General features: G+C 64.2%; 52 protein-coding genes (2 of these 52 running past the window's edge). 30 read left to right on the top strand and 22 right to left on the bottom strand.

Features of this window, described 5'->3' with window-relative positions:
* Positions 1-443: the 3' portion of a hypothetical protein gene (locus B9A23_RS12535; protein ID WP_139797448.1), read on the top strand. 256 nt of this gene lie to the left of the window's left edge; the window shows 443 of its 699 coding nt (coding positions 257-699); its start codon lies off the left edge, out of view; it ends in the stop codon at positions 441-443.
* A 3-nt stretch (positions 444-446) separates the two neighbouring features.
* On the opposite strand, the gene polA is transcribed toward B9A23_RS12535, so the two are convergent.
* Positions 447-3284 carry a DNA polymerase I gene (gene polA / locus B9A23_RS12530; protein WP_084279401.1) on the bottom strand — a complete coding sequence of 946 codons (2838 nt, stop codon included), beginning with the start codon at positions 3282-3284 and terminating at the stop codon, positions 447-449.
* 270 nt (positions 3285-3554) lie between these two features.
* On the opposite strand from polA, the gene B9A23_RS12525 reads away from it, so the two are divergent.
* Positions 3555-3752 carry a hypothetical protein gene (locus B9A23_RS12525; RefSeq protein WP_084279400.1) on the top strand — a complete coding sequence of 66 codons (198 nt, stop codon included), beginning with the start codon at positions 3555-3557 and terminating at the stop codon, positions 3750-3752.
* 178 nt (positions 3753-3930) lie between these two features.
* Here B9A23_RS12525 and B9A23_RS12520 read toward each other — a convergent pair whose 3' ends face one another.
* Entirely contained in the window at positions 3931-4938 is a 1008-nt protein-coding gene (locus B9A23_RS12520; protein WP_084279399.1) for a serine hydrolase, read from the bottom strand.
* 180 nt (positions 4939-5118) lie between these two features.
* Here B9A23_RS12520 and B9A23_RS12515 point away from each other — a divergent pair, with 180 nt between their 5' ends.
* Positions 5119-6438: a phosphotransferase gene (locus B9A23_RS12515; RefSeq protein WP_084279398.1), complete on the top strand. Its 1320-nt coding sequence runs from the start codon at positions 5119-5121 to the stop codon at positions 6436-6438.
* A complete protein-coding gene (locus tag B9A23_RS12510; RefSeq protein WP_084279568.1) occupies positions 6438-7739 on the top strand; it encodes an acyl-CoA dehydrogenase family protein in 1302 nt (433 codons plus the stop codon). The genes B9A23_RS12515 and B9A23_RS12510 overlap by 1 nt, the downstream gene beginning before the upstream one ends.
* Before the next feature lie 7 nt (positions 7740-7746).
* Here the strand turns inward: B9A23_RS12510 and B9A23_RS12505 are convergent, their stop codons facing one another.
* The 7 genes from B9A23_RS12505 to hisS form a co-directional block, all read right to left on the bottom strand.
* A complete protein-coding gene (locus B9A23_RS12505) occupies positions 7747-8361 on the bottom strand; it encodes a lysozyme (RefSeq protein WP_084279397.1) in 615 nt (204 codons plus the stop codon).
* Between the two features lie 136 nt (positions 8362-8497).
* Positions 8498-9709, bottom strand: coding sequence for a methionine adenosyltransferase (gene metK / locus B9A23_RS12500; RefSeq protein ID WP_084279396.1), 1212 nt, complete (start codon positions 9707-9709; stop codon positions 8498-8500).
* A gap of 71 nt (positions 9710-9780) precedes the next feature.
* Positions 9781-11373 carry an apolipoprotein N-acyltransferase gene (gene lnt, locus B9A23_RS12495; protein WP_084279395.1) on the bottom strand — a complete coding sequence of 531 codons (1593 nt, stop codon included), beginning with the start codon at positions 11371-11373 and terminating at the stop codon, positions 9781-9783.
* Between the two features lie 190 nt (positions 11374-11563).
* The gene (locus tag B9A23_RS12490; RefSeq protein WP_254895096.1) at positions 11564-12577 is read right to left on the bottom strand and encodes a DUF4167 domain-containing protein; all 1014 of its coding nucleotides are present in this window, start codon (positions 12575-12577) and stop codon (positions 11564-11566) included.
* Between the two features lie 197 nt (positions 12578-12774).
* Positions 12775-13641, bottom strand: a complete 867-nt coding sequence (gene prmC, locus B9A23_RS12485; protein WP_084279393.1) for a peptide chain release factor N(5)-glutamine methyltransferase — start codon at positions 13639-13641, stop codon at positions 12775-12777.
* Positions 13642-13650: 9 nt separating this feature from the next.
* A complete protein-coding gene (prfA, locus tag B9A23_RS12480; protein WP_084279392.1) occupies positions 13651-14715 on the bottom strand; it encodes a peptide chain release factor 1 in 1065 nt (354 codons plus the stop codon).
* A 109-nt stretch (positions 14716-14824) separates the two neighbouring features.
* Entirely contained in the window at positions 14825-16078 is a 1254-nt protein-coding gene (hisS, locus tag B9A23_RS12475; RefSeq protein WP_084279391.1) for a histidine--tRNA ligase, read from the bottom strand.
* A 101-nt stretch (positions 16079-16179) separates the two neighbouring features.
* Between hisS and B9A23_RS12470 the strand changes: the two genes are divergently transcribed.
* From B9A23_RS12470 to ppa, 3 genes are all read left to right on the top strand, one after another.
* Entirely contained in the window at positions 16180-18150 is a 1971-nt protein-coding gene (locus tag B9A23_RS12470) for a M61 family metallopeptidase (protein WP_084279390.1), read from the top strand.
* A gap of 4 nt (positions 18151-18154) precedes the next feature.
* The gene (locus tag B9A23_RS12465) at positions 18155-18805 is read left to right on the top strand and encodes a DUF1345 domain-containing protein (protein WP_254895095.1); all 651 of its coding nucleotides are present in this window, start codon (positions 18155-18157) and stop codon (positions 18803-18805) included.
* An 86-nt stretch (positions 18806-18891) separates the two neighbouring features.
* Positions 18892-19431 (top strand): inorganic diphosphatase, encoded by a 540-nt coding sequence (ppa, locus tag B9A23_RS12460; RefSeq protein WP_084279389.1) that lies wholly within the window; start codon positions 18892-18894, stop codon positions 19429-19431.
* Between the two features lie 22 nt (positions 19432-19453).
* On the opposite strand, the gene B9A23_RS12455 is transcribed toward ppa, so the two are convergent.
* The 3 genes from B9A23_RS12455 to B9A23_RS12445 form a co-directional block, all read right to left on the bottom strand.
* Entirely contained in the window at positions 19454-20791 is a 1338-nt protein-coding gene (locus B9A23_RS12455) for a mechanosensitive ion channel family protein (protein WP_084279388.1), read from the bottom strand.
* Between the two features lie 37 nt (positions 20792-20828).
* Positions 20829-22175, bottom strand: a complete 1347-nt coding sequence (locus B9A23_RS12450) for a TldD/PmbA family protein (protein WP_084279387.1) — start codon at positions 22173-22175, stop codon at positions 20829-20831.
* Between the two features lie 95 nt (positions 22176-22270).
* The gene (locus tag B9A23_RS12445) at positions 22271-22636 is read right to left on the bottom strand and encodes a hypothetical protein (protein ID WP_084279386.1); all 366 of its coding nucleotides are present in this window, start codon (positions 22634-22636) and stop codon (positions 22271-22273) included.
* A gap of 215 nt (positions 22637-22851) precedes the next feature.
* Here B9A23_RS12445 and lptB point away from each other — a divergent pair, with 215 nt between their 5' ends.
* The 3 genes from lptB to B9A23_RS12430 are packed head-to-tail and all read left to right on the top strand — an operon-like array spanning position 22852 to position 27246.
* Positions 22852-23643, top strand: coding sequence for an LPS export ABC transporter ATP-binding protein (gene lptB, locus B9A23_RS12440; RefSeq protein WP_084279385.1), 792 nt, complete (start codon positions 22852-22854; stop codon positions 23641-23643).
* Positions 23644-23686: 43 nt separating this feature from the next.
* Positions 23687-25171 carry an RNA polymerase factor sigma-54 gene (rpoN, locus tag B9A23_RS12435; protein WP_084279384.1) on the top strand — a complete coding sequence of 495 codons (1485 nt, stop codon included), beginning with the start codon at positions 23687-23689 and terminating at the stop codon, positions 25169-25171.
* A gap of 50 nt (positions 25172-25221) precedes the next feature.
* Positions 25222-27246 carry an amidohydrolase family protein gene (locus B9A23_RS12430; RefSeq protein WP_084279383.1) on the top strand — a complete coding sequence of 675 codons (2025 nt, stop codon included), beginning with the start codon at positions 25222-25224 and terminating at the stop codon, positions 27244-27246.
* Between the two features lie 12 nt (positions 27247-27258).
* Here the strand turns inward: B9A23_RS12430 and B9A23_RS12425 are convergent, their stop codons facing one another.
* The 4 genes from B9A23_RS12425 to B9A23_RS12410 are packed head-to-tail and all read right to left on the bottom strand — an operon-like array spanning position 27259 to position 33499.
* Entirely contained in the window at positions 27259-28110 is an 852-nt protein-coding gene (locus B9A23_RS12425; protein WP_084279382.1) for a phosphodiesterase, read from the bottom strand.
* Positions 28111-28130: 20 nt separating this feature from the next.
* Positions 28131-30014: a cytochrome c3 family protein gene (locus B9A23_RS12420; protein ID WP_084279381.1), complete on the bottom strand. Its 1884-nt coding sequence runs from the start codon at positions 30012-30014 to the stop codon at positions 28131-28133.
* Between the two features lie 7 nt (positions 30015-30021).
* Complete coding sequence (locus B9A23_RS12415) at positions 30022-30918, bottom strand: hypothetical protein (RefSeq protein WP_084279380.1); 897 nt, start codon at positions 30916-30918, stop codon at positions 30022-30024.
* Positions 30919-30922: 4 nt separating this feature from the next.
* Complete coding sequence (locus tag B9A23_RS12410) at positions 30923-33499, bottom strand: cyclic nucleotide-binding domain-containing protein (RefSeq protein ID WP_084279379.1); 2577 nt, start codon at positions 33497-33499, stop codon at positions 30923-30925.
* Positions 33500-33697: 198 nt separating this feature from the next.
* Here B9A23_RS12410 and B9A23_RS12405 point away from each other — a divergent pair, with 198 nt between their 5' ends.
* From B9A23_RS12405 to B9A23_RS12390, 4 genes are all read left to right on the top strand, one after another.
* Positions 33698-34735 (top strand): tetratricopeptide repeat protein, encoded by a 1038-nt coding sequence (locus B9A23_RS12405; RefSeq protein WP_254895094.1) that lies wholly within the window; start codon positions 33698-33700, stop codon positions 34733-34735.
* Positions 34736-35064: 329 nt separating this feature from the next.
* A complete protein-coding gene (ctrA, locus tag B9A23_RS12400) occupies positions 35065-35766 on the top strand; it encodes a response regulator transcription factor CtrA (RefSeq protein WP_084279378.1) in 702 nt (233 codons plus the stop codon).
* 152 nt (positions 35767-35918) lie between these two features.
* Positions 35919-36125: a hypervirulence associated TUDOR domain-containing protein gene (locus tag B9A23_RS12395; RefSeq protein WP_084279377.1), complete on the top strand. Its 207-nt coding sequence runs from the start codon at positions 35919-35921 to the stop codon at positions 36123-36125.
* On the top strand, positions 36118-36447 hold the full coding sequence (locus B9A23_RS12390) for a hypothetical protein (protein ID WP_217806606.1): 330 nt from the start codon (positions 36118-36120) through the stop codon (positions 36445-36447). The genes B9A23_RS12395 and B9A23_RS12390 overlap by 8 nt, the downstream gene beginning before the upstream one ends.
* A 17-nt stretch (positions 36448-36464) precedes the next feature.
* Here B9A23_RS12390 and B9A23_RS12385 read toward each other — a convergent pair whose 3' ends face one another.
* Positions 36465-37394, bottom strand: coding sequence for a helix-turn-helix domain-containing protein (locus B9A23_RS12385; RefSeq protein WP_254895093.1), 930 nt, complete (start codon positions 37392-37394; stop codon positions 36465-36467).
* Here B9A23_RS12385 and B9A23_RS12380 point away from each other — a divergent pair.
* The 5 genes from B9A23_RS12380 to B9A23_RS12360 all read left to right on the top strand — a co-directional run bounded on the left by B9A23_RS12380 (position 37393) and on the right by B9A23_RS12360 (position 43146).
* Positions 37393-38109, top strand: a complete 717-nt coding sequence (locus B9A23_RS12380) for a tRNA (guanine(46)-N(7))-methyltransferase TrmB (RefSeq protein ID WP_084279376.1) — start codon at positions 37393-37395, stop codon at positions 38107-38109. The two genes, B9A23_RS12385 and B9A23_RS12380, sit on opposite strands and share 2 nt — an antisense overlap.
* Positions 38110-38201: 92 nt before the next feature.
* Positions 38202-40628 carry a membrane-bound PQQ-dependent dehydrogenase, glucose/quinate/shikimate family gene (locus tag B9A23_RS12375; RefSeq protein WP_084279375.1) on the top strand — a complete coding sequence of 809 codons (2427 nt, stop codon included), beginning with the start codon at positions 38202-38204 and terminating at the stop codon, positions 40626-40628.
* A gap of 3 nt (positions 40629-40631) precedes the next feature.
* Positions 40632-41594 (top strand): cation diffusion facilitator family transporter, encoded by a 963-nt coding sequence (locus B9A23_RS12370; protein ID WP_084279374.1) that lies wholly within the window; start codon positions 40632-40634, stop codon positions 41592-41594.
* A gap of 125 nt (positions 41595-41719) precedes the next feature.
* Positions 41720-42487 carry a sulfite exporter TauE/SafE family protein gene (locus B9A23_RS12365; protein ID WP_084279373.1) on the top strand — a complete coding sequence of 256 codons (768 nt, stop codon included), beginning with the start codon at positions 41720-41722 and terminating at the stop codon, positions 42485-42487.
* Between the two features lie 131 nt (positions 42488-42618).
* Positions 42619-43146, top strand: coding sequence for a hypothetical protein (locus B9A23_RS12360; RefSeq protein WP_084279372.1), 528 nt, complete (start codon positions 42619-42621; stop codon positions 43144-43146).
* Positions 43147-43149: 3 nt separating this feature from the next.
* On the opposite strand, the gene nadB is transcribed toward B9A23_RS12360, so the two are convergent.
* On the bottom strand, positions 43150-44769 hold the full coding sequence (nadB, locus tag B9A23_RS12355) for an L-aspartate oxidase (RefSeq protein WP_084279371.1): 1620 nt from the start codon (positions 44767-44769) through the stop codon (positions 43150-43152).
* A 436-nt stretch (positions 44770-45205) separates the two neighbouring features.
* A complete protein-coding gene (locus B9A23_RS12350) occupies positions 45206-46168 on the bottom strand; it encodes an ABC transporter ATP-binding protein (RefSeq protein WP_084279370.1) in 963 nt (320 codons plus the stop codon).
* A gap of 72 nt (positions 46169-46240) precedes the next feature.
* Here B9A23_RS12350 and B9A23_RS12345 point away from each other — a divergent pair, with 72 nt between their 5' ends.
* The 7 genes from B9A23_RS12345 (at position 46241) to B9A23_RS12315 (ending at position 51742) form a co-directional block, all read left to right on the top strand.
* A complete protein-coding gene (locus B9A23_RS12345) occupies positions 46241-46441 on the top strand; it encodes a zinc-finger domain-containing protein (RefSeq protein WP_084279369.1) in 201 nt (66 codons plus the stop codon).
* A gap of 51 nt (positions 46442-46492) precedes the next feature.
* On the top strand, positions 46493-47932 hold the full coding sequence (gene tldD, locus B9A23_RS12340) for a metalloprotease TldD (protein ID WP_084279368.1): 1440 nt from the start codon (positions 46493-46495) through the stop codon (positions 47930-47932).
* A gap of 96 nt (positions 47933-48028) precedes the next feature.
* Positions 48029-48451 carry a hypothetical protein gene (locus B9A23_RS12335; protein ID WP_084279367.1) on the top strand — a complete coding sequence of 141 codons (423 nt, stop codon included), beginning with the start codon at positions 48029-48031 and terminating at the stop codon, positions 48449-48451.
* 3 nt (positions 48452-48454) lie between these two features.
* The gene (locus tag B9A23_RS12330) at positions 48455-49006 is read left to right on the top strand and encodes a DUF924 family protein (protein WP_084279366.1); all 552 of its coding nucleotides are present in this window, start codon (positions 48455-48457) and stop codon (positions 49004-49006) included.
* 36 nt (positions 49007-49042) lie between these two features.
* On the top strand, positions 49043-49558 hold the full coding sequence (locus tag B9A23_RS12325; RefSeq protein ID WP_084279365.1) for a GNAT family N-acetyltransferase: 516 nt from the start codon (positions 49043-49045) through the stop codon (positions 49556-49558).
* Between the two features lie 40 nt (positions 49559-49598).
* Positions 49599-50735 (top strand): flavodoxin-dependent (E)-4-hydroxy-3-methylbut-2-enyl-diphosphate synthase, encoded by a 1137-nt coding sequence (gene ispG, locus B9A23_RS12320; protein ID WP_084279364.1) that lies wholly within the window; start codon positions 49599-49601, stop codon positions 50733-50735.
* Positions 50735-51742, top strand: coding sequence for an amidohydrolase family protein (locus B9A23_RS12315; protein WP_084279363.1), 1008 nt, complete (start codon positions 50735-50737; stop codon positions 51740-51742). The genes ispG and B9A23_RS12315 overlap by 1 nt, the downstream gene beginning before the upstream one ends.
* Here the strand turns inward: B9A23_RS12315 and B9A23_RS12310 are convergent, their stop codons facing one another.
* Positions 51743-52270 carry a hypothetical protein gene (locus tag B9A23_RS12310; RefSeq protein ID WP_084279362.1) on the bottom strand — a complete coding sequence of 176 codons (528 nt, stop codon included), beginning with the start codon at positions 52268-52270 and terminating at the stop codon, positions 51743-51745.
* 57 nt (positions 52271-52327) lie between these two features.
* Between B9A23_RS12310 and B9A23_RS12305 the strand changes: the two genes are divergently transcribed.
* Together B9A23_RS12305 and B9A23_RS12300 are read left to right on the top strand one after the other, a co-directional pair.
* Positions 52328-52843, top strand: a complete 516-nt coding sequence (locus B9A23_RS12305; RefSeq protein WP_084279361.1) for a GNAT family N-acetyltransferase — start codon at positions 52328-52330, stop codon at positions 52841-52843.
* A gap of 51 nt (positions 52844-52894) precedes the next feature.
* Positions 52895-53518, top strand: a complete 624-nt coding sequence (locus B9A23_RS12300; protein WP_084279360.1) for a murein L,D-transpeptidase catalytic domain-containing protein — start codon at positions 52895-52897, stop codon at positions 53516-53518.
* Here B9A23_RS12300 and B9A23_RS12295 read toward each other — a convergent pair.
* Positions 53491-53685: a hypothetical protein gene (locus B9A23_RS12295; protein WP_084279359.1), complete on the bottom strand. Its 195-nt coding sequence runs from the start codon at positions 53683-53685 to the stop codon at positions 53491-53493. The two genes, B9A23_RS12300 and B9A23_RS12295, sit on opposite strands and share 28 nt — an antisense overlap.
* Before the next feature lie 16 nt (positions 53686-53701).
* A complete protein-coding gene (locus tag B9A23_RS12290; RefSeq protein WP_084279563.1) occupies positions 53702-55042 on the bottom strand; it encodes a L,D-transpeptidase family protein in 1341 nt (446 codons plus the stop codon).
* Between the two features lie 235 nt (positions 55043-55277).
* Here B9A23_RS12290 and B9A23_RS12285 point away from each other — a divergent pair, with 235 nt between their 5' ends.
* Positions 55278-56174 carry a DMT family transporter gene (locus B9A23_RS12285; RefSeq protein ID WP_084279358.1) on the top strand — a complete coding sequence of 299 codons (897 nt, stop codon included), beginning with the start codon at positions 55278-55280 and terminating at the stop codon, positions 56172-56174.
* Positions 56175-56405: 231 nt separating this feature from the next.
* Positions 56406-56476 carry the 5' end (the start) of an aconitate hydratase AcnA gene (acnA, locus tag B9A23_RS12280; protein ID WP_084279357.1) on the top strand. 2602 nt of this gene lie beyond the right edge of the window, so 71 of the gene's 2673 nt are visible here — the first part of the coding sequence; the start codon lies at positions 56406-56408; the stop codon falls past the right edge of the window.

Here is a 56476-nt window from a genome sequence, read left to right as displayed (position 1 = left end):
ATTCACCGGCTGACTTCCAGAAGATGCTGCGGGCCTACCCAGGCATCCGCGTGCTCGAAATGCCCGATTGCCCGGGCACGATCGACGATCACGCAAACCTCCGCCTTGGCCGCATGATCCGCGCAAGGGGCTTGGCCACGCTGGTGCCCGAACACGGCTCGGTACGCTCGGGCGCGGTCGAACTGTTTCTTGCCGGGGCCAGCCGCAGCGCTGCGCCCGATGCCCAGTTCGTCGTCCATTCGTGGATCGATGATGAAGGCCACGAACCCGACGACTTCGCCGCTTCCGCTCCGGTCAACCGCGCCTACGTCGACTACTATCGAGAGATGGGCCTGGGGCCTGACAAGGCTTCGGCGTTTTACGCACTCACCAATTCGGTGCCGAACGATCAGGTCGTGACGCTCGGCACCGCCGATCTTGCCCGGTACGCAGCGCTCGACTGATCGTCAGTGCGCCGCGCCCCATGACAGGCCGGTGCCGATCTCGACGCCGAGCGGCACGCTGAGCTTCACTGCCGGTTCCGCCGACGTTGCCATCACCCGCTCGATCACTGGCCGTGCCTTTTCCACATCGCCTTCCGGCAGCTCGAACACGAGTTCGTCGTGGACCTGCAGCAGCATCTTCGCGTTGGGCAAGCCTGCTTCGGCCAGCGCGGGCATCATGCGGGCCATGGCGCGCTTGATGATATCGGCGCTGGTGCCCTGGATCGGGGCGTTGATCGCTGCGCGTTCGCTGCCCTGCCGTTCGGCCTGATTCTTCGAGCCAATGCGCGGGAACCAGGTCTTGCGGCCGAACAGCGTCTGCGAATACCCGCACTCGCGCACGCTCTCCAAAGTCTCGTGGATGTAGCGCTGGATGCCGGGGAATCGTTCGAAGTAGCGGTCGATCATCGCCTGCGCCTCGTCCGCGCTGACGCCCAGCCGCCCGCCAAGGCCCCAGCGGCTGATGCCGTAGAGGATCGCGAAGTTGATTGTCTTGGCGCGGCCGCGCGTATCGCGGTCAACCGTGCCGAACATTTCCATCGCGGTGCGTGCGTGGATGTCCTCGCCAGCTGCGAAGGCCTCCTTCAGCGCAGGCACATCGGCCATGTGTGCGGCAAGCCGCAGTTCGATCTGGCTGTAGTCCGCCGCCAGTAGCACATTGCCCGGCTCGGCCACGAAGGCATCGCGGATCTGACGGCCGATCTCGGTGCGGATCGGAATGTTCTGCAAGTTGGGCTCGTTCGACGAAAGCCGCCCGGTCTGCGCCCCAACCAGTGAGTAGCTGGTGTGCACGCGGCCAGTGTCCGGGTTGATCGCGGCCTGCAGCGCATCGGTATAGGTCGACTTGAGCTTTGACAGCTGCCGCCATTCCAGCACCAGGGTCGCCACTTCGGCTCCTTGCCCGGCCAGTCCTTCCAGCACCGACTGGTCGGTCGAATACTGCCCGGTCTTGCCCTTCTTTCCGCCCTTGTAGCCAAGCTTGTCGAACAGGATTTCGCCCAACTGCTTGGGGCTGCCGATGGTGAAGCTCTGTCCGCACTTCTCGAAGATCACGCTTTCAAGGCGGGCGATCTGCGCCGCAAACTCGGTGGAGAGACCCGAGAGCCGCTCGCGGTCCACCTTGATGCCGTTGCGCTCCATCATGGCCACGACCGGCACCAGCGGACGATCGACCTTCTGGTAGATGCGCATCCCCGCCTCGTCGACCAGCCGCGGCTGGAACAGCCGGTGCAGACGCCAGGTCACGTCGGCATCCTCCGCGGCATAGCGCGTCGCGTCGGCCAGTGGCACTTCGGCGAACGAGATCGCCTTCTTGCCGGTGCCGCACAGGTCCTTGAACTTCATCGTGCTGTGCAGCAGGTGCCGCTCGGCCAGTTCGTCCATGCCGTGGCCGGCAAGGCCGGTTTCGCTGCGCCCGGCATCGAGGCAGAAGCTCATGACCATCGTATCGTCGATCGGCGCCACATGGATACCGTGGCGGGCGAGGATGTTGAGGTCGTACTTGATGTTCTGGCCGACCTTCAGCACCGCATCGCTTTCCAGCAGCGGCTTGAGGGCAGCCAGTGCCTCGGCGCGGTCAACCTGCACCGGCTTTTCGGCGAACATGTCCGCCCCGCCATGGCCCAGGGGAATATAGCATGCGTCATTCGGCCCGAGCGCCAGGCTCACGCCGACCAGATCGGCGCGCATTGCATCAAGCGCGCTCGTCTCGGTATCGATCGCCACCACCCGCGCGTCGAACGCCCGCGCAACCCATTGCTGCAACTCCCCGATCGACTGGACGCAGGCATAAGCGCCAAGATCCAGTGCGGGCCAATTCGGCAATGGCTGGCGATTGCCGGCCGGCGCTGCCGGCGCCGCCTTGTTGTCCGGCTTGGCCGGGTTCAGCTGGGTCTTGGGGCCGGGGCTGCCCTTGCCGTCGTCAAGGCGGCGCAGCAAGCTGGTAAAGCCGTGTTCTTCCAGAAACGCCGCCAGTGGTTCGCGCGGGATCTGGCCCAGCGCGAAGTCCTCGATCGGGATCGGCAGCTCGCAATCTTCCTTGAGCTGCACCAGCACGCGCGAAAGCCGGGCCATGTCGGCCTGTTCGATCAGGCTCTCGCGCAGCTTGCTCGCCTTCATCGTTGGCGCTGCGGCCAGCGCCGATTCGAGATCGCCATGTTCCTGGATCAGCTTCGTGGCCGTCTTGGGGCCAATGCCGCGAATGCCTGGCACGTTGTCGACCGAATCGCCCATCAGCGCCAGCACATCGCCGACCTTCTCGGGCGGCACGCCGAACTTCTCGACCACTTCGGGAATGTCGATACGCTGGTTCTTCATCGTGTCGAGCATGTCGATGCAGCCACCGCCCGTGGCGCAGCGGCCCACCAGCTGCATCAGGTCCTTGTCGGACGATACGATGGTCACGTCCCAGCCCTGAAGCGTCGCGGCGCGCGCATAGGACGCAATCAGGTCGTCGGCCTCCAGCGCGTCTTCCTCGATGCAGGCGAGGCTGAACGCCCGCGTCGCATCGCGGATAAGCGGGAACTGCGGCACGAGGTCTTCGGGCGGCGGCGGACGGTTCGCCTTGTACTGGTCGTAAAGATCGTTGCGGAACGACGTGCCCGCCTTGTCGAGAATCACTGCAAGGTGCGTCGGACCATCGGCCTTGTGCAGGTCCTCGGCCAGCTTCCACAGCATGGTGGTATAGCCATAGACCGCGCCTACGGGCACTCCGGCGGGATTCGTCAGAGGTGGCAGGCGGTGATAGGCACGGAATATGTAGGCCGATCCGTCGACCAGATAGAGATGCTGCTTTTCGCTCATGACGGGGTGTTAGCAGGGCATTGGGTCTGCGTCATCGGGTTGCTTCCGCAACTTTATGACGCATGTGCACAACGTCAAAAGCCCCGGAAATCCGGCAGAAAAAAGGCAAGCCCACCCGCGCACTAGGCAGTATGAGACAGAATGCATACGTCTTGTGCTTGCAACGCGATGAATTGCCGATTAATTGGGTCGCGAAGTCTACCGCTTGAGTAGGCTTTGCGGCGGGCTGCTTGCCCGGCGCTGTTCACTTCAATCCAGGGATTGTAACGCATGCGCAAGCTCATCCTCGCCGCTGTCGCCGGCACCGCTTTTGCCCTCGCTGGCTGCTCGGAAAAGCCGGCTGAAGAAGCCACCGAAGCTGCAATGGAAGCAACTGAAGCTGCTATGGACGCTTCGGGCGCCGCTGCTGACGCTTCGGGCGCCGCTTCGGAAGCCGCTGCTGACGCGAGCGAAGCTGCAGCGATGTAATTCCCGCCCGCAAGGGCAGGTTACACCGATAGAAGGGCGTGGTCTTCGGACCGCGCCCTTTTTCGTTGCTCCGGATAAACGCAGGGCCTGTCAAAACCGCAGACGCAGAAGAGCGCACGACCAGAAGCCGCGCGCCCTGCACTCAGATTACCGGAACGAGGTCAGGCCAGCGGCCGCTTCAGCGGCGCACGAGGTCCTGCGTGTTGCGCGCCAGCGGCACGCTGTAACCATCGTAGATCGCCCGCGTCATCCGTGCGATCAGCCCGGCGTGGGCAGCGTGTCCCTCGGGCCCGGTCACGAAGAACACCAGCGCCAGGTGGCGCCCGTCGGGCAGGCGCACGATACCGACATCGTCGGTCACGCCCGAAAGCGTCCCCGTCTTGTGGGCCACCAGCGTGCCCTCGGGCAGGCCTGCGCGAATGCGGGTCTTGCCGGTGCTGGTGCGGGTCATCGTGTCGAGCAGCACGGCGCGGCTTTCAGGGCTCATCACGTTGCCGCGATCGATCGCGGCGAGCAGCGCGACCATCGCCCGCGGCGTGCTCGACGTGCGGGTATCGATCACGCGCGCGGGATCGACCTTGCCGTCGTCGCGCACCAGTGTCGCCATGGTATGGTCAAGCCGTTGCCCGGTGATGCCGTTACGCGTCAGCCAGCGGTTGACGTTCTGCACGCCGCCCACGGCCGTGATCAGCCCATCGGTCGCCTCGTTGTGGCTGCGGGTGATCATCAGTTCCATCAGGCTCTGCGCGGTCATCACCGTGCCGGCGCGCAGCGGCGCCTCGGGGCTGGGCGCACCACGCTCGGCCACGCGCACCATCATCGGGAATTGCTGGTCGAGCCGGTAGGCGCCCTTTTCGACCTGTTCGAGGAACGTGGCGGCAACGGCGATCTTGGCGGTGCTGGCCATCGGGAAGGGCATGTCGCCATTCACGAAGATCTGCCCGCCCCCGTCGAGGTCCATCGCGGCAACACCGATCCTGCCGCGCCCTTCAGCAGCGATAGCCGCAACCTGCTGCTGGATCGCCTGATCGCGCTGGTCCTGCAGCGAAACCGTCGCCCGGCTTTGCACCTGCGGAACGGTCGCGACCAGCGCGGGTGCCGCAGTGAGCAGTGCAGCGATGATTCTTGCCGAACGGAACTTCATGCCGACCCCTATATCCCATCCCGGTTTATGTCGCTTTAACATGAGTAACGCATTGCGATTGGTAGGCAAAGTGCCCGCCGGAACATCTCGGCGCAGGTTTTGCGCAGATTGACCCGTCTGCGGGAACCTATTTCCATCCGCCATTTCCCGCTGGACTTTAATCGATCGGTTAAGGATAGTCGCATACGAGGCGGCAGGCATGGCCGCCCGCATGGAGAGGCGATGGAACAGCAGCTCGCAGCCGTCATGGCCCGCGCCGGCCATCCGGGTCAGGTCGGTGGCCTGCAGCGCCTGTCGGGCGGCGCGAACATGGAATCGTGGGTCTTCGTCTGCGGCGAACACCGCTTCGTCCTGCGCCGCGCGCCCTCTGCCGAATGGATCGCCGCGCGCCCGCTCGACATGGCCGGCGAGGCTGAGCTGATCCGCCGCGCCCATGCCGCCGCAATCGCCGCCCCCGAAGTCATTGCCGACCTCTCGCCCGAAGACGGCCTTGGCATCGGCTTCATCATGCGCTGCCTGCCCGGCACGGCCGAGCCCGAGAACGCCTTGGCCTCATCCCCTGCCCTCGCCGACGATCTGGCCCGCGCCCTTGCCGGCATTCACCGTCTCGATCCCGCATCGCTCGCCTTCCTGCCGAGGCTCGAACCCGCAGCAGGGGTCGAGAATCTCGCCCTGCAGTTCGCGCAAGCCGGTGCAGACCGCCCGATCATCGCGCTCGGGCTGGCGTGGCTCCGCGCCAACCTGCCCCCACCTGCCGAACCCGTCGTCGTCCACGGCGATTTCCGCATCGGCAATGTCATGGTGGACCAGGGCCGCCTGTCCGGCGTGCTGGATTGGGAACTGGCCCACCTGGGCGACGGGCACGAGGATCTCGCCTATAGCTGCATGACCGTGTGGCGCTTTGGCAGGCTCGACCAGCCCGCCTTCGGCCTCACCGACATCGCCAGTCTTGCCGCCGCCTACGAAGCTGCCGGCGGCGAACGCTTCGATCCGGCACGCTTCCGTTTCTGGCTGGTGTACCGCACGGTGTGGTGGGCGCTTGGTTGCCTGTCGATGGGCCAGTCATGGCGCAGCGGCACTGATCGTTCGCTGGAGCGGGTCGTCGTCGCCCGTCGCTGCGCCGAACAGGAACTGGACCTTCTTCTCCTGCTCGAAAGCGAGGCCCCACAGGCAGAGCGGGACCGCGCGCTTCCTGCCGGAACGCTGCCACCTGCACCGCAATTGGGCGAACCCACGGCGGCCGAAATCCTCACCGCCGTGTCCGAATGGCTGGCCGCCACGGTCAAGGACAAGCTTTCCGGGCGCGAACGCTGGGAACTGGCCGTCGCCCAGAACGCGCTCGGCATCGTCCGTCGCGAACTCGCCCACCGCCCTTCCCCGGCAGACCACTTGCTCGCGCAGGACATCCTCGCAGGTCGCCAGACCCTCTCCACGCCGGGCCTTCTCGCTTCCTTGCGCGCTCGTGCCCTCGCCACCCTTGCCACCGACATGCCCAAATACCCGGCGCTCGCCGCCGCCACCAAGCTATGGGAGCACCGTTGATGGACTTCGACCTTCCGCAAGACCTCGTCGCCTACCTCGCCGAACTCGATGCCTTCATCGAGGCCGAGATCAAGCCGCTCGAACAGGCCGACGACAATATCCGCTTCTTCGACCACCGTCGCGAATGGGCGCGCACCGATTTCGACAACGGCGGCCTGCCACGCCACGAATGGGAAGCGCTGCTGGTCGAAGCCACCCGCCGTGCCGACGCCGCCGGCCACTGGCGGTTCTCCGCGCCCAAGAAGTATGGCGGCAAGGATGGCAAGAACCTGTGGATGGCGGTGATCCGCGATCACTTCGCGGCCAAGGGCCTCGGCCTCCATAACGACCTGCAGAACGAACACTCGATCGTCGGCAACTTCCCGTTCGTGAACATGTTCGAACACTTCGGCACGCCTGAACAGCAACGAGAATTCATCGAGGGCGGCTTTGCCCGCACCCGTCGCACCGCCTTCGGCCTGACCGAGCCCAACCACGGCTCCGATGCCACCCACATGGAAACGCGCGCCGTGCCCGAAGTGCGCGATGGCGTGGCGGGCTGGCGCATCGATGGCGAGAAGATGTGGACCACCGGCATGCACGTCGCCACGCACTGCGCCACTTTCGCCCGCACCGGCGGCGAACCAGGCGACGCGCGGGGCATTACCTGCTTCCTTGTCCCGAACCCCACGGAAGGCCTCGTCATCGAGGAGTACCTGTGGACCTTCAACATGCCGACCGATCACCCGCGAGTTTCGTTCACCAATGTCTGGGTGCCCGAAGCTGCGATTCTCGGACCCATCGGCGGCGGCCTCGCCATCGCGCAGAGCTTCGTCCACCAGAACCGCATTCGCCAGGCCGCGTCCTCGCTTGGCGCGGCCACCTTCTGCATCGAGGAATCGGTGCGCTATGCGCGCGAGCGCAAGCCCTTTGGCGAGGAACTGGCGCGCAATCAGGCGATCCAGTTCCCGCTCGTGGACCTTGCCACGCAGTGCGAGATGCTGCGCCTGCTGATCCGCAAGACGGCCTGGGACATGGACCGCCTTGAAGCCGAGGATGGCGGGCACAAGCGCATCGAGCGCGAACTGTCCGACAAGGTCTCTATGTGCAACTACTGGGCCAACCGCCTCGTCTGCGAAGCTGCCGACCGGGCGATGCAGGTCCATGGCGGCATCGGCTATTCGCGGCACAAGCCGTTCGAACACATCTTTCGCCACCACCGCCGCTACCGCATCACCGAGGGCGCGGAAGAGATCCAGATGCGGAAAGTGGGCGCCTTCCTGTTCGGCTACCTCGGACCAAGGAAGGGCATGTTCGGCTGAGCACCGGTCAGTCGAACAGGCGGTCGAACCAGGTCTGCCTTGCAGATACTGGCGCGGGCGAGGCTTGTGCATTGTCCGCAAACAACCCTTCGACCAGCGCGCGAACCTGCGCGCGCTGGCCGCGTGCCGGCTGGTAGGAAGGCTTGGCCACGCCATGGACCAGCGTAGTGCCATCCCCGCTCCACTTGCTGTCGAAGAACAGCGCCTGCTCCTTGCGCCGCCGCTCCAGCACTTCCCTGGGCCGCGCCCATTCCATCATGGAGGCGCGGGCACCGGCAATGTCGCCCTTCACGAAGCGGCCGATCCAGCTTGCCCGGGCAATCGCGCCGGTGTTCCAGTGAAACGATAGCGCCGCACCCAATTGCGCCTCGCTCGGATCGTGGGGACCGAATGCGGCCAGAACGGGCGGCAGGTACTTTTCGCGCAGCAGCCACAGATACACGCCGATGCAGTGTTCAAGCGGCTGCGGCTTGTCCTTGTAGCGCGGGAAGACCTTGTGCCCGCTCGCGTCGGTAATCCCCACGCTCCAGGTCCATACCCCCACGCTATCCTTGTAGGCCTCGGTCACGATCCCTTCGTGGGCGATCAGTTCAAGCGCGATACGGGGGGTAAGCTCTCGCATGGGTCCGGCTCCGTTCGAAAAGCCAGAGTCGTGCAAAAGTCGCACGATGTAGGAAAGCGCAGATGAAACCCATCAAGCAAAACGGCCCGCCTCCCTTCCGGGAAGCGGGCCGCAGTTGTCTCGGCAGTCGCTGGACTCAGGCAAAAGCCGCCTTGAGGTCGTCGACCAGATCGGTGCGCTCCCAAGGGAAGAAGTCGCCTTCCGGCTTGCGCCCGAAGTGGCCATAAGCCGCAGTCGGCTGGTAGATCGGCTTGTTCAGGCCCAGATGCGTGCGGATCGAACGCGGGGTGAGGCCGCCCAGCTTGGCAATGCCCAGGATCGCCTGCTCGATCTTGTCGTCGCCTACGGTGCTGGTGTCATGCGTGTCGACATAGAGCGACAGCGGCTTTGAAACACCGATGGCATAGGCGATCTGGATCGTGCAGCGCGTGGCAAGGCCGGCAGCGACCACGTTCTTGGCAAGGTAGCGGGTGATGTAGGCGGCCGAACGGTCAACCTTCGTCGGGTCCTTGCCCGAGAATGCGCCGCCGCCGTGCGGAGCCGCGCCGCCGTAAGTGTCGACGATGATCTTGCGCCCGGTCAGGCCGGCATCACCGTCAGGGCCGCCGATCTCGAAGCTGCCGGTCGGGTTGATGAAGTATTCCGTCTCGCGCAACAGCACCGGCGGGATCACGTCGGCGATCACGCCCTTCACGTAGGCTTCAAGCTCGGCCTGCTTGGCAGGATCGTTCTCGTCGTAGCCCGCCTTGTGCTGGGTGGAGACGACGATCGCGGTTGCGGCAACCGGCAGCGAGCCTTCGTAGCGCAGCGTGACCTGGCTCTTGGCGTCGGGCTCGAGGAAAGGCGCCGCACCCGAATGGCGGTCGGCAGCCATGCGCTCGAGGATCTTGTGGCTGTAATAAAGCGTTGCCGGCATCAGGCCGGGGGTCTCATCGGTCGCATAACCGAACATGATACCCTGGTCGCCTGCGCCTTCATCCTTGTTCTCGCCGGCATCGACGCCCTGCGCGATGTGCGCAGACTGGCCGTGAAGGCGGTTGATGAACTCGAACTTTTCCCAGTGGAAGCCGTCCTGGGCATAGCCGATCCGCTTGACCGTATCGCGCACCGCCTGCTCGATCTCTTCCTGCGCGCCCGGCGCCCATTGCCCATTCTCGTACACGCCCTTGCAGCGGATTTCGCCGGCCAGCACCACGAGCTGCGTGGTCGTCAGCGTCTCGCAAGCGATGCGTGCTTCGGGATCCTTCGACAGGAACAGGTCGACGATGGCGTCGCTGATCTGGTCCGACACCTTGTCGGGGTGGCCTTCGGAAACGCTTTCGGACGTGAACAGATAGTCGGTGCGCATGAGAAATCCTATGCTGATGCCGCCCAGCGGCTGGGCGCGCGATATAAAGAAAGCTTTATGTGCGCTCCCGATTAGCGCTTCCGCGCTGCGCTGGCAACCAGCGCCACGCAAAGAAGAACTGCAGCCCAGACAAGCGCCAGCATGTTGCCCGTGCGCGCAAACAGCGTCGGCTTGTGTGCAGGCGGCACCAGCGCATCGATCCGCCCGCGCTTCTGGCTGGCAAGATACTGGCGCACCACGCCATCGGCATCGATCACCGCACTGATACCGGTGGTCGTCGCGCGCAACACCGGCAACCCTTCCTCGATCGCCCGCATCCGCGCCTGCGCCAGATGCTGGGGCGGCCCCCAGGCACCGAACCAGCCGTCGTTGGTGGGGTTGAACAGGTAGTCAGGCCGATTGGCGCGATCGGCCACCTGTCCTGAAAAGATGATCTCGTAGCAGATCTGGAAGCCCGCCTTGCCGTAAGGCCCGAAGTCCGATGTGCGCGGACCGGGACCTGCCAGAAAGTCGATGCTGCCCGCCACCAGCCGCGAAAGGCCGAGCGGCTCCAGGATCTCGCGCATCGGCAGGTATTCGCCATAGGGCACGAGATGGGCCTTGGCGTAGGAGCCGCGGATCGCGCCGGTGGAATCGAGCGCCGTCACCACATTCCAGGCGCCCGCAACCTTGCCGCGCCGCACCTCTAGATCGGTGGTACCGGTCAGCAGCAGGCTGCCCGCCCCGATCGTCCGCCCGATCCGCGTCCGCGCCGCCACCGGGTCACCGGCAAAGGTCGTCTCGTCGTACCAGAACTGCGCGTAGCCGGAGCGAAGGAAATCGGGCACGCCGCTTTCCGGCCAGAGCACCAGCCGGCGTTCTCCGGGCTTGCGCGCCAGCGAGAGCGCGGCCGTTGTGCGGAACTGGTTCTCGAAGTTGGCTGGATCGTTCAGCAATTCCTGCCGCACATCGGGCTGGACCAGCGTGAAAGGCAAGGTCCCCTCGCGCCGCTCGCCATGCAGTGGCAGGAGAAAAAGGGCGACCGGGCCAAGCACATAGGCGGATGCCGCAGCACGGTTTCCCTGCCGCCACGCGCGCAGTCCGAACAGCCACCAGCCAGCGAGCAGCACAACCAGCCCGGACAAGGCGTAAGTCCCTGTAAACTGCGACAAGAGCGCCAGTCCCGGTCGCTCGAAACCGCCCAGCGTCACCATCGCCAGCGGATTCCAGGCAAAGCCGGTAAACACCCACGACCGCAGCCACTCCGACACGATCCACGTCGCGGCAAAGGCGGGGAGCAGCATGGCGCGGCGGGTCTTCGCCAGCCACCAGCCCGTCACCGCGCCAAGTGCCGGAAAAACCGCGAGATATAGCGCCAGCAGCACGACCGCAATCCAGCCCAGCCAGGCCGGCATTTCCGCCTGATACGTAAAGGCCGTAGCTATCCAGCCATTGCCCACGGTGAAATGCCCGACGCCGAACAGCCAGCCGGCAAAAAACGCCTGCGGCCAGGACTTTACCGCGTAAAGCCGGTGTATCAGCCAGGCCATGCCGAGCAGAGTCAGCGGCCAGGCGCCCAAGGGCTGGAACCCGCAGGCCGCGATGCCGCCAGCGGCAAGGGTCAGGACGGATTCGCGGGAGGGCAGACGCGGGGTGTAGCGAGGGGATAAGCGGGAGGCTTTCATGCCCTCCTGCTATGGGGCTGGCCGAACCATGCCGCAACCCTTGTGACTGCCGGCCAAGGCACGGTGAAACCCGGTGCAGACCTGTGCCCGACCTACCCCGCACCTACCTTTCACCTTCAGGACCTGTACCGGACAGCAAAAACCCTCCCGCATGGGGAGGGTTCTGCCTGTTCCGAGAGTGCCGGAAGCTTCAGCCTTCGACCGGCTCGCTTGCTTCGGGTGCGGGCGTCTTGCGGGGACGTCCGCGCTTCTTGGGCGCAGGTGCCGGAGCGTCCTCTGCCGCAGGGGTATCGGGATCCACGGCTGCCGGAGCAGCAGGGGCCGGGGCCGCTTCGGGCTCTGCACGCGTGCTGATCGAGGGCGGCAGGAATGATGCATCAAGCGTCGCCGGCGCATCATCGCCACCAGCAGGCTTGGCGCTGCGCGGACGGCGCTCGGCGCGGGGGCGCAGGCCGCCACGGGCAGAGCGGGTGTCGCGCACGAAAGGATTGTCCGAAGCATCGGCGATGGGTTCGCCCTCGATTGCGGGCACGCCCTCGCCCGGCAGGGCCTCGACAGCGACCGGCGCTTCGGCTTCGGCATCGCGGTTGCGACCGAAGCGGCGATTCTCGCGACGGCCATCGCCACGCTCTTCACGGGGACGATCATCACGAGGCCGATCCTCGCGCTGACGATCATCACGCTGACGATCATCACGCTGACGATCCTCGCGGGGACGATCATCACGTTCGCGGCGGCCTTCACCACGGCCTTCACCACGGCCTTCACTGCGGTTCTCGCCACGATTGCCGCGATCCTCGCCACGGTCGTCGCGCTCTTCACGCTCGCGGCGGGTGGAGGTGGGGCGGTCGAACGCGGGGAAATCGCCTTCGACGCTGAAATCGCCGCCGTCGTCCTCGAATTCCTGCTCCTGCCAACGCTCACCACCGTTCTGGCGAAGGCGCTGTTCTTCCTGGCGCACGCGGGCATCTGCGATCACGCGGAAATAGTGATCGGCAAACTGCAGGTAGTATTCAGCCTGGACGCGGTCGCCATTCATATGGGCGTCCTGCGCAAGCTTGCGATACTTCTCGAGCAACTGGGGGGCATTGCCCCGGGCGCGGCTGTCGATCCGGTTGAGCTGCTGGCCACCATTCTGCGGACGGTTGTTGTTACCGCGACCGCGACGGCGGTTGTTACCACGATTGTTATTCAACTCAGGCACTTCCTTAAATGGGGCGGCCTCTCGTAAAAGCTTGAGCAACCCGTAATGCCGCGCAACCCTCCGCCACCGGCTCGCGTCATGCGAATCGGGGTTTCCAGCATCTGCGCTCGTCCCGGCCCCTTTGGCCGATATTCCCTGCAAATGGTGGAGTTGGCCGGGACGGGAAGCCTTCGTCCGTCCCCTGCCTGTCAACACAATTAGTAGGCCGCAGCCCCGTTGCCAAGAGGAATATTGGCCAGACACACCATTTCCACCGCCCTTTCGCGGCCAGCAAGATCACGATGGACCCGCGCGGTCATTCCTGCGGCCACTGCCAGTGCAGACACCGCCGCTGCCTGTTGCCAGCCGATTTCCACTATCGCGACCCCATCGGGCGCCAGCAGACCGGGCAATTGCGGCACGAGCATACGGTAATCATCCATGCCCTCAGGCCCTGAAAACAGGGCCGATGCAGGCTCATGGGCGCGCACGGACAGGTCAAGCGGGGCATCGTCCTCGACATAAGGCGGGTTGGACAGGACAAGGTCAAACCTTCCGAGACCCTCAGCCCAACCACTTTGCGTCCAGTCGCCTTCGCGCACGCTGGCACACGGGGCATGGCGCGCTGCATTGGCCCGCGCCACGGCAATCGCTTCAGCCGAGCGTTCAATGGCGATGCCTTCGGCCCTGGGCCAGAGCGACAGCGCCGCCAAAAGCAACGCACCCGAGCCGGTGCCGAGATCGAGAATGCGCTGCGGTGGCGGGCGATGGGCGAAAGTCTCACGCGCAGCCTCTACTAGCGTTTCGGTATCGCCGCGCGGAATGAGCACGGCCGGGCTGACCGCGAGGTCCAGCCCGTAGAATTCGGCAGTGCCGGTGATGTAGGCAACCGGTTCATGCCCCATGCGTCGTTCCACGAGGCTAGCAAAGGCGGCAGGCACATCGGCGGTCATGTGCCGCAGCAGCAGATCGGTGCGGCTGCATCCCAGCGCATGGGCCATGAGCAGTTCGGCATCGAGCCGCGCCGTGTCCGACGTTGCCGACAGCCGGTCAGCCGCCGCGCGCAGGGCTTCGGCGATCTTCATCAGGCCGGGTCAGGCATCCATCGCCGCAAGGCGCTTGGCCTGGTCCTCGGCGATCAGCGCATCGATCAGTTCGGCAAGGCCGGGGCCTTCGAGGATTTCGGGCAAGCGGTGCAGCGTCAGGTTGATGCGGTGATCGGTCACACGGCCTTGCGGGAAATTGTAGGTACGGATGCGTTCGGAGCGATCGCCCGAGCCGACCATGGCCTTGCGCGCCTCGGCCTCCTCGCCTTGCGCGGCATCGCGCTGTGCCTCGAACAGGCGGGCGCGCAGGACCTGCATCGCCTTGTCCTTGTTCTTGTGCTGGCTGCGCCCGTCCTGGCAGGTGACGACGGTTCCGGTGGGCAAGTGGGTGATGCGCACGGCGGAATCGGTGGTATTCACATGCTGCCCGCCCGCGCCGCTCGCCCGATAGACGTCGATCTTGAGGTCCTTGTCCTCGATGCGGATATCGACTTCATCCGGCTCTGGCAGGACAGCGACAGTGGCAGCGGAAGTGTGAATGCGGCCGCCGCTTTCGGTCACCGGCACGCGCTGCACGCGATGGACGCCGGATTCGAACTTCAGCTTGGCAAAGACACCGCTGCCGGTGACGTTGGCGACGACTTCCTTGTATCCGCCGAGGTCATTGGCGTTGACCGAGACGACCTCAATCCGCCAGCCCTGCTCTGCCGCGTAGCGTTCGTACATGCGATAGAGATCGGCAGCGAACAGCGCGGCCTCGTCGCCGCCTGTGCCGGCGCGAATCTCCAGCATGGCCGGACGGCTGTCTGCCGAATCGCGCGGCAACATGGCGATGGCGAGGCGGTGTTCGGCCTCGGGCAGATCGGCGTTGATCCGCCGCAGTTCCTCGTCGGCCAGTTCGCGCATGTCGGGATCGTCAAGCGTGGCGAGGCTGACCAGTTCGGCGCGCATGTCCGCAATTTCGCGGGCGACGCGGGCGACGGGTTCAAGTTCGGCATAATCGCGGCTGGCCGCGATGAATTCCGGCCCTTCAAGCGTGCCCGAAGCCAACCGCGCCTCAAGCTCGGCAAAGCGGTTGGCGATCTGCGCAAGGCGGGCTTCGGAGACGCTCATTCTGCGTCACCATGCTGCGTCAGCCCGGGTTTGCCCGAGGGATTCGCGCCCTTGTTGGCCGCCCCGTGAAGGGAGGCAGCCCCCTGAGTGTCGGGAAGGAAACAGGTCATCAGAGCTGCGCCACCTGCTTGTCCAGCAGTTCGCGCAAGTCGGCGGATGCGCTGTCCTCCGCCCGCACCCGCGCCGCCGCTTGCCCGTCGCGCATCGCCAGGGCAAGAATGGCTTGCGCACCCATCTTGACCGCCTTGTCGAAACGCTTGCGCGCCGACCCCGAAGCCACGAGTTCGGCAGAGACGCCGCTGCGGCGCAAGTGCGAAACCTGCGCAATGCCGCTGGTGAGCAGGGCATCGTCTTCGACCACGACGATCACGTCGGCCTTGGCCTCACCCTTCTCGCCAACCAGCATCGCCAGCCGTTCGATGCCGGCGGCCCAACCGACAGCGGGCGTGGCCGCGCCGCCGAGGGCCTCCATCAGCCCATCATAGCGCCCGCCGCCAAGCACGGTGCCTTGCGCGCCGAGGCGATCGGTGACGAATTCGAAGGCGGTGTGGCGGTAGTAGTCTAGGCCTCGCACCAGCGCCGGGGCGCGGGTCCAGGCGACGCCTGCGGCATCGAGGCCGCCCGTTACCTTGGCGAAGAAATCCTGCGCCTCATCGCTCAGGAAATCGTCGATCTTCGGCGCATCGGCGGTGAACGGCTTGTCGCGCGGGTCCTTGCTGTCGAGGATGCGCAAGGGGTTGCGCTCAAGGCGGTCCTGCGAATCTTCCGAAAGGTCGCCCTTCACGGCGCGGAAGTAATCGATCAGCGCGGTTCGCCAGGCCTCGCGGCTGGCGCCATCGCCCAGCGTATTGAGCTGGAGCGTCACGCCATCTGCAATCCCCAGTTCCTTGAGCAGCTGATCGGCCATCACCAGCAGTTCGACATCGACTTGCGGTTCTGCCGCGCCGATGATCTCGGCATCGATCTGGTGGAACTGGCGGTAACGGCCCTTTTGCGGGCGTTCGTAGCGGAACAGGGGGCCGTGCGTCGCGATCTTGAGCGGCGCGTACTGCTGCCAGCCATCGGTGATGAAGGCGCGGGCGATGCCGGCGGTGAATTCGGGGCGCAGGGTCAGCGATTCTCCACCGCGATCCTCGAAGCTGTACATTTCCTTGGAGACGACGTCGGTCGTCTCGCCCAGCGAGCGGCTGAACACGGCGGTCTTTTCGAACACCGGCATCTCGACGCGGCGGAAGCGGTAGAGGCGGCGCACGCGCTCGAACGTCTCGACGACGAAGGCAAAAGCCTCGGCGTCGGGGCCGAAGATGTCCTGGGTGCCACGAATGGCCTGAGGTGTCTGGATGCTCGGGGTTTGCGTGCTCATGGGCGCGCGATTAGACCGAAAGCGGCAAAACGGGAAGGCCTGCCAAAAAGGCGCAACGCGATGGTTGCGGATGCGACTTCTTCGGGCCATGAACATGCGCCATGAAGAAAAAGCTCGCGGTCGCCCCGCTCATTCTCGCCCTTTCCGTGTCAACACAGGCACTTGCCGCCAACTCCGCGCCGATGGCGGTGCCGATCCAGCAGACCGTGCCGGACGCCCAGGACGTGGCGTATCCTGGCACGATGATGCTGGATATCGACGCGACCGACGTGGCGCGTGGCGACTACAAGGTGACTCAGATCATTCCCGTTGCCGCCGGCGCAAAGGAGCTGATCCTGCTCTATCCGCAGTGGCTGCCGGGCAATCACGGCCCGCGCGGTCCGCTGGCCGAGCTGGTCGGCGTGCAGTTCTTCGTCGATGGCAAGCCGGTGGAGTGGAAGCGCGACCGTGTCGAGGTCTATGCGTTTCACGTGATGCTGCCGGCCGGTGCCAAGGAAGTCGTCGCCAAGCTGATCCACACCTCGCCGCTGCAGAACGCCGAGGGGCGCATCACGATGACGCCCGAGATGCTGAACCTGCAGTGGGAGAAGATGAGCCTCTATCCCGCCGGCCACTATGTGCGGCGCATCCGCGTGAAGCCGACGGTGACACTGCCGCAGGGCTGGACCCCCGCGACGGCGCTGGACGGCATGAGCATGAGTGGAAACCGCGTGACCTGGGCCGAGACCGACTACGAGACGCTGGTCGATTCGCCGATCTTCGCAGGCAAATACTTCAAGAAGTGGGACCTTGGGCAGAACGTCACGCTGAATGTCGTGGCCGACAAGCCTGAGCAACTGGCAGCCAAGCCCGAGCACATCGCCGCGCACAGCGCGCTGGTGCAGGAAGCGCGGCTGGCCTTTGGCGCCAACCACTTCGACCACTACGAATTCCTCCTGGCGCTGTCGGACAAGATCGGCGGCATCGGGCTGGAGCATCACCGTTCGAGCGAGAACCAGCTCGAACCGGAAGCCTTCACCGAGTGGGCCAAGCAGGAGTGGGACCGCAACCTGCTGCCGCACGAATATTCGCACTCGTGGTCGGGCAAGTTCCGTCGCCCGGCGCGGCTGTGGACGCCTGACTATCGCCAGCCGATGCAGGGCGACCTGCTGTGGACCTATGAAGGTCAGGACCAGTTCTGGGGCGCGGTGCTTGCAGCGCGTTCGGGCATGCAGGGCAAGGACATGGTGCTGGGCATGCTGGCTTCGTGGGCCGGTGGCTATACCCAGCAGCCCGGGCGCGAGTGGCGCTCGGTCGAGGATACCGGGTTCGATCCGGTCTTCGCCTCGCGCAAGCCCAAGCCCTATTCCTCGCTCGCCCGCAACGAGGACTACTACACCGAAGGCGCGCTGGTGTGGCTCGAAATCGACCAGATCCTGCGCGAAGGCACCGGCGGCAAGAAGTCGATCGACGATTTCGCCAAGTCGTTCTTCGGGATGAACCCGGGCGATTATGGCCAGATTCCGTTCGAGGTGGACGAGATCATCACCAAGCTCAACGCGCTCTACCCCTATGACTGGGCCAAGCTGATCGACACCCGCATCAACCAGCCGGGCCAGCCCGCGCCGCTGAACGGGATCGACAAGGGTGGCTACAAGCTGGTCTGGAAGGAAGAGCCCAACCCTTACAACAAGGCGGCAATGGAGTTCGGCAAGGGGCTGAGCCTCGCCAATTCCATCGGCATCTCGCTCGACAAGGACGGCAAGGTAACCGGCACGCGCTGGGACAGCCCGGCCTTCAACGCAGGGATCGTGACGGGCGCGCAGATCATGGCGATCAACGGCACCGCCTACAGCGCCGACGACATGAAGAAGGCGATCACCGCGGCCAAGGCTGGCGCCGACGGCTCTGGCGGGGCGCCGATCGAACTGCTGGTCAAGCGCGGCAATCGCTTCGACACCGTGAAGATCGATTACAAGGACGGCCTGCGCTATCCGTGGCTGGAGCGCGTCGCACCGGGCAAGGCACCGACCGGGCTCGACCTGCTGCTGACGCCCAAGCGCCCCGGCGCTGCCAGCGCGGCGAAGAAGTAGTCTCGTGAAGAGTGGCGGCGTGGCGCTGGGCAACCGGCTGGCGCCGCCACGCTTTGTCATGTTCCTCGTGCTGCTGGTGGCAGGGCTGTTCGGCTTCCGTCACTTCGGTAGCGCCAGGAGCCTGTTGGACGCCGCGGCCATGGCCTTCGATCTGGCGGCCGTCGCTTTCCTGCTTTCGCTGATTCCACTGGTCCGTGATGCCGAGGTGGCAGACTTGCGGCGTCACGCGGCAGACAACGATGCAAATCGCGTGCTTGTCCTTGCCATCACCACGATCGTGACGATGGTCGTGATGGCGGCGATTTCGGGCGAACTGCCGCGCGCCTCGGGCGGCGACAGGATTGCCATGGCCAAGCTGATCGGCACGCTGGCGCTGACCTGGCTTTTCGCCAACGCGGTGTACGCCCTGCACTATGCGCACCTGTTCTATACCAGCAAGGACGGCAAGGACGCGCGCGGTGTCGACTTTCCCGGCACCGACACACCCGACTATCTGGACTTTGCCTATTTCAGTTTCACGCTGGGCATGACCTTCCAGACATCGGATGTCGAAATCTCCAGCCGCCAGGTGCGGCGCATCGTCACGCTGCATTCCTTTGCTGCCTTCGTGTTCAATATCGGCGTGATCGCCTTCACCATAAACGCGCTCGGCTAGGCGTTGCGCCATAAGTCTTGTTGCGGTGCAAAAGCGGCTTCGCTAGGGGCGGCGCATTCTCTCCACCCAAACAACGGGGCCAAAAGATGCGCATCGACATGATTCCCACCGGTGACAATCCGCCGGAAAGCCTCAACGTCATCATCGAAGTTCCCGTCGGCGGCGAGCCGGTGAAGTACGAATTCGACAAGGCCTCGGGTGCGCTTTTCGTCGACCGCATTCTGCACACGCCGATGCGCTATCCTGCGAACTACGGTTTCGTGCCACACACGCTTTCGCCCGACGGCGATCCGCTCGACGCGCTGGTGATCGCCCGTTCGCCGTTCGTCGCAGGCTCGGTCGTCCGCGCGCGCCCGATCGCCGTCCTCAACCTCGAGGACGAGCATGGCGGCGATGAAAAGCTGGTCTGCGTGCCGGTGGATTCGACCTTCCCGTACTATTCCGACGTGAAGGAGCGCGACGACCTGCCCGAGATCGTGCTGCAGCAGATCGAGCACTTCTTCACCCACTACAAGGACCTGGAGAAGGACAAGTGGGTTCGCGTCGGCACCTGGGGCGGCGCCGAAGACGCGCGCCAGATCACGCTCGAGGCGATCGAGCGCGCCAAGGCTGCCAAGGCCGACTGACCTTACCTGGGATCGCCGCCGCTCATTCCACGGGGCGGCGGTGATCGAGCAGGTCCTTGCCTTCGTCGTCAGCCTGACGCTCGGCATGGACCATACGGTCGAGATGATGGTCGGGAGCGACATCGTCGCTCTCGGTCCTGCTGCCCGAAGCGCCTGATCGCGGAACCGGCTGCGGTGCTTCGTGATCGAGGTGGATGCGATACTCGGGACTTTCGGCCACGAACCCCTGTTCGCGCAAGGCATTGCGCACCGCTTCCATCGCGCGCGTGCGCGACTTGCCGAAGTCAGCCTTGGTCTGATCGATCCACGCAAAGAAGCGCAGCACCTGCACTGACCCCGAGAATTCGGCAATCTCAGCCACCGGCTTGGGATCGCGCAGCACCCAGTCGAGCGACTTGATCGTATCGAGCCCGATGCCCTGCGCGCGGCACGGATCAGCGTCTTGGTCGATCGCATATTCGAACATGAACCGACGCTGCGCATTGGTCGTGAAGTTGGTGATCACCGCCTTGAACACGGTCGCGTTGGGGATGCGCAGATGGTTGCCATCAGGCGTGAGCAGCAAGGTAGCGCGGCTGGTCAGGCGCAGCACGCGGCCTTCGTAATTGTCGATCCGGACAGTATCGTTGGCGCGAAACGGCTGGCGAACCGAAAGCATCAGCGACGAAAAGTAGTTGTCGATCGAATCGCGCACGGCAAGGCCGATGGCGAGACCAAGCACGCCAGCGCCGCCCAGCACGGCACCCAGCATGGCAGTCGCACCGATGATGTCGAGCGCGAGCACAATGCCGCCGACGACGAACACGAAACGGATCGCGGTTGCGACGAGACCTGCAAGGAAAGGGTTGGGTGTGACCCGCTCCCAGATGCGGCTCTGTCGAGCAAGCGCATAGCCCAGCATCCCGATCACGACGGCAACGGCAATGGCAATGCCGACTAGCGGGAGGGCACTGGTGAAGGCCTTGACCCGCCCCGTGACTCCGCTCAACGCCGGGTTGAGGTTCTGTTCAACGTCGAGACTGCGCTTAAGGCCGTTCTGCACGGTGACGACGCCATCAAGCCGGCCGGCAATCGCTTCGGCCTGAGCAATCGTCTTGTCGTCAGGGACTTGCCCGCTCAACGTGACGACACCCGCCGCCACCCGCACCCCGGTCCCACGCAAGGCGGGGATCTCATCGAAGATGGCGCGAATGCGCGACGCGATGCGCGCATCTTCGTTTGGTGCAGGTTGCGCGGTTATCTCAGGCGCAGGGGCGGTTTCGGCAGGGCTGGGAGACGATGACGGCAGACTGGGCAACGTTTGCGCCAGCGCCAACGTCGGCATCAGCCATGCCGCGAGCATGAGGAAAAGGCGGACCATGCACAGTCAAGCTGCGCGCGGCCCATCGGGTTCCCGATCAGTCCCCCGCGATGCTCATGCCATCGACGCGCAGGGTGGGCGTATCAATGCCGCGATAGACTTCGAGATCGTTGGCAACCGTCAATGCGGCGAACATGTCGATCAGGTGGCCAGCGATGGTGAATTCGGCAATCGGCCCTGCCAGTTCGCCGTTCACGATCCTGAAACCCGATGCGCCCCGGCTGTAATCGCCGGTCACGCCATTGACGCCCTGACCGATCAGTTCGGTGACATAGACGCCATCGGCAATATCGGCCATCAGTTCGGCCGGTGTCACATTGCCAGGTTCAAGCACGACGTTGCTGGCCGAGACATGCGGCGCGCCCGAAGACCCGCGCGAGGCGTGGCCGGTGGGGGCAGCGCCAAGCTGGCGCGCGGCGGCGGCATCCATCAGCCAGCCCGTAAGGTGCCCGGCATCGACCAGCTTGCGAGGCGCGGTGGGAAGACCTTCGCCATCGAAGGGGCGTGAGCGCATGCCGCGCAGAGTCAGCGGATTGTCACTGATGGTGACCGCGCTGTCGAACAGCTTCTGGCCATCGCGGTCGAGCAGGAAGCTGGCGCGGCGCGCAATCGAGGCGCCGCTCATCGCGCCGATCAGATGGCCCACGAGCGTATTGGCGACGCGCGGATCGAACACGACCGGCATCGGCCCGGACTTGACGCGGCCCGGATTGAGGCGCCGTACCGCACGCATGCCTGCTTCCTGGCCGATTTCGCCGGGGCTCTTCAGGTCGGCAGCATGGCGGGTGCTGCGCCAGGAATAGTCGCGCTGCATCGTGCTGCCTTCACCGGCGACGACGCTGGCCGAAATGCTGTGGCTCGAGGCGGCATAGGCACCGGAAAAACCGTGACTGGTGGCCAGCGCGAACAGCCCTCGTCCGGCGCTGGCACCGCCGCCTTCGCTGTTGGTGACGCCGGCAACCGCGCGGGCGGCGTCCTCGGCCTCTTCGGCGAGACGGCGCAATTCTGCCGGGCTGCGCTCGGTGGCGTCATCGAGATCGAGATCGGGGAACGGGCCTTTCAGCAGGCGATCTTCGGGCGCGAGGCCGGCAAACTGGTCTGCCGGGGCCAGGCGGGCCATGGCGACGGCACGCGAGGCCAGCTCGTCAAGCGCTGCATCGCCCAGATCGGTTGAGCCGATCGAGGCCGAAGCCCCGCCAACGAAGACCCGCAGGCCGATGTTTTCGGATTCGGACCGCTCGACTTCTTCAAGTTCGCCCAACCGGACCGAGACTGATTCGGATGCGTTGCCGAGGTATACCGCGTCTCCGGCATCGGCGCCTGCGCGACGCGCGCGCTCGATCAGCGCTTCGCAGCGTTCGCGGGCTTCGGCAGGAGAGAGCATGAACGGACCTTTTCGCAAGCATCAAGGCTGCGCGGTCTAGCGCCACGGTTCGGCGGGGGCAATCGAAGCCGCAGGTGCAGCCTCACAAAAAGCCGTCAGACCAGCAGGGCCAGAAGGCGGAAGCCGCCCGTGATGACGAAGGGCAGAAGCGCGGCCAAGGCCCACACCTTGGCCTGATCGCGCCGGAATGCCGCGCGGTAGGCGGGATCGGCCGCCTGCGTGTCGTCAAGACCTTCCCAGCGACGTTCGAAATGGTGGAACATCGGAATGATTGCCGCGACCAGGATGACCAGCACGAACAGGGGCAGCATCGATGCACTGTCGCTCTGCATTTCATGCATGGTGACGAAGATCTGCAAGCCGGTGTAGACCAGCAGGCCATATGCGACATTGTCGCTCATTCTTCGGCGCCAATCGACCTTGCCGGCCTTTGCGCTGCTTGGCTGAAGGGCCTTGTCCATGGCGCCTTTCCCAGTTTCTGACTGTCTATGCAGCAATAGATCACGTGTGCCGCAAACCTGCAAGGACAATTCCAATCTGGAGCGTTTCGGGACAATTCATGCCGTTTTAATCCGCCATGCATAAATCCTGCCAATTCTGCGCCGCGGGGTTTACGGGGGAACGGCTAACCCGCTAATGGGTATGGCAAGCGCTTGATAACGACAGAGCGAACCTGATGACCGTGATCGAAGAAACGCCCCTTTCAGGCCAGGCCGCGCCGGCCAATGCCGCGCCGCCCATCCCCCAGGGCGGGCTCGAGGTTGTTTCGATCGCCAAGAGTTATGACAAGCGCGCGGTCCTGACCGATATTTCGCTTTCGGTCGGCAAGGGCGAAGTGCTGGGGCTGCTCGGGCCGAACGGCGCGGGCAAGACGACCTGCTTCTATTCCATCATGGGACTGGTGCGGCCGGATTCGGGGCGCATCCTGCTCGATGGCGTCGATATCACCAAGCTGCCGATGTATCGCCGTTCGGTGCTGGGACTGGGCTATCTGCCGCAGGAAACCTCGATCTTCCGGGGCATGACGGTTGAGCAGAACATCTCGACCGTTCTCGAATTGATCGAGCCCGACAAGGCGACACGCGAAGCCGAGCTGGAGCGGCTGCTTGACGAATTCGGCCTGACCCGGTTGCGTTCGAGCCCGGCCATGGCGCTTTCGGGCGGCGAGCGCCGCCGTTGCGAGATTGCCCGTGCGCTCGCCGCCAGGCCTTCCATCGTGCTGCTCGACGAACCCTTTGCCGGCATCGACCCGCTCTCGATCAGTGACATTCGCCATCTGGTGAAGGACCTGAAGGGGCGCGGCATCGGCGTGCTGATCACCGACCACAACGTGCGCGAGACGCTCGACATCGTTGACCGCGCCTGCATCATCTACGGCGGACAGGTGCTGTTCGCGGGCAGCCCCGAAGCCCTGGTGGCCGATGCCAACGTGCGCAGGCTCTACCTTGGCGAGGGCTTCACGCTGTGAAAGAGCACGCGGACTGATGCGAGTCTCGGGGGAGATCTAGGACATGGCGCTGGGGCCAAGACTGGACATTCGCCAGACCCAGTCGCTGGTAATGACGCCGCAGCTGCAGCAGGCGATCAAGCTGCTGGCGCTGTCCAATCTGGAGGTCGAAACCTTCATCGGCGAGGCGATCGACGCCAATCCCCTGCTCGAGATCGGCGAGGCTGTCCCGGCAGAAGCCATCGAGCAGGCGCCGGAAGACCTGCGCCGCACCCATCTCGAATCCTCGCCGGTTGACCAGCTCGTTTCCGAAGGGCGCGTGGCGGAGGACCGGCCCCTCGACATCGATGCATCGGCGCTGGATCGCGATCGCGATACAGGGGACGCCAGCGCGTTCGAGCGGTCGTCCTCGCGCGAGTTTGGTGGCGGGGAAGGCCCCGACATCGACGAGCATGGCCGATCCGAGGAAACGCTGGCAGAGCATCTCCACGCGCAGATCGGCGTCACCACATCGGATCCGCAATTGCTGTTTGTGGCGCGCTGGCTGATCGACCAGCTAGACGAGGCAGGGTATCTCGGCACGCCGCTGGGCGAAGTGGCAGACGCGCTGGGGCTGTCGACCGTGGTGGTCGAACGGGCGCTGAGCCTTGTCCAGTCGCTTGACCCCACCGGTGTCGGGGCGCGCAACCTGGCCGAGTGCATCGCGCTGCAGGCCAGGGAAGCCGACCGTTACGACCCTTGCATGGCGCGGCTGATCGACAATCTCGAACTGGTCGCCCGGGGCGAGGTCGCGCGGCTGAAGCGGCTGTGCCAGGTCGATGACGAGGACTTCGCCGAGATGCTGGTCGAACTGCGCAGCTACGATCCGCGCCCCGGCCTGCGCTTTGGCGGCGGCATGGCCGAGGCGGTGGTGCCGGATATCCTGGTGCGTGCCGCCAAGGACGGCTGGGACATCGCGCTCAACCAGGCGACGCTGCCGCGCCTGATCGTCAACCGCAGCTACTATGTCGAGATGCGTGGCGCCTGCGTGAGCAAGGACGCGAAGGCGTGGCTGGGCGAGAAGCTGGCCGATGCCAACTGGCTGCTGAAGGCGCTCGACCAGCGGCAGAAGACGATCCTCAAGGTGGCGGCGGAGCTCGTGAAGCAGCAGGACGGCTTCTTCCGCCATGGCGTGGCGCACCTGCGCCCGCTGACGCTCAAGACCGTGGCCGAAGCGATCTCGATGCATGAATCGACGGTCAGCCGCGTGACGTCGAACAAGTACCTGCATTGCGACCGGGGCACCTTCGAGCTGAAATACTTCTTCACCTCGGGCGTCGGATCGTCAGACGGCGAAGGCGCATCGGCCGAGGCGGTGAAGGCTGCGATCCGCCAGTTGATCGACGCCGAGGACCCCAAGGCGATCCTTTCGGATGATGCGCTGGTCGATCTGCTGAGAGCCAGGGGCTTCGACCTCGCACGGCGCACCGTGGCCAAGTATCGCGAGGCCATCGGGCTGGGCAGTTCGGTGCAGCGGCGGCGACAGAAGGCGCTGGCAGCGGTGCGCTGACCGGGCTAGACCGGTCGCAATTGCAACGGTCTGTCAGGGGCACGGGGATCATGAGATTTGCACTTTTCGCAGCAGCGGCGCTGGCTTCCGCTGCATCGCCGCTTTGTGCTAAGCCGGTCGAGTACCGCATGGTCACCGAAGGCGTCGACATCGGCCGCTATATCGTGGACCGCGAAGGCCAGACCGTCAGCATCGATTACGACATCAAGCAGAACGGGCGCGGGCCGACGATCACCGAGAAGGTCGTGCTGGGGCCGGATGGCGCGCCGGTGGACTGGAAGATCACCGGGCGAACCACTTTCGGCAATGCCGTGAACGAAAGCTTCCGCCGAACGGCTGGAGGGGCGAGCTGGACCGACCTTGCCGGCAAGGGTTCGCTGCAGGGCAAGGATGCCCCGCGCTTCTATGCCACGCAGAACGGGTCGGTATTCGACGTGGCGATTCTGGCCAAGGCGCTGCTGGCGGCGCCGGGGCGCACCCTGCCGGTGGCGCCTGCCGGCATGGCCACCCTGGTGGAACGCGGCAAGGCGGGGTTCGATGGTCCCGATGGGAGGATCGAGGCAACGATCTTCGAGCTTGGCGGACTTTCGCTAGACCCCACCTATCTGGCGCTCGATGACACGGGCGATCTGTTCGCGGTCCTGTCCGAAGACAGCGTGCTGGTCCGCAAGGGTTATGAGAAGGTTTCCGAAGAGCCGCTGATCGCCTTGGCCGAGAAGCTGGGCGCGGAGCGTTTCGCCCGGTTGCAGGCCGAGAATGCGAAACGCTATGCAGGGCCGGTGCGCATCCGGAACGTGCGCCTGTTCGACCCTAGGGCCAAGGCGCTGACTGACCTTCGTGACGTGGTGGTGTTCGGCAACCGCATCAGCGAGGTGGTGCCGACAGGCAGCACGGCCACGCCGGGCGAAACGAGCGTGGATGGCGCCGGCGGCACGCTGGTGCCGGGCCTTTACGAGATGCACGGCCACATCGCGCAGCAGGACGCCCTGCTCAACGTGCTTGCTGGCGTGACCACGGTGCGCGACATGGGCAACCGGGACGACGTGCTCGACAAGCTGGTAACGCGGATCGACAGTGGCGAGCTGGCTGGGCCGCGCATCGTCCGGTCGGGCTTCATCGAGGGCAAGAGCCCGTTCTCGGCCCGTAACGGCACGCTGGTGTCATCGCAGGACGAGGCGATTGCAGCCGTGCGCAAATACGCCGCGCGCGGATTCTGGCAGGCCAAGCTCTACAATTCGATGAACCCGCAATGGGCCCCGGCGGTAGTGGCCGAAGCGCACCGGCTGGGCCTGCGCGTGGCGGGGCACGTGCCGGCCTTTTCCAATGCCGACGCGATGATCGCTGCGGGCTTCGACGAGATCACCCACGTAAACCAGTTGATGCTGGGCTGGGTGCTCAAGCCCGAGGAGGACACGCGCACGCTGTTCCGCTTCACCGCGATGCGACGCTTCCCGATGCTCGATGTGAAATCGGCGAAGGTGCAGGCGACGCTGGATGCCATGGTGGCGCGCCACACCGCGCACGAGCCGACCATCGGCATCCACGAACTGGGCCTGACCGCGCTCGATGGGCAGCCCAACCCCGGCGCGCTCGACTACATCGATCATATGCCGCCGACCGAACAGCGCCAGTTGAAGCAGGCCCTGTTCGGCGCGGATACGCCCAAGGAACGCGCCGAATATGTTGCGGCGTATGCCAAGGTGCTCGAGACGCTGACCGAGATGCACCGCAAGGGTATCCTGCTGATCCCCGGTACCGACCTTGGTGGCGCCTTCAACTATCACCGCGAACTGGAACTGTTCGCCAAGCTGGGCATGTCGCCAGCCGACGTGCTTTCGCGCGCCACGCTGGAAATGGCCGCCTACCTGCATCAGGACCAGCAACTGGGTTCGATCGAGCGGGGCAAGTTCGCCGACTTTTTCCTGGTGCCGGGCGATCCGACCAAGGACCTCAAGGCCATCAAGGCGATAGCCATGGTGGTGAAGGACGGGGCGTTCTACTACCCGGCCGAGATCTATCCCAAGCTGGGGATCAAGCCGTTCGCGCCCGCACCGAAGGTGACTGCTGCCCCCTGACGCGCAGCAGCTTCAGGGGCCGGGGCGTTCCGACAGCATGTGCTGGATCATGCTCTGCAGATTGGCATCGTAGCGGGCGAGGACCTGATGATCCTCGGCCGTGTCCCAGTGCGTGACGAGCTGGCGACCGTTGTACCAGTGCAGCGCGTAACCCGGCGGATCGGCGATGATCAGGTTGCGCTCGTCGGGGACGTCCGGATCGATCGGGCGCAGATCGAGCGCGACCTGCGGCGCAGTGGATGGGCAAGTGGCAACCGGGGTGCCCTCCCACACGGCAGTGATCGACCGGTGGATGTGGCCGCAGACCAGGCCGATCACGTTGCTTCGCCCGCGCAGGCACTGTGCCAGCCGTTCGACCCAGGGTTCGGCAGGATCTGTGTTCATCCAGGCAATGCCCGCCTCGAACGGGGGGTGGTGCTGGACGATCAGCGTGGGCACGGCGGGGGCTTCATCGAGCCGGGCCTGCAGCCATGCGGCCCGCGCTTCGCAGAAAGCGCCGCCGTGGCGGCCCTCTTCAAGCGTATCGAGGACGATCAGCCTTAGCGGGCCGGCTTCGACGACATATTGGAGGAAGCCACCATCAAGCGCGATCTCGGGGAAGGCCTGCGAGAAAGTGGCGCGAACATCATGGTTGCCGAGTGCGTAATGCACCGGGAACGGCAGGCCGGCGAAGGCTTCCCGCAGGCGATCATAGCTTTCGCGATCGCCACGATCGATCAGATCGCCAGTGGCCAGCAGCAGGTCTGGCCGCGGGGTCATCGCGGCGAGTTCGTCCAGCACGCGATCGAGCCGCTGCCGGTTGAATTCTCCGGGGGAATCGGGCTCGAACCCCAGGTGAATATCGGTGACCTGTGCGATCAGCATCTTCCCCCCGTTCAGATGCGCTATCGCAGCTTGACGGGGAAACGCGGCCTTTCAGCCACGGCAACCGTCTGCGCCACGTCCTTCTTGCGATCCTTCTTTGGCGCCCAGGGAGCGCCCGCATCCATGTGATAGGAGTGGCACATCGCGCAGGACGAATCGACCGGATCCTTTACGGATACGGATGCAAGCTTGGCGCCTTCACCGCCGACATGGCACGAACGGCAGCCGCCCTTGCCATCGATGCCGGGGACGAGCAGGTCGCTGGCCTTGTTCGAATTGCCCGCGTTGACATGGCAGTCGGCACAATCGCTCTTGTCGTGCGCCTTATGATCGAACCAGCCCTTGTGGTAATAGCGATCGTTCTGGGCAACCGGCTGGACCGCAAAGCCTGCGCTTGCCGCTGACCCGCCCCGCGTCACTGTATGGCAGTCGTAGCACATGCCGCCTTGCGAGAAGACCTTGGCCACCGCCTGTTCGGCGCGCGTCGGATAGAAGCGCACAGCACGGGCGTAATCCGCAGCCGTTGACCGCAATGCCGCATCGCCGGGCACGCGGCGGGCAAGGCCCGAGAGGTTGGCAGGACGCGCCGGAGCGCCGCCGCGATAGAAAGCGCGCAAATCCGCCACGACCAGTTCAGGTTCGCCATGGCGCAAGGTGCGGAAGGTGCCGCCGACCTGATCGAAGCTGAGCGAGTGGCACGACTGGCAGGAATCCTCCATCACCACCGGCTTGAAACGCGTGCCCGTGGCATCGGCCTTGTGGCAATCCTTGCACTGCAGGCCATCGGCCGATGCGAACCGGTTCGGCATGCGGCGGACCATCTGGGCGATGCCGTTGGTCTTCGAAAGGTGCTGCCCGTGGGTGAATTTCAGGCCGTTGTTTTCAGCAAGGTCGGGCGTCCAGTTGGCGCGTTGGAACACGGGCTTGTCGCCGTTCATGCCGCTGATGATCATCGGCTTGAACTGGGGATGGGCCGTTCCGAAATCGGCGGCATCGGCGATCCTGGTGTCTGGCAAGCGACCCTTCATCCCGTTGTGGCAATCCGCGCAGAATTTCTGCTGGGTGGCGGGCATAGCACCCGCCCCCTCATGCTCGGTGTGACAATCGACACACCGGCCCGCCGGGCGATTGAACGCCGTCGCCACGGCGCGCTGGAGGGCGGCCATGCCGCTCGGCTCGCCGCGCGCCTTGAGCAACCGCTCCTTGTCGGAAATATGGTCGTGCGCATCCTTGGTGTGGCAGGTGAGGCAGGCGTTGTCGGTCACCGCGACGAATGCCTGCGTGTGACAGGCCTGGCAGTCGCCACCCAGATTCTTGTGGGCAAGGCTCAACGGCCCCGAGGACCATGTCTGGTCGGCGTGGAAGCCATCGGGCCGGCGCGCCTTCTCATGCATCGCCAGCGGCTTGTACGTCATGTAGCTGTAGATCGGGAAGGCGAGGAAGGCGACGAGCACCAGAACCGCGAAGGTCCATGCCGACATGCGCTTGCCGGGCAGCAGGCCCTTGAGCGTATAGGCGGTGGTGATGTCCTTGTCCTCGGCGGATTCAGACAGCGCCTCGACCCGGCGAACCGAGAGGACCACCCTGCCAGCTTTCTGATCGCGCGACAGATCGATGCGATGGCCGCCGAAGGTCAATTCGGCGCCGACGGCGGGATCGATCACCGCCTGCAGCGTGCTGCGGCCGTTGACCTCGAATGGCTGCTCGGTGGTCGCCGTGACAGTAACCCTGCCATCGTCCCCTTGGGTCACGCGGGCGTGGACCGGGTTTACGGCAAGGTCGGACAAGTGGATGCCACAGGCCGCATCGCGGCCGATGGTCACTTCGGGCAGGTCGATCGTCGTTGCGCGGACGATTTCCTCGCCACTGGTCTTGAACGCGATCTGGCGGACTAGAAAGCTCATCTTGCGCTCACCAGTAGAAGAAGACGCTGACGACATGGGCGGAGAGCGCCGCGATCAGCGCGAAGGTCACCGGCACGTGCACGAAGAGCCAGGCCTGTAGCCAGGCCTTCAGCTTGAGATGCCGTCGCATCCGCCCGAGCATGGCCTCCTTGCGCGTGAGCAACCCGTCGACCTTGTCGAGCGGATCGTCCTTCACGCGCGGGCGATAGGCGCGCAGGCGGCGCAATTCGGAAGAAGAGGCGCGGGTGGCGCACTTCGGGTACTTGCCGGTTATGCGGCTCCAGAAGGTCCCTGCGAACGGGTCTTCATCAAGGCTGCGCTGCACGAGAGCAGCCGATTCCTGATCGAGCGGCTGTGCGGCATCGTGGATCTGGCGATCCAGCGAGCGCAGCGATTCGATCATCTGCTTCTCGGTAATCGCGCCTTCCTCGTCATAGCGATTTTCCGACAGGGCGCGCGGCAGTGTGGCGTAGACCCAGATCCCGAACACGCCCGAGGCAATCACGATCAGCATCAGCGCCCACGCGAGCGTGTGGACATTCCACCCAAGGTGAAAGCCCGAATGCAGCGTGCCGATCACGGTAAGGCACAGGCCGAGATAGACGTGCGCGGAAGTCCAGCCCTTGAGGCTCCACCGGCCCGGCGTGATCGCGCGCTTGCGCATGCCGAGCATGGTCAGCCACAGGATCAGCAGCGCGCCGATGGTGCCGAGCGTGTAGCCGAGCCAGCTCGATCCGAAGTGCGTACCCGGCAGCGGCACGAAGACGTAAAGCGCGATCAGCGCCACGGCCAGTATTGCAGAAAGCTTGCCCCACAACATGTTGCGGTGGGTCAGGAAGCCCTCGTGGGTGCTCGTCCGCTGGCGGGTGCTGCCGGTGCGCTTACGGGGGGCAATGCTCGCCATCGGCTCAGACTCCCTCGTTCTCGAGCCGCGCGACGGTCAGGAACTCGTCAGGAGAAACGCGGATGGCAGCGCCGGTCGGGCACGCGCGCACGCAGCTCGGTCCGCCTTCGATCCCGGCGCACATGTCGCACTTGATCGCCTTCTTGCGGTCAAGCATCTCGTCCACTGCCGGGTCGCCGGTATATTTCGTGTTCTTCTTCGACCATTTGTAGGGCGGCTCGCCCGGCCCCGGCCCAGAGCCGAAGAACAGCCACGACAGCAGCGACGGCTTCTTCGGCGGCACCTTGTCCATGCGGATCACGCCGTAGGGACAATTGCGCTGGCAGTTGCCGCAGCCGATGCAGGTATCGTTGATGAATACCTCGCCATCGGGCCCGCGGTGGATTGCGTTGGGCGGACAATCGGCCATGCAGTGCGGGTGTTCGCAGTGGCGGCAGGAGGTGGGCACGTGAAGGTGCGCGAAACTCTTGCCTGCTTCGCGATCGAGCCGCGAGAGGCCATCGTGGCTGTCGGCGCAGGCCTTTTCGCAATTGTCGCAGCCGACGCAGAGCCGCTCGTCGATGAGCAGCACGTCGGTCGCCTCGCCAAGCCCTTGCGCAACGAGGAACTTGGCCTGTTCGGAATAGAGATCGACGACGCCCGAGAAGCTGTCCTTCTTGGATTCGATGAAGGCGTTGGTCGCCCGGCGCACCTCCATGTCCTTGCGCGCGCGATCAAGCAGGGCGGGCTTGGCCGAAAGCACGCGGCGGAAGGCCTCGCCGTCGAGCTTGATCACCTCGCTCTTGATCGCGGCGCGGACCGTGGCGGTGCGTTGCCCGCCATCGACCACCGCCATTTCGCCGACATAGGTTCCGGCAGGGAGGTAGGACAGGAACACCGGCTTGCCGCCGACTTCCTTCTCGACGATCATCGAGCCGACGCGGATCACGTAGATGTCGGCGTCATCGTCGCCTTCCCTGATGATCGCATCGCCAGCGCGGACCTGCATGATCTGCGAGGTCTCGACGACCTCGGCAATATCGGCGCTGGTGAGCCCGGAGCCGAACATCTGCAGGATCTGGCGCTCGGTAGAGATGCGTTCGATGGCGCGGCGGGCGGTCGGCACCTGGCTCTGCAGCTTCAGCGCGGCATTGCGGCTGATCTCGATGCAGATGGTATCTTCGGCCGCAACAATGGTCGCCCCGCGCTTGCGGCCCGAGATCAGGCCGACTTCGCCGAAGATCGTGCCCGCCGGGATCGGCACGACCTTGGACGGGTCCTTCGGATCGATGCGCACGTGGACCGAACCCGAAGCAATCGCGAACAACGATGACCCCGGATCGTTCTTTTCGAAGATGGTCTGCCCCTTGGCATAGGCGCGGGCGGATGAATCGAGCATGAACTCGCGCAGCTGCAGCGTGGTCATGCCATCGAGAATAGAGACGTTGGCCTTGAGGAATTCGAGCCATTCGTTGACCGAACGCCGCCCCGGCAACCCGGCAAACTTGGCCTCGAGCAGCGGCTCGTCCGCCGGCTTCAGATCCGTGTTGCCGTTGATGAACTCGATGACGTCGTAGCCCTGGTTCATGCAGTGCTTGATCAGCGGGTAACCCGCCAAGGCGCCGATCACGAAAATGCCGGGCGCGGTCGATTCAAACTGCGGTGACAGCGTGGGGAAGGCCAGGCGATCGGCGCTGGCAAATTCGATGCCGCAGCTTTCGACGAAGCCGCGCGGCGGAGCCGAACCGATGCGGGCGATGATACGGTCGCAGCGGATCCGTTCTTCGCCGTCGCGAGTGGACAGGGTGATCCAGCCCGGCTCGACCGCCTTGGTCTCGGTCTCGTAGCGGATCGACAACTTGCCGGTGGCGTCATCCTCGACCAGCGCCTTGGCGTTCGGCTCCTTGGCCGTCGGGAAACTTTCACGAACATTGGTCGATTTCGGGGCGCGATTGAGCACGGTGACGACGTTGCCCTGCGCCGGGTCTTCGACAAGGCCGCGCGCGTTTTCGATCCCGGCATCGCCCGTGCCGATCACGACGATGTGCTGATCGAGCACGGCATAGGGATCGTCGAGCTGATAGGTGACGTGCGGCAAATCGGACCCCGGACAGCGCATCAGGTTGGGGTTGCCCTGCGTGCCGATGGCCAGCACGACGTTTTCCGCCATTACCGTTTCGCCATTGGTCAGTTCGATCGCATAGGGCGGCGCGTGGCGCTGCAGCTCGGCCGTGGTGGTCGACCCGTCGCGCGCGCGGGTGACGATCTTCTGGATCGAGCCGGGGATGGGCGCGCCGGTGCCCCTGATCGACTTCACCTCGGCGTTGTACTTCACGTTCACGCCGAGATCGCGGGTGCGCCGGCTCCACTTGTCGAGGATGTCCTCCTTCTTGCCGGCGTCAAACTCCTGATCCGAGCGCAAGATGAGCTGCGATGGCGTGGCCATCACGTGCTTGCCCTTCTGGTACTTGTAGATCGTGTCGGAGAGATGGTCGGTCTTTTCGAGAAGGACATGCGCGAGCCCGAGGCTTGCTGCACGGCCAGCCGCGCTCATGCCCGCAGGGCCTGAACCGATGATCGCAACCTTGAAAACCTCGCCCACCGGTATGCGTCCCCCGCATCGCGAAAGGGCGGCGCTGTTCCCGCACCTGCCCGTTTCCAAAAACCGATTTGCGACCCCTGTCGGACAAGACTTTAGACGAAGCGGCGCGCATTGCCAGACGCAAATTGCGCATGGTCGGCCAAGCTGGTTCCTGCGACCGCTACGGCTTGCCAGCAATGCGGGCAGCGCGATATGCGCATGTCAGACGGCACCGGCGATGGTGGCCGACAGGAGCAAGCGATGACCGAACCCCAGCCCGCCCCCGCAAAGCGCGAATCCGCGCAAGGGGCGTCGCGCGCAGGCAGGCTTGCGCTGATCGCTGCCGGTGTGATCGCCCTTGGCGCCGGGGCCGTGGCCATGTTGCGCGGGCCGGAGACACCGCCGCCGGCGGCAGAACCGCCGCCCTCTGCGCCAAGCCAGCAGCCATCGGTCGACGATGTCATTGCCAAGCTGGAAGCCAAGCTGGCCGAAAACCCCGAGGATGCCGAAGGCTGGCGCATGCTCGGCTGGTCCTATTTCCAGACCGAGCGCTATGCCGAGGCGGCAACCGCACTGAAAAAGGCCACAAAGATCGACCCGGCCAATGCCGAGACCTGGTCTTTCCTTGGGGAATCGCTGGTGCTTGCCAGCAAGGAAGAAGGGCGCATGCCGCGCGATGCCAAGGCAGCCTTCGACAAGGCGATCAAGCTTGACCCCAAGGATGCTCGCGCCCGCTATTTCCAGGCGGTGGCGATGGATCTTTCAGGCCGGCACCGTCAGGCGATCAATGCCTGGTTCGATCTGCTGCGGGATACGCCATCGGACGCGCCCTACGCAGAGGACATCCGCGAAGTCATCCGCAACGTGGGCGAGAAGCGCAAGATCGATGTCGAGAAGCGCCTTGCCGAGGCGCAGTTCGCAGCGCCTGCAGGCGGCGTGATCACCGATGGTCCGCACAAGGCTGCCGCCGGCATTCCGGGGCCGACCAGTGAACAGATGAAGGCCGCCGCCGGAATGCCCAAGGGCCAGCAGGAGGCGATGATCCGGGGCATGGTTGACGGACTCGAGAGCAAGCTCGAAGCCAATCCGGCCAACGTCGATGGCTGGATCATGCTGCTGCGCAGCCGCATGCAACTGGGCGAACCCAAGAAGGCCGCCGAAGCGCTGCAGAAGGGCCTCGCCGCGTTCCGCAACGATAGCGCCAATGCGCGCAAACTGCGTGAAGCCGCATCAAGTCTGGGCGTTTCCGGGGCCTGATTCGGGCATCTTTCTGCAGCGCGGCAAGAGCCCTGCGGGAATTTCATTCGATTCGTTAACTATTCTGTCGGCGCCCGGCGTCGGCCAGTTCCGGATTGATTCATTACGGGACACCGTGGTTTACCGGCGTTTCCTGTCCCGTTCTGAATCACTTGCACCCGACCATGAGTCATTACCGGGCACCTCGGTGGTTAACGCGACGAAAACGCGCGTTCGCCTTTACAACAAATTAACCTTTCATGTTCATTCCTCCTATGGTTAATGGCGGGCAATCCGGATTGATGACGGGTTAATTGCCACTGGGGACATGGCAAAAAAGGGGCGGTTCAATGCGCGTACTGCTGATCGAGGACGAACCCACTACGGCCAAGGCGATCGAGCTCATGCTCACGACCGAAGGCTTCAACGTCTATTCTACCGATCTTGGCGAAGAAGGCCTCGATCTGGGCAAGCTCTATGACTACGACATCATACTGCTCGACCTGAACCTGCCGGACATGCATGGCTACGACGTGCTCAAGAAGCTGCGTGTCGCCAAGGTCCAGACGCCGGTCCTGATTCTCTCGGGCATCTCGGAGATGGACAGTAAGGTTCGCTCGTTCGGCTTCGGCGCCGACGACTACGTGACCAAGCCGTTCCATCGCGAGGAACTGATCGCCCGCATCCACGCCGTGGTGCGCCGTTCGAAGGGCCACTCGCAGTCGGTCATCCGCACCGGCAAGCTTTCGGTCAACCTCGATGCCAAGACGGTCGAGGTCGACAGCGCCCGTGTCCACCTCACGGGCAAGGAATACGCCATGCTGGAGCTGCTTTCGCTCCGCAAGGGCACGACGCTGACCAAGGAAATGTTCCTGAACCACCTTTATGGCGGCATGGACGAGCCCGAACTCAAGATCATCGACGTGTTCATCTGCAAGCTGCGCAAGAAGCTGGCCCACGCCTGCGGCGGCGAGAACTACATCGAGACCGTGTGGGGCCGCGGCTACGTGCTGCGCGATCCCGACGACATGAGCGCGATCGAGGCGGCCTGACGCCAAGCGCACTTTTCATCGCCATCCCTGGAGACGGCCTGCCGGACACGGCGGGCCGTTTTCGCATTTGCGCCCTGCACTTGCGGGCAAGGAACGGAACCCGCCACCCGCTCGACCGCTAAGCCCTTGAACCAAGACAAGGATTGGACGACATGGCGAAGGCATTGAAAGCGGGCGACAAGGTTTCGTGGAAGAGCCACGGCGGCGAAGCGCATGGCAAGGTGGTGCGCGAGCTTGAGAAGGCCACCACGATCAAGGGCCACAAGGTGGCAGCCTCGAAGGACAATCCCGAGTATCTGGTGGAAACCGACGAAGGCAAGCGCGCCGCGCACAAGCCGGAGTCTCTCAGCCGTGACTGACAAGCAGACCTTCAAGCCGACGCAGCGCATGGCCTCGGCTGCCAGACGGGGGTTACGGCTGCGCGACAACTTCAACCGCGGCGGCACCGAAGTAGGCGTGGCAAGGGCCCACCAGCTATCCGAGGGCAAGCCGCTATCGGAAAGCGACGTGAAGTCGATGTACAGCTATTTCGCGCGCCATGAAGTCGACAGGAAGGCTGCAGGGGATCGCTGGAACAGTGACAGCGATCCGTCGGCCGGCTTCATTGCATGGTTGTTGTGGGGTGGTGATGCGGCCAGGACCTGGGTGGAATCGAAGCACAAAAAGCTCGAGAAGGCCTGACCCCACCCGGCAGGTGCTTATCCGACCCGGCTGAAGTAGGTCGTTTCCATCTTAGGCAAGGTCTTGTCGGCCCAGACAATCGTTTCGATCATCGACCTGCCGTCCTTCGCCACGGTGTAGACGCGCGTTGCGACCTGTTCGCCGCCCTTGCCCAGCGTCATCACCAGGGTGTTCGGCGAAGGTTGGCGCAGCGAGACGGAATCGAAGATCGGGATGTTGCCAGCGATCGGTACGGCACTGCCATCGAGCGCCGCTGTCGAGGTTGCGGTCATCTCGCTGCCGTCAGGCGCGACGATGTCCACGCGTGTGTTCCAAGTCTTGCCGGTGCCGTGACTGAACGCGATGGTTACACTGCGCGGGCGCTCTTCTTCAGGAATGCGCGTAGTATCAAGCGACCATTTGCCGATCAGCGGTGACGCGTGCGCGATGGAGGCCTGCGCTGGGGCCGGGGCTGGCTGCTGCGTCGCTGACGCTGTGAAGAGGAGTCCGGCTGCAAGAGGTATCAGGGCTAACATGGCGATCTTTCCTTTCTGCCAGTGACGCACCGCCGCAGCGGGCTGCCCCTCGGCGTCGCCGGTCTGCTCGACTGGGGAAAGATCAGTTTTTCTGGGCCAGTTTTCCTGTCCCGCTACCAGGCGAGCCAGTTCGCGGCTGCTGCCGATGCCGGTCTTGCGACGGGCATCGCGCAAACGTTCGTTGATCGACGCCTCGGACCGGCCCAGAGTTGCCGCAATCGACTTGATCGTGTGTCCCGCCGTGAGCATTCTCAGGACTTCGAGTTCCTTGTCGGTCAAGTCCGCTATGATCGGGGGCGCAGGATCGGTGGCAGGCATGCCGACCTGATCACCACAGCCGCCCTGCACCGTCCAACCAATTTTCTTGTACTTGGCCAAGACGTGCCGGTCATATTGACCCCTGCAGGCCTGCCTGCCAAATGCCGCCGCCATGACAGCCTACAAACCCGGCGATCCGACGACGATCAACCGCCTCTACGGCCGCGCGAAGGGCAAGCCCCTGCGGCAGGGCCAGCAGGCGCTGGTCGATGAACTGCTGCCGCAGATCGCCATGCCGGCCGAAGGGCCGATCACGGCCGAGGTGCTGTTCGGCGAGCCGCGTCCGCTCCACTTCGAGATCGGCTTCGGCGGCGGCGAGCACATGGCCTATCGGGCCGACATGCTGCCCGACCACGGCTTCATCGGCGCAGAGCCCTTCCTCAACGGCGTGGCACAGGCGCTCACGCATGTTTCCGGCGATAATGGGGCGCATCCCCCCATTCCCAACGTGCGCATCCATCATGGTGATGCACTCGAAGTGTTGCGCCGCATTCCCGATGGCGCGCTGTCGTTCCTCTATCTGCTGCATCCCGATCCCTGGCCCAAGGCGCGCCATGCCAAGCGGCGCATGATGAACGATGGTCCACTCGACATGTTCGCGGCCAAGCTGCGGCCCGGCGGCGAGTTCCGCTTCGGCACCGATCATGCCGTCTATTTGCGCCACGCGCTGATGGTCATGCGCCGGCACAAGCACCAGTTCGAATGGCTGGCGAGCGAGGCCAGCGACTTCCAGAACCGCCCCGGCGGCTGGCCCGAGACGCGTTACGAACACAAGGCACGCACGGTCTACGGACACGAGGTGTGGTACTTCCGCTACCGCCGGCGCTGATTGTTTCCAGCTTATTTCCGCCTATTGGGGAACGCATGCGCGCTTCGCCCGGTTGAACGGTATTGCCGTAATCGACCCGAAGGAGCGCGACCATGGATACCCCTGCCAAGGCAGAAGTGGTCGACACAGCGGTTGAGCGGAACGAGTTTGTCAGAAAGCGCAGACCCTTTGCGCCGTTCCTGCTGGGCCTTGTCATCGCACTGATCGGGCTGGTCCTAACTGTGGGAGGAGCATGGCTCGCCGGGATCGGTGGCTCCCCCTACTACGTGGTGACCGGCGTTGCGATGATCGCATCGGGCTTGCTGCTGATGCAGCGGCGCCGGATCGGCGGCTGGCTCTACATCCTGATCTTCGCTGGCACGGTGATCTGGGCGCTGGGCGAAGCCGGCATCGACAACTGGGCGCTGGTGCCGCGCGTATTCGCTCCATTCGTGCTCCTGATCGCGACGTTTCTGGTCATGCCGACGATGTCTGTTCGTCGCCATCGCTGGCGCAATGCTCTGGCAGGCTCTGCACTGGCGACCGTGGCGCTGGCCGGCACCGCATTTGCCTTTGCCCAGATAACGTCACCAAGGCCGCTCTCGGAACTTCCCGCGACACTGGGCAACATGGGCGACCCGGCGCTCCAGACCCCGGGTGATGACTGGCCGGCCTATGGTGGGTCCTACAGCGCACGTCGCTTTTCGCCCCTTGCGCAGATCACGCCCGAGAACGTCGGATCGCTCAAGCGTGTGTGGCTGACGCACACAGGTGACGTCCCTTCCTCGCCGCAGATCGCCAAGACCTATGGTGGTGAGAATACCCCGCTCAAGATCGGCAACAATCTCTACGTCTGCACACCGAAGAACATGGTCCTGTCGCTCGATCCCGCCACGGGCAAGGATCGCTGGCGCTTCGACCCGCGCATGCCGGACAGCGCGATCCCATATACCGCTGCCTGCCGCGGGGTGAGCTATTATGCCGTACCGGGGGCGACCGGGACCTGCGCGGCACGGATCATCCTGGGCACGCTCGATGCCCGCCTGTTCGCCATCGATGCGCAGACCGGCGAGCGTTGCAAAGATTTCGGCACCAACGGCGAAGTCGATACCAAGATCGGCATGGGCGATACCCCGCCCGGATACGTTTCGATCAATTCGCCGCCGACCATCGTGCGCGGGGTTGTCGTGACGGGTCACCAGGTTCTGGACGGGCAAGACCGCTGGGCTCCCTCGGGAGTCATTCGCGGCTACGATGCCACGACCGGAAAGCTGCGCTGGGCCTGGGACATGATGCACCCTGACTGGAACGGCTACCCTCCAACCGGGCAGACCTGGGCAAGGGGCACGCCCAACATGTGGACGATCGCTTCGGGCGACGAGGCGCTGGGCCTTGTCTATCTGCCGATGGGCAATGCCGCCGCCGACTACTTCTCTGGCTTGCGCCGTCCGCAGGAGAACGAATTCGCGACGTCGCTCGTGGCGCTCGACGTAGAGACCGGCAAGCCGCGGTGGCACTTCCAGGCAGTACGCAAGGATGTGTGGGACTATGACTTCGGAGCGCAGGCCACGCTCGTCGACTACAAGGGCACGCCTGCATTGGTCCTGCCTTCCAAGCAGGGCGACATCTACGTGCTCGACAGGCGCACCGGCCAGCCATTGACGCCAGTCGGCACGATCCGCGCGCCCGCAGGCGGCGTCGAGCCGGCCGAGCGCGCGCCGACGCAGATGGTGTCGCTGTGGCACACCCTGCGCAAGCCCGCACTCATGGAAAGCGACATGTGGGGCATGTCGCCGATCGACCAGATGATCTGCCGCATCCAGTTCCGTCAGGCGAGCTACAAGGGCTTCTTCACCCCGCCCGAAAGCATGCAGCGCTCGATCCAGTATCCCGGCTACAACGGCGGGACAGACTGGGGCGGCGTTGCCGTCGATCCGCAGCGCGGCGTGATCGTGGCGAACTATAACGACATGCCCAACTATGTGCGCCTGGTGCCGCGCGAAAAGGCGAACGAGCTTGGCTGGGCACCGCGCAACCAGGCACGCGGACGCATCGGCGGAGCCGAGGGTGCGGGCGATCCGCAGGCACACACGCCTTACGCTATCGATGTCAACGCCGGCTGGCGGATGCCCTTCACCGGCATGCTGTGCAAGCGGCCGCCCTATGGAGGCATCCGCGCGATCGACATGGAGACAGGCAAGACCATCTGGGACCGCCCGTTCGGCCAAGCCCGCACGAACGGTCCGTTCGGAATCCCTTCGATGCTGCCGTTCGAGATCGGCACGCCCAACAATGGCGGCGCGGTGGTGACGGCCGGCGGCGTGGTTTTCATCGCGGCGGCGACCGACAACCTGATCCGTGCCATCGATCTCAGGACTGGTGAGACGCTGTGGTCGGATGTGCTGCCGGCTGGCGGACAGGCCACGCCGATGACATATTCCGTAAACGACCGACAGTATCTGGTGATTGCGCCGGGTGGCCATCATTTCATGGAGACCCCGATCGGTGATCAGGTCATTGCCTATGCCTTGCCACGCTGACCGATGAGCGCGGCCCAGGCAGCACCCGGAGCGGGTGCACACTTCAAGGCGAACATCGTGCTGTACGGCGCGCTGGCAGCCAATGTCGGTATCGCCATCGCCAAGTTCGTGGCTGCGGCGATCAGCGGCTCATCGGCGATGCTGACCGAGGGCGTGCATTCGCTTGTCGACTCAGGCAACCAGTTACTGCTGCTTTATGGCAAATCGCGGGCCAAGCGACCGCCCGATCGCCTTCATCCGTTCGGCTATGGCCGCGAACTCTATTTCTGGGCGTTCAACGTCGCGATCCTGATCTTTGCGCTGGGTGCAGGCGTTTCGATCTATGAAGGCATCGTCCATATCCAGGAGCCGGAGCCGCTGCGCGACCCCCTGCTCAATTATATCGTGCTGGGCGTGGCGATCCTGCTCGAAGGCGGTTCGTGGACGCTGGCCGTCAAGGAGTTCAATGGCGCGCGTGGCGACATGGGGTGGTGGAAGGCCTTGCGACGCTCGAAAGACCCCGCCTCCTTCGTCGTGCTGTTCGAAGACAGCGCAGCTCTTGCAGGGCTGATCATCGCCGGAGCAGGCGTCTGGGCCAGCCAGCAATTCAATGATCCCCGAATCGATGGCATGGCCTCGGTGGTAATCGGCGTCATCCTGGCCGGAGTTGCCGTATTGCTGGCCCGCGAAGCAAAGGGCCTGCTGATCGGTGAGAGTGCCGATCCGTCACTGGTCGAGACGGTGAGCAAGGTGCTCGACAGCCGGGCCGAGATCACTTCGGTCAACCACATCCGCACGATCCATACCGCCCCCGATGCGGTGTTCGTGGCGATCAGCGCCGATTTCGAGGATGATCTTGCCATGGGTCGGGCAGAAACGGTGATTGAGGAGATCGAGGCGAGCCTGAAAGCTGCGATACCGCAGCTCTCTTCCATCTATATCCGGCCCGAGAAACGCCGGGACGCGATAGTGGTTGAGCGTCCCTGAACATTGCATTCGGTCGCAGCAAACCCTCCCTTTGCGGCAAGGCAATATTTCTACCATTTTTGTAGAGCTTGATTTGCGCTAGCCAGCGGCGAAACGTTCGCGGCGATAACAGGGGATCGATTCGCATGAACTTCATTGCAGGCATCGATTTCACAGCGCTGCTCCCGTTCATCGCTGTCGGCTTCGCCGCGCAGATGGTGGATGGTGCACTCGGCATGGCGTTCGGCGTCATCTCCAACACGCTCATGGTCGGCGTGCTGGGGATTCCGCCCGCGCTGGCCTCGCAGCGGGTTCACATTGTCGAATGCTTCACCACCGCGACTTCAGGAATCAGCCACCTGATCCACGGCAATGTCGACAAGAAGCTGTTCTTCCGACTGCTGTTACCGGGCATGGCAGGCGGCATTCTTGGCGCATACGTGCTGTCGTCGCTCGATGCCTCGCTGGTAAAGCCATGGGTGCTGCTGTATCTTTCTGCGATCGGCGTCTATCTCCTCATCCGCGGGATCTTCTATCCGCCGAAGTTCAAGGAGGCCAACTGGGTTGCGCCGCTCGGCCTGGTCGGTGGATTCCTCGACGCTGTGGGCGGCGGGGGTTGGGGGCCGGTTGTAACTTCCAATCTGCTGATCCAGGGAGCCGATCCGCGCAAGGTTGTCGGCACGGTCAACACCGTCGAGTTCTTCCTCACGCTGACCGTTTCGGCAGCCTTCGTCTGGAAGCTCGGATTTGCAGACGTTGCCGGGGCCACGCTTGGCTTTCTTATCGGCGGCATTGCGGCGGCACCGTTCGGCGCTTGGGCGGCAAAGCACATCCCGGCGAAGACCATGCTGATCCTTGTCGGCATCGTGCTGACGCTGACCAGTCTGTATGGCGCCTACAAGGCCTTTTCCTGATCCTTACGCCAGGGCTGCGGTTCACCCGCAGCCTTCTGCATCCGACATGCTTACCTTGAATTAACCACGATCTGCGACCTTCGCGATGTTGCACCGGGCCGATTCTCCGCCCGCTGCCGGAGGGCGGGACCATGGCGCGGTTTGATTCAAGCGGCATGACGATTTCAGAATTGCGGGAATTTGCGAGCTTTGCCGCGTGCGAACAGCGCTACATCCGGCGCAGTCTCGACATTGCGCTCGGGCGCGGCGATCCCGAACAACGCTGGGCTCGCGGGTCTGGCGAGGTCATCGCCATCCGTCAGCAGGTTGAGCTCTATCGAGAACTGCCGCTGCTCCGCCAGTTCCTGCCGCACGTGGAAGGCCTGGACTCTCTCGAACCGTTCATGGGCTCGCTCGTACGCCTCACGGCCTTCGATCTGGCGCAGGACCGTCTGACCGGCTTTTCCGCCTACAGATTCCTTTACGAACGCCTGCTTGGCGCCGAGGCGCGCCCGTGGCTTCCGGGGGCGTTCTGTGGTGCAGCCGCGCTGCCGCTGATCCGCCCCGACCGCCGCCGCGCGCTGCTGCAGTCGATCAGCGAAGCCGCTGCAACAGCGCAGGGCTGGTCGACACGCGCGCCGGTTTTCTACCCGGAGTTCGTAGAAGCGGAAGCCGCCTGAGGCCTAGGGCACCAACAAGGTGTCGCGGGCCACGGGATCGGTCTGCGGGTAATCGAGCGTGAAGTGCAGGCCCCGGCTTTCGTGGCGGGCACGGGCGGACCGCACGATCAGCTCGGCGCTCTGCAACAGGTTGCGCAGTTCGATCAGGTCGGTCGTGACGCGGAAATGGCCGTAATAGTCGTTGACCTCGTCGTTCAGCATCTGGATGCGATGCGCCGCCCGTTCCAGCCGCTTGTTGGTGCGTACGATCCCGACATAGTTCCACATGAAGCGGCGGATCTCGGTCCAGTTCTGCTTGATGACCACTTCCTCGTCGGAATCGGTGACGCGGCTTTCGTCCCACGGGCTGATCGCCGGGGGTGCGCTGAACTGGTCCCAGCATTCGAGGATGTGCCGCGCCGCTGCTTCACCGAACACGAAGCATTCGAGCAGCGAATTCGAAGCCAGGCGGTTGGCACCGTGCAGCCCGCTTTCGGTGCATTCGCCCGCCGCATAAAGCCCGGGAAGATCGGTGCGCCCATCAAGATCGATGAGAACGCCGCCGCAGGTGTAATGCTGTGCCGGCACCACCGGGATCGGCTGGGTGGTCATGTCTATGCCGAGGCCGAGCAATTTCTCGTAGATGTTCGGGAAATGGCCCCGGACAAAGTCTGCAGGCATATGACTGATATCGAGATGGACGTAATCGAGACCGAACTTCTTGATCTCGGCATCGATTGCGCGGGCGACGACATCGCGCGGCGCAAGTTCCATGCGCTCGGCATCATAGAAGTCCATGAACCGCTTGCCGGTTCGCGGGTTGATCAGGTGGCCGCCCTCGCCCCGCACGGCCTCGGTAATCAGGAAGTTCTTGACCTCGAGATTGTAGAGGCAGGTCGGGTGGAACTGCATCATCTCCATGTTGGAGACGCGAGCGCCTGCCCGCCACGCCATGGCGATGCCATCGCCAGTCGCCCCGCGCGGTGCGGTGCTGAACTGGTACACGCGCCCCGCCCCGCCGGTCGCGAGGATCGTTGCACGTGCGACATGTGCCTCGACCTTGCCGGTTTCCTCGTCGAGAGCGTAGACGCCCCAGACGCGGCCCGACCCCGAATAGCGCGCCGCTTCGTGACGGCCGGTGATGAGATCGATGCAGGTGCGGCCGGGCAGCAAGGTAATGTTGGGGTGTTCGCGGGCGGCTTTCAGCAGGGCCTTCTGCACGGCGGCTCCGGTGGCATCGTCGACGTGGACGATGCGGCGGTGCGAGTGCCCGCCCTCCCGCGTCAGGTGCAACGCGCCGGCTTCGGCATTGAACGGAACCCCAAGCTCGCTAAGCCGGGCAATCGCGCGCGGCGCGTTCTCTACCACGAACTCTACCGTGTCACGGCGGTTAAGGCCTGCGCCGGCGATCATCGTGTCACGGATGTGGTCTTCGAAAGTGTCGCCCGCATCAAGCACGGCAGCGATGCCGCCCTGCGCCCAATTCGTCGATCCGCCATCCAGGCTGCCTTTGGCAAGCACCAGCACCCGGCAACGCTCGGCAAGCACAAGCGCTGCAGTCAGTCCGGCGGCGCCCGAGCCGATTACCAATACGTCATGCGTCACTTGCGCGGACACATCACCGGGTCGTTCTGGCTGTTCCATTGGCGCGCCCAAATCCTCTCTGCGCCCTTGCACGCGGCGCACGACCTTGCCCTAACTCGTGAACGGCGGACTGCAAGTGCGCAGTTCACGACCACAGTAACGGTCGCAAGCGAAGACCGGCTGTCAACATTACAAAAATTTCATCTCGCAAGGCATTCTTGAGCGCTTGCTTCGCAGTCGCAGCATGATACGTAAAAATCCTTATTCACGACGACGGGACAAGGGGGTGAGTGCCGTGCGCCGATTGCTGTGCCTATTCGATCGGCATCGTCCGTTCCGTGAAGGCGTTGAATGGAACGGATTGTTTTTCGTTGGCACGTGTCAGCACTGCGGAGCACCGATCAGGCGTCGCGAAGGCGGCGGCTGGCGCCGGCGAACAGCAGGCGAAAAGGCACTTTTAGTTAATTCCGCGGATAACCAAAGTTAGCTTTGATCTCTAGCGCGGTGCGCTGGTAAGGCTCACGAAAACGTCTTCGAGATCCGCTTCGCGAGTCGAAACGTCAACGATTGAATAGCCAAGCCCCTGCATTACCGACATTACTTCGCCGGCGTTCATGCGATCCTTGTCATAACCGATCTCGACGATCTTATCAGCCGTGATCGAGCTGTTCAGGAACGCCGGATGCTGCGGTGCAGCATCGATTGCGCGATCCAAAGTCAACACCACGATTTTTTCGCGGGCCATGTCGACCAGTTCACGGGTCGGCTTATTCGCGATGAGCTTGCCGTGATTGATGATGGCGATACGGTCGCACAGCTCCTCGGCTTCCTCGAGGTAGTGCGTGGTCAGCACCACAGTAACGCCATCGCGGTTGAGTTCACCGACCAGTTCCCACAACTGGCGGCGCAGTTCGACGTCGACGCCGGCGGTGGGTTCGTCCAGCACAAGCACCGGCGGGGCATGCACCATTGCCTTGGCGATAAGCAGCCGGCGTTTCATGCCGCCTGACAGCGAGCGAGCGTAGGCATCGGCCTTGTCGGCCAGATGGACTGCGCGCAGAAGCTCCATGGTCCGGCGCATGGCCTTGGGCACACCGTAGAGCCCGGCCTGGTTGTCGAGCACTTCGGCCGGCGTGAAAAAGGGATCGAACACGATCTCCTGCGGCACGATGCCGATCGAAGCCTTGGCATTGCGCACATCGCGATCGATATCATGGCCCCAGATCTCGACCGAGCCGGAAGATTTCATGACCAGGCCTGCCAGCGTGTTGATCAACGTCGACTTGCCGGCGCCATTGGGGCCCAGCAGCCCGAAGATCTGTCCTTGCGGGACGTCAAAGCTGACACCGTCCAGGGCAAGCTTGCCCGGCGCCTTGCCGGTCGGAGCGTAGCGCTTGACAAGGTCGCGGATGCGGATCGCGGGCGCGGAGGTCGTTTCGGAAGTTTCAAGGCTGGCCATGGCCCGCTGCCTGCACCAGCGCGTGTCAAAACGCAATTGTCTGGACCCTGCCAATTTGCTAGCCGCGACGCCATGATGCAGGCACCCGAAACCGTCTTCACCGATCACCACCGCGTCAAGTGCGATGGCGCCTCCGACATTCGTGGCGGCGCAGCACTCGGCCATCCACGCGTCTGGCTGGAGATTGACGAGAAGGGTTTCGTCGAATGCGGATATTGCGACAAGCGGTTCGTCCTCAAGGGCGGTCCGGCAGATAACGCGCAGGCAGCCTGATCAATCGCTGCCCCCTCTGGCCTTCTCGCGGCCAGGTCCTATATCGGTTGCATGACCGAACTCGACACCCGCTCGCTGCTCTATCGTTCTGGCCTGCTTTCGCCGGATGAAGCGCAGCGGATCACCGCCAACGCGCTCAAGTCATGCGACGATGGCGAACTGTACATGCAGTTCATTGCGAGCGAGAGCTTCGGCTTCGACGATGGCCGGTTGAAGACTGCCGACTATTCACGCGATGCAGGCTTCGGGCTGCGCGGCGTATCGGGCGAGATGACCGGCTTTGCCCACGCCAATGAAATTTCTGCCGCCGCCATCGCGCGTGCTGGCGAAACGCTCAAGCTGCTCGATCCGGCCAAGGGCCAGCCTGCCTCGCCACCGCGCAATAACAACCGCCATCTCTATACCGAAGCCTCGCCGCTCGATGCTGTCCCGTTCGAGGCCAAGGTCAAGCTGCTCGAGACTATCGACGCCGCAGCCCGCGCCCGCGATCCGCGCGTGGCGCAAGTCTCGGCCTCGCTCTCAGGTTCGTGGTCGGTCGTGGAGATCGTGCGCGCTGACGGCTTCGTCGCCCACGACGTGCGCCCTCTGGTCCGGCTCAATGTCTCGATCGTCGCTGAACAGAACGGCCGCCGCGAAACCGGCTCGTTCGGCATCGGCGGCCGCCGCCTTTATGACGATTTGTTCGCGCCGGAGACATGGAACCGCGCGATCGACGAGGCGCTTGGGCAGGCGCTGGTGAACCTCGAATCGATTGCCGCGCCGGCGGGCGAGATGACCGTGCTGCTTGGCCCCGGCTGGCCCGGTGTGCTGTTGCACGAAGCGGTCGGCCATGGCCTCGAAGGCGATTTCAACCGCAAGGGCACAAGTGCCTTTTCGGGCCGCATCGGTGAGCGCGTGGCGGCACCGGGCGTTACCGTGGTCGATGATGGCACGCTCCTTGGCGTCAACGGCCAGGGCCGTCGCGGCTCGCTCTCGATCGATGACGAGGGCACGCCCACGCAGGAAAACGTGCTGATCGAGGATGGCATCCTCAAGGGCTATATCCACGACCGGCTCAACGCCCGCCTGATGGGCGTTGCCCCCACCGGCAATGGCCGTCGCGAAAGCTTCGCCCATGCGCCCATGCCGCGCATGACCAACACCTTCATGCGTGGCGGGAACGACGATCCGGCTGAATTGCTGTCGCGCGTGAAGAACGGCATCTTTGCCAAGTCGTTTGGCGGAGGTCAGGTCGACATTACCAGCGGCAAGTTCGTTTTTTCGTGCACCGAGGCCTATCGCATCGAGAATGGCAAGCTTGGCGCGCCGATCAAGGGCGCGACGCTGATCGGCGATGGCCCGACCTGCCTCACCAAGGTCACCGGCATCGGCAACGACCTTGCCCTCGACGAAGGCGTGGGCGTCTGCGGCAAGGGCGGGCAGAGCGTACCTGCGGGCGTCGGCCAGCCGACGCTTCTGGTGGAAGGGTTGACGATCGGCGGCACCGCCTGACCATACGTGGGGAACCTTCCCGCGTTGCAATGCGCTCAGCATGGGTTAAGCTGCTGTTAGATATCGGTTGAAGACCGAATCGAAAGGAAGTGCCAGATGATCAAGACCGCCAGCAAACTCGCTGCGGCACTGGCCGCCGGATCGCTGCTCCTTGCCGGGGCTGCCGCCGACGCCAAGCCGCGTCTTACCCCTGAACAGGAACTCGCCAAGGCGCTTGAAGGACGCGTTGCCGGCAAGCCCGAGGACTGCATCTACCTGCCGCGCGTGATCAACACGCGGATTTATGACAAGACCGCCATCGTCTATGACGCCGGCAACACGCTTTGGGTCAACCGTCCCGATGCGGGTGCAGCCACGCTGAGCGACAACGACATCATGGTGACCACGCCCTTCGGCTCGCAACTGTGCAGTGTCGATATCGTCCGGATGGTGGATCGTAACGCGGGATTCTGGCGCGGTTCTATTGGCCTGGGCCAGTTCGTTCCCTACAAGAAGGTGAAGGCCGACAAGGCCAGCTAAGGCATGAGCGCCGCACCACAGGGCTGGGTGCGGGCGCTCCTGCATTTCTGGTTTACAGAGCTTGCTCCCGAGCAGCGCTTTGCCCGGGATGATACTGTCGACCGACAGATCCGTACGCGTTTTGCCAAGCATTGGCACGCGATGCGCGGGCAGCAACCAAGCCGCTTCCTGAAGGACCGGGGAACGGCCTTGGCTGCAGTACTCCTGTTTGATCAGGTTCCCCGCAACATCTTCCGCGAAGATGCCCGCGCCTTTGCCACGGACAAGCTGGCACGCGCCATCACCCATGCCGCCATCGCCGGAGGCTGGCTTGGCGGCCTGTCGCAAGCCGAGCAGCAATTTCTTCTGATGCCGCTGATGCATTCCGAACAAATCGCCGATCAGCGCCAAAGCCTCGCAAGGTTTACCCGGCTCGGCAGCAGCTACATCCGCAGCTTCGCAGTCGATCATTACCGGATGGTCGCCCGCTTCGGCCGCTTTCCGCATCGCAACGACGTGCTTGGAAGACGGTCTTCACCCGCCGAGAAGGCCGCCATTGCCGCGGGCAACCACTAGTAGAATCGTCACGCTGGCTGGGCTATCAGCCAAGCCATGACGCTACGCCTTGCCACTGTTGCCGATGCTGCCGCCCTTGCCGATCTTGGTCGCCGCGCGTTCATCGCCAAGTTCGGTTCGCTCTACAGCCCCGAGAATCTCGCGCGCTTCCTCGACGAATCCCATTCCGAGCAGACTGTTCTGGCGCAGCTTGCGAACCCGGAAATGAAGATCGCCGTGATCGAGGAGGAGGACGGCGTGCTGGCCAGCTTCTGCAAGATAGCCCGCACGAGTTCGCTGCCGTCGCACACCGCGGCAAAGGCACCTATGGAACTGAAGCAGCTCTATACCGACCCCGACCTGATCGGGCGCGGTGCGGGCGCACGGCTGATGGACTGGGCCTTCGCTGAAGCGCGGTCCTGGGGTGCTGACGAGATGCAGCTTTCGGTCTATGCCCACAACCCGGATGCCCAGCGCTTCTATCGCCGCTACGGGCTCGACAAGGTGGCCGACATCGAATTTTGGGTGGGTGATCACTGCGATCCCGAATTCATGTTCGCCGGACCGCTTTAGACGCCTTTCGGTCAGCCTTTCGAAGCCCTATAGAGGGCTCATGTCCTCGATCCGTCCATGGCGCGATATCGCGCGTCGCAAGAGCCGCCAGATCATGGTTGGCAGTGTCCCCGTCGGTGGCGATGCGCCGATCACCGTCCAGACCATGACCAACACGCTGACGTCCGATCCAGTGGCGACGCTGAACCAGATCCGCCGCTGCGAGGATGCCGGGGCCGACATCATCCGCGTCTCCTGCCCGGACGTGGAAAGCACCACCGCGCTTCGCCAGATCACGCGGGCCGCGCGCGTGCCGATCGTTGCGGACATCCATTTCCACTACAAGCGCGCGCTCGAAGCTGCCGATGCAGGTGCTGCCTGCCTGCGCATCAATCCCGGCAACATCGGCAGCAACGACCGCGTGGCTGAAGTGGTCCGCGCCGCCAAGGCAAATGGCTGCGCGATCCGCATCGGCGTCAACGCCGGCAGCCTCGAGAAGGATCTGCTGGAAAAGTACGGCGAGCCTTGCCCCGAGGCGCTGGTCGAATCGGCGCTCGACCATATCAAATTGCTGCAGGACCACGACTTCCACGAATACAAGGTGGCGGTGAAGGCCTCCGACGTGTTCCTCGCGGTCGCCGCCTACATGGGTCTTGCCGAAGCAGTCGATTGCCCTCTGCACCTTGGCATTACCGAGGCGGGCGGGCTGATCGGCGGCACGGTGAAATCCTCGATCGGCATCGGCAACCTGCTGTGGGCCGGCATCGGCGACACACTGCGCGTCTCGCTTTCGGCAGAACCGGAAGAGGAAGTTCGCGTCGGCTTCGAGATTCTCAAGTCCCTCGGCCTGCGCACCCGCGGCGTCCGCGTGGTGTCCTGCCCGTCGTGCGCACGGCAGGGCTTTGACGTGATCCGCACGGTCGAAGCGCTCGAATCGCGCCTCAGCCATATCAAGACGCCGCTCTCGCTCTCTGTCCTCGGCTGCGTCGTCAACGGCCCCGGCGAGGCGCGCGAAACCGACATTGGCCTGACTGGCGGCGGCAACGGCAAGCACATGGTCTACCTCTCGGGCGTGACCGACCATACAGTCCATTCGGATGAGATGCTGGATCACATCGTCTCGCTGGTCGAAAAGAAGGCTGCCGAGATCGAAGCGGCCACGACCGACGCCGGCAACGTGACCGAGGCGGCAGAGTAATGCGGGGCGGCCTCATCGTCGCCCTCGCCCTCCTTTCCGGCTCTTACGCCGCTGCGGCCCTTGCCCGGCCACCGATCCTCGACATGCACCTGCATGCCCTTTCTGCTGACCAGCAGGGGCCGCCGCCGCTTGCGCTGTGCTCGCCAATCACGATGCCTGTCTGGGAGACGCATCAAGCGCCGCCCGAAAACTTCGGCACGCTGTTCTCCGGCAAGGAATGCAAGGATCCGATCGTCTCGCCCATGAAGGACGATGAGGTCATGACCCGGTCGCTTGCACAGCTTGAGAAATACAACGTGATCGGTCTCGTCTCCGGACCGAAGAAACTGGTAGATCGCTGGCGCAACGCGGCTCCGCAGCGCCTTATGCCAAGCCTCATTCCGGATTGGCCCCTCGATACAAAGCTTGAAGAGGGCCTTGGCAGGCTCAAAGCTTCAGGCGATCTCGTGGCTATCGGCGAACTCATGATGCAATATGATGGCGTCGGGGCAGACGATCCTCGCCTCGAACGCTTGTGGGCCGTGGCCGAGAAGGAAGACATTCCCGTATCGATCCACATGGGCCCCGGGCCGCCGGGCGTGGGTTATCTTCCCGGTTCAGGTTACCGTGCAAGGCTGTCCAGCCCGCTGTTGCTCGAAGACGTCCTGCTGCGCCACCCGAAATTGCGGGTTAACGTGATGCACGCCGGCTTCCCGATGCTCGATGACACCATCGCCCTGCTCTACAGTCATCCGCAGGTCTATGTGGACCTCGGCGTGATCGACTGGACCCAGCCGCGCCCATCCTTCTACGCCTATCTCAAGGCGCTGATGGATGCGGGCTTTGGCAAGCGGATCATGTTCGGCTCGGACCAGATGGTCTGGCCCGAGGCAATCGGCAAGGCGATCGACACGATCGAGGCAGCCCCTTTCCTCACCGCAGAGCAAAAGCGCGACATCTTCTATAACAACGCGGCGCGTTTTCTCAGGCTCGATCAGGCTACGCAGGCGCACCACGCCGCAATGTGATCAGCGCGGGTTCGCCGGCTTGTAGATGTCGATGTAATCGGTCAGCCCGTCGCACCATTCGAATGTGCGCAGGCGCCAGTAGGGACGGCTCTGGGTCACGGCAAAGCGCCAATCCGTACGCGTGGCCTCACATTTGCGACCCGCATCGGGCGTATCGACGATGCGGATGGTGCCCGAAAAGATAAAGTAGTCCGCGCCGATCTCGGTGACTGTCCCGTCCAGCCAGAGCCGCCCCGGCCCGGTCGACGAATTCTGGCTCGCGGTAAGGCGGATAACCCCACCATCGTCGCGCGCATGGGCCGTGCCGCGCGTATTCCAGTCGATCCATTGCAGCGTGACGCCTGCATTGCGCATGAGTTGCGCGGCGGCAGTGCCATCAAGGATACGCGTCTGGTGCGCCGCGGGCACCGGAGCGGGCACCGGCGCTGTTGTCGGCATTGTCGGTGCAACCCGATCAGGCATGGCGCACCCGGCAAGGGACAGCGCTGCAGGAGCAAGGACAAGTGCAAGTCGGGCCACGGACACCATCCTTTCGCAATCCGGCAGGGCTGGCAAGGTTCCGGTCAACACGCTAGGTCGCACGGCATGACGATCTCGATCCGCCCCGCCACCGCTGCCGACCTCCCGCTCGTCGCCGAATTGATTCGGGACCTGGCAGAGTACGAGAAGCTCGCCGACGAAGTCCGTTTCGACGAGACCGTGATGGGCGAAAAGCTGTTTGGGCCGCGCCCCTATGCCGAAGTCGTGATCGGCGAGATCGATGGCAAGGCGCAGGGTTTCGCCCTGTTCTTTCACAATTTCTCGACTTTCGAAGGCAAGCCCGGGATCTATCTCGAGGACCTGTTCGTAAAGCCCGAAGCCCGCGGATCGGGACTTGGCAAGGCGCTGCTCTCGCACCTTGCCGCCCTGGCTGTCGAACGCGACTGCGCTCGGCTGGAATGGTCGGTGCTTGACTGGAATGAACCGGCCATCGGCTTCTACAAGTCCTTGGGCGCCAAGTTGATGGACGAATGGACGGTGATGCGCGTTGACGGGCCGGCCTTGATGGAGCTTGGCCTGCAATCTGGCGCAAAGGCTGGAAATCCGGTCGCAAATGCCTAGAATGCACGCCGTTCACGCGCGATACGGGGTGGGCGTGATACGGGATCGGACATGAAGAACGGAATCGACAGACGATCGGTATTGGCCGGTGTTGCGGCAGGATCTGCTGCGGCGCTGCTGCCATCACGCGTTTCCGCTGCCACCTATTATCCCAACGATCAGCATCGCAGGGTGCTCGAACTCGCGGCACAGCAACTGGAGAAGCATCGCGCTTCGCTCTGGCGCACCGACATTGTCGGGATCGTCGATTTCGCGCTGCCCTCGTCCCTGCCGCGCCTGCACTTCGCCAATCTCGAGCGCGGCGAGGTGCGGTCCTTCCTGGTCTCGCACGGGCGCGGATCAGACCCCGAGCATGACGGCTTCCTCAAGACCTTTTCCAACGAGGTAGGCAGCCTTGCCACCTCGCGCGGGGCCTATGTCACTTGGGAATGGTACAAGGGCAAATACGGCACCTCGATCCGTCTGGGCGGGCTGGAACCGGACAATTCCAACGTGCTCGATCGCGCAATCGTGATGCACCCGGCATGGTATGCCAATCCGGCCATGCTGGAGAAGTGGGGCAAGCTGGGCCGGTCGGATGGCTGCTTTGCCATGGGTGAGGCCGACTTCAACGAAGCGCTGTGGCACCTCTCGGGCGGACGCCTGCTCTACGCCGACAGGCTCGGCTTCGGCTGACCGGCCGGGCGGCGGCGCCCCTTGGTCCTGCTGGTAAGGTGCCAGCGCCAGCACCGGTCGCAATAGTAGGGATGCAGGACGAGGCCGCTGGCAGCAGCGACCTCGCATGCTTCTTCGGCCGAGGCATAGCGCACCTTGCGGCGGCAAATGCTGAGCCGGGTGCGCATTGTTTCTCGACAATCCTTACAGCGGATTGTCGAGCTTGATCACTTCCTCGGTGCTCTTGCGCTGCGTGGTGTGCAACTGGCGCGGCTTGGCAAAGCTCGCCAGCACCGGCGCATCGCGGCTGTAGATGTCCGGGAATGAGCGCAGCATGCCATTCACGTCGCGAGCGACGGTAAAGTAGGTGAGATAGACCGGGAAGGTCTTGGTCATCGGCACCTTGGTATAGGTCTTCGAATTGTGGGCCACCACGGCATCGTCGGGCGTCATGTTCGCTCCGAGGATCGCCATCGTCATGGCCAGTTCGGTCGCCCGCTCGACACGGACACAACCGTGGCTGAGCGCACGGGCCGGCAGGTTGAACAGGTTCCGGTTGGGCGTGTCGTGCAGGAAGATCGCATGCTCATTGGGCATGTCGAGCTTCATGCGACCCAGCGAATTGGTGTCACCCGGCTGCTGCACGACGTAGATCGTGCCATCGCCGGCCTTGGTCACCTTGTAGCCTTCGCGCTCGGCCTGCTTGGGATTGCCTACCAGTCGCGCACCCAGCCCTTCGCCGACCACGATCGACTGCGGCACCGTCCACGTGGGGTTGAAGATCACGCCCTCGACCGTTTCGGCAAGCTGCGGCGTTGCGGTCTTGCCGGGCTTGCCGACAATGACCTTGTAGGTGCTGATGATCTTGTTGCGCACGGTCAGGCGCAGCATCTGCTCGGGCACGTTGGTCAGCAGATATTGGGTGCCAAGATCGCGCGCCAGCCAGCGCCAGCGATCCATGTTGGCGCGAATCAGCGCAGCCTGCTTCTGGGTCTGTGCCTTTGGCAGCGCAGCCTTCAGTTCTGCATAATCGGGCACGGTCGGAAGAAGCGCCATGAGCGCGCCTTTCACGTCATGCTTGGCCAGGGCATCGCCAAGAATCAGCGAGGTCGGGTTGACGTCCTGATCGGGGTCGACCGCGAACCACTGGACGCGCGCCGTCATCGGCGTGCGTCCGTCGCGCAGGTCTTCGGCCAGCCAGGTGAACAGGCGCGTGGCCGTCTCGTCCAATTCGCTGCCCTCGCCCTTGGCGATTGCGGCGGCGAGCACGTCGGGCTCGTAATCCTTGGCAAACAGGCCATCAGCGCCGATGCCCTTGATGGTCGCGAGCAGTGCCTGCGCATCCGCAGGGGTCCAATGCGGCGCCTGCTCGGGCGCAAGCGGCGCGGCCGCGACAGCTGTCGCCGGACCTTGCGGCACCGCTACCGTCGGCGCGGGGACCGGAAGTGGCTTGGCCTGTTTCGTCAGATCGATCGGACCGGGTGATGCACCCGCGTTCTGGGCCAAGGCCGGCTGCGAAACCAGCGCGGTCGCCAGCAGGGCCATGCCGAGCTTGCCGGAAAGGCCCGTTCCATCGTTCACACGCTTCACTTTGCAAATACCCCGTTCGACGCTCGAATGAGCCAATTCGTAAACCCGGATGTCCTGCCCCAAGCCACCGACACTATCAAGCGCCGCGCCTGACTGCAGCCTGAATCGGCGATCCCGACCTGCCATCACACAACAACCGCACAGATTGAAAGGTTTCAACGCACAACTGCATTGCCTATGGCTTCAGGTCATGAACCACCATCGCCTGCCTTTGCTCCCGGTGCTTGCCACGATACTTGGCCTGGCGCTGTTCTCGATCATGGATGGCGTGATGAAGGCTGCCTCGCTCGTCCTTGGCGCCTATGCCGCCATGTGCTGGCGCGGGTTTGCCGCCTCGCTCATCATGTTGCCGGTCTGGTTGTGGCGCGGTCAGGGTTGGCCGCAGTGGTCGACGCTCAGGGTGCACCTGCTTCGCGGCTGCGTGGCCTCGGTCATGGCGACGCTGTTCTTCTATGGGCTTGTCCGCCTGCCCATGGCCGAAGGCATTGCGCTCTCGTTCATCGCCCCGCTGATCGCGCTCTATCTCGCGGCACTGCTGCTCGGCGAGAAAGTGCGCGCCTCTGCCATCGGCGGCTCGGTGCTGGCGCTCGCTGGCGTTGTCGTTATCGCAATGGGCCAGTTCAGCGCCTCGGGTGACGTCGAAGTGGTCAAGGGCTTGGCCGCCACTCTTGTTTCGGCGGTGCTCTATGCCTGGAACCTCGTCCTGCAGCGTCAGCAGGCGCTCCTGGCAAAGCCTGAAGAAGTGGCGTTCTTTCAGGCCTTGGTGCAGTTCGGATTCCTGGGCCTTGGCGCATGGTGGCTGGCGCCCTTCCCCACGGGCGAAGTGTGGTGGTTGCTGGTGATCTCGGCAGTCCTGTCGGCCGCCTCGCTCATGCTGCTCAGTTGGGCGTATGGCCGGGCCGAGGCGCAGGTGCTGGTGCCGCTTGAATATACAGCGTTCATCTGGGCTGCGATCGTTGGCTGGATCGCCTTTGCCGAACCGGTGACCCCGACGATGCTCGTCGGGGTCAGTCTGATCGTTGCCGGATGCCTCTATGCCACGCGCAAGGTGCCCCCCGTCTTGCCCGAAGCCAAGCCCTTGGGGTAGCAGCACGGCATATATTGCAATTGCAAATCAATAAGCGCGCCTACCCGACAAATCGTGCCGCATCTGCGAAAAATGCAGCCTCCCCGCCCTTGACGCGAGGGTGCTTTGCGCGCATCGCACCCTCGCTTTCAGGCCGTATCTAGCCGCGCCGCCACGGGCCTTTGGTCCAAGAGCGATTCCCCGCGTGGCACCGTACAGCAACGGCCGCGACAGGAGGGAAGACGCAAAGCCATGACCCAGGTCGGACAAGATACGCTCGGCACCCGCAGCACGATGAACGTGGGCGGCAAGGACTACGCCTA

Source organism: Novosphingobium sp. B1 (assembly GCF_900176395.1).
Lineage (GTDB): Bacteria > Pseudomonadota > Alphaproteobacteria > Sphingomonadales > Sphingomonadaceae > Novosphingobium.
The sequence above is the reverse complement of the archived record's forward strand: the minus strand, read 5'-3'. Positions and strand labels throughout refer to the sequence as shown.

Bases quoted from the DNA above. Each gene is read 5' to 3' on its own strand.
- polA (WP_084279401.1), bottom strand. From the start codon at position 3,284: ATGAGCGAAAAGCAGCATCTCTATCTGGTCGACGGATCGGCCTACATA.
- B9A23_RS12525 (WP_084279400.1), top strand. From the start codon at position 3,555: ATGCGCAAGCTCATCCTCGCCGCTGTCGCCGGCACCGCTTTTGCCCTC.
- B9A23_RS12520 (WP_084279399.1), bottom strand. From the start codon at position 4,938: ATGTTAAAGCGACATAAACCGGGATGGGATATAGGGGTCGGCATGAAG.
- B9A23_RS12515 (WP_084279398.1), top strand. From the start codon at position 5,119: ATGGAACAGCAGCTCGCAGCCGTCATGGCCCGCGCCGGCCATCCGGGT.
- B9A23_RS12510 (WP_084279568.1), top strand. From the start codon at position 6,438: ATGGACTTCGACCTTCCGCAAGACCTCGTCGCCTACCTCGCCGAACTC.
- B9A23_RS12505 (WP_084279397.1), bottom strand. From the start codon at position 8,361: ATGCGAGAGCTTACCCCCCGTATCGCGCTTGAACTGATCGCCCACGAA.
- metK (WP_084279396.1), bottom strand. From the start codon at position 9,709: ATGCGCACCGACTATCTGTTCACGTCCGAAAGCGTTTCCGAAGGCCAC.
- lnt (WP_084279395.1), bottom strand. From the start codon at position 11,373: ATGAAAGCCTCCCGCTTATCCCCTCGCTACACCCCGCGTCTGCCCTCC.
- prmC (WP_084279393.1), bottom strand. From the start codon at position 13,641: ATGAAGATCGCCGAAGCCCTGCGCGCGGCGGCTGACCGGCTGTCGGCA.
- prfA (WP_084279392.1), bottom strand. From the start codon at position 14,715: ATGAGCGTCTCCGAAGCCCGCCTTGCGCAGATCGCCAACCGCTTTGCC.
- hisS (WP_084279391.1), bottom strand. From the start codon at position 16,078: ATGAGCACGCAAACCCCGAGCATCCAGACACCTCAGGCCATTCGTGGC.
- B9A23_RS12470 (WP_084279390.1), top strand. From the start codon at position 16,180: ATGAAGAAAAAGCTCGCGGTCGCCCCGCTCATTCTCGCCCTTTCCGTG.
- ppa (WP_084279389.1), top strand. From the start codon at position 18,892: ATGCGCATCGACATGATTCCCACCGGTGACAATCCGCCGGAAAGCCTC.
- B9A23_RS12455 (WP_084279388.1), bottom strand. From the start codon at position 20,791: ATGGTCCGCCTTTTCCTCATGCTCGCGGCATGGCTGATGCCGACGTTG.
- B9A23_RS12450 (WP_084279387.1), bottom strand. From the start codon at position 22,175: ATGCTCTCTCCTGCCGAAGCCCGCGAACGCTGCGAAGCGCTGATCGAG.
- B9A23_RS12445 (WP_084279386.1), bottom strand. From the start codon at position 22,636: ATGGACAAGGCCCTTCAGCCAAGCAGCGCAAAGGCCGGCAAGGTCGAT.
- lptB (WP_084279385.1), top strand. From the start codon at position 22,852: ATGACCGTGATCGAAGAAACGCCCCTTTCAGGCCAGGCCGCGCCGGCC.
- rpoN (WP_084279384.1), top strand. From the start codon at position 23,687: ATGGCGCTGGGGCCAAGACTGGACATTCGCCAGACCCAGTCGCTGGTA.
- B9A23_RS12430 (WP_084279383.1), top strand. From the start codon at position 25,222: ATGAGATTTGCACTTTTCGCAGCAGCGGCGCTGGCTTCCGCTGCATCG.
- B9A23_RS12425 (WP_084279382.1), bottom strand. From the start codon at position 28,110: ATGCTGATCGCACAGGTCACCGATATTCACCTGGGGTTCGAGCCCGAT.
- B9A23_RS12420 (WP_084279381.1), bottom strand. From the start codon at position 30,014: ATGAGCTTTCTAGTCCGCCAGATCGCGTTCAAGACCAGTGGCGAGGAA.
- B9A23_RS12415 (WP_084279380.1), bottom strand. From the start codon at position 30,918: ATGGCGAGCATTGCCCCCCGTAAGCGCACCGGCAGCACCCGCCAGCGG.
- B9A23_RS12405 (WP_254895094.1), top strand. From the start codon at position 33,698: ATGTCAGACGGCACCGGCGATGGTGGCCGACAGGAGCAAGCGATGACC.
- ctrA (WP_084279378.1), top strand. From the start codon at position 35,065: ATGCGCGTACTGCTGATCGAGGACGAACCCACTACGGCCAAGGCGATC.
- B9A23_RS12395 (WP_084279377.1), top strand. From the start codon at position 35,919: ATGGCGAAGGCATTGAAAGCGGGCGACAAGGTTTCGTGGAAGAGCCAC.
- B9A23_RS12380 (WP_084279376.1), top strand. From the start codon at position 37,393: ATGACAGCCTACAAACCCGGCGATCCGACGACGATCAACCGCCTCTAC.
- B9A23_RS12385 (WP_254895093.1), bottom strand. From the start codon at position 37,394: ATGGCGGCGGCATTTGGCAGGCAGGCCTGCAGGGGTCAATATGACCGG.
- B9A23_RS12375 (WP_084279375.1), top strand. From the start codon at position 38,202: ATGGATACCCCTGCCAAGGCAGAAGTGGTCGACACAGCGGTTGAGCGG.
- B9A23_RS12370 (WP_084279374.1), top strand. From the start codon at position 40,632: ATGAGCGCGGCCCAGGCAGCACCCGGAGCGGGTGCACACTTCAAGGCG.
- B9A23_RS12365 (WP_084279373.1), top strand. From the start codon at position 41,720: ATGAACTTCATTGCAGGCATCGATTTCACAGCGCTGCTCCCGTTCATC.
- B9A23_RS12360 (WP_084279372.1), top strand. From the start codon at position 42,619: ATGGCGCGGTTTGATTCAAGCGGCATGACGATTTCAGAATTGCGGGAA.
- nadB (WP_084279371.1), bottom strand. From the start codon at position 44,769: ATGGAACAGCCAGAACGACCCGGTGATGTGTCCGCGCAAGTGACGCAT.
- B9A23_RS12350 (WP_084279370.1), bottom strand. From the start codon at position 46,168: ATGGCCAGCCTTGAAACTTCCGAAACGACCTCCGCGCCCGCGATCCGC.
- B9A23_RS12345 (WP_084279369.1), top strand. From the start codon at position 46,241: ATGATGCAGGCACCCGAAACCGTCTTCACCGATCACCACCGCGTCAAG.
- tldD (WP_084279368.1), top strand. From the start codon at position 46,493: ATGACCGAACTCGACACCCGCTCGCTGCTCTATCGTTCTGGCCTGCTT.
- B9A23_RS12335 (WP_084279367.1), top strand. From the start codon at position 48,029: ATGATCAAGACCGCCAGCAAACTCGCTGCGGCACTGGCCGCCGGATCG.
- B9A23_RS12330 (WP_084279366.1), top strand. From the start codon at position 48,455: ATGAGCGCCGCACCACAGGGCTGGGTGCGGGCGCTCCTGCATTTCTGG.
- B9A23_RS12325 (WP_084279365.1), top strand. From the start codon at position 49,043: ATGACGCTACGCCTTGCCACTGTTGCCGATGCTGCCGCCCTTGCCGAT.
- ispG (WP_084279364.1), top strand. From the start codon at position 49,599: ATGTCCTCGATCCGTCCATGGCGCGATATCGCGCGTCGCAAGAGCCGC.
- B9A23_RS12315 (WP_084279363.1), top strand. From the start codon at position 50,735: ATGCGGGGCGGCCTCATCGTCGCCCTCGCCCTCCTTTCCGGCTCTTAC.
- B9A23_RS12310 (WP_084279362.1), bottom strand. From the start codon at position 52,270: ATGGTGTCCGTGGCCCGACTTGCACTTGTCCTTGCTCCTGCAGCGCTG.
- B9A23_RS12305 (WP_084279361.1), top strand. From the start codon at position 52,328: ATGACGATCTCGATCCGCCCCGCCACCGCTGCCGACCTCCCGCTCGTC.
- B9A23_RS12300 (WP_084279360.1), top strand. From the start codon at position 52,895: ATGAAGAACGGAATCGACAGACGATCGGTATTGGCCGGTGTTGCGGCA.
- B9A23_RS12295 (WP_084279359.1), bottom strand. From the start codon at position 53,685: ATGCGCACCCGGCTCAGCATTTGCCGCCGCAAGGTGCGCTATGCCTCG.
- B9A23_RS12290 (WP_084279563.1), bottom strand. From the start codon at position 55,042: ATGGCCCTGCTGGCGACCGCGCTGGTTTCGCAGCCGGCCTTGGCCCAG.
- B9A23_RS12285 (WP_084279358.1), top strand. From the start codon at position 55,278: ATGAACCACCATCGCCTGCCTTTGCTCCCGGTGCTTGCCACGATACTT.